We start from the raw sequence: 55,223 nt of genomic DNA, 5'->3' as shown, positions 1-55,223 counted from the left end.
AGAGCAGCGGCCATCCGCTCGCGGTGGGCGGCGCGGGCTCCGGCGGGCATGGATAACTATACCGCCCCGGGGTGGCCTGTGGGTGGGTCGATAGCGGGGGGACGTGGGTCGGTTCGCCTACGGGGACCAGTAGGCGGACAGACCACAGGCCGGGGCAGGTGACGCTCTGTGCTGGGCGTTCGCCGGGGCCGGTGGGCGGACGTTCGCCCCCCACGCGCGGGCGGGCGCGAGGGATGCACTCGGACGCGGGCCGCATGCGGGAGCCCGAGGACATGTCGAGGTCATCTTGGCCGGGCCGCCGTGGCAAAGGTCTACGCGCTCTACAAGGCAGCGACACGCCAGGAAGTGACGATGTCAGGCCCGTTGCAACTTTCTTCTATCCACAGACCGCGTACGGGTGAAAGAGCAGATCAGCGCACCTGTTCGGCGATGCCTTGATAGTTCTACACACCGCCATGTTCACAAGCCTTCACCGCCTTCCACACCGAGTTATCCACAAGTTGTGCAGATCGACCTGCACAGCGGTGTTGGACGTGCGTGGGTGGCCGTGCCTAGCGTTTGGGGTGTCACACCGCTCGCACATCGGTGCAGGTCATCGGAAGCAGGCGACATGACGCAGAACGACGGACGGACCCCCTGCTGGAACAGGAGGTCCGCCCTTGTCCCTCGAACGCCAGGCATAGGAGAACGGAGACGCAGCCGATGAAACACCGGCTCGCAGGCACGGGCAAGGACGCCAGCGGTGGGGATCGCCGGCCGGGGTGGGTAGAGGTGTGCGAGTTCGTCGTCGCGGCGGCCGTGGTGGTCGTCCTGACCTTGCGCACCGGCTCGGTGCAGGAGGGGGTGTTGGCCGTGACGGCGGTCGCCACGGCGACCCGGGCGCTCCCTCGCTGGGGAGGGAGCGCCGGGCCGTGACGGTCACCTGCCGAGGCGCCCGCCACACGCGCTGCGGGCACTGGTCCGCCACGGGGCAGCGACCGCACACCCCCCGCGCCTGCCGCAGCCGCTCGGCGTGGTCGACAGTCGCCTCGCCGCCGAGTTGGTCCCGGTCGAAGCGGGGTGCCTGGCCGACGCATAGCGTGCCGGGCAGGGACGGCCGGTCGGCCAGGGTCGCGACCATCCTCGGACCGCCGTTCCCGGTGGTGACCATCTCGGCCACGGCGCGGCGCCCGCTGCGCGTCCGGTGCCCGTGGACCAGCTCGTCTGCCGCCCAACTTAGCTAGCTCCGAGCAAGCGTGTAAGCGGCTGACCTGCGGGTGCGTGTATGTCGTTCACATGGTCAGGCAAAATCGTCAGGGTGAACGTCGACACGCCGCTGTGGCTGTTGCTGACCGCAAGCGCGTTCGGGGGTGCCGCCCTCACTGGCCTCATCACCCTCGGGACGAAGCTGGTCGACCTGCGACATCGGCACGATGAGACCCGTCGGGAGCACTACGTCGCGCTGTTCACCGCCTACGACGATCTGCAGCAGGCGGTGGTGAATCTGTGCGGACTGTGGAATGTGCAGCCGAGTAAGCCCCTGGGCGAATGGTCGGAGGAGGAGCAGGCGCAGCGCGATGCGGTCGGTGACGCTGGCGAGGCGGCGCACAAGGCCTACGCCGTCGCTCGCCGAGCAGAGCAGATCGTGTACCTGTTCGCGCCGCGCCGGGTGGCGAAGAAGGTGCTGGACGTCTCCGAGGTGCTGGACAGTAATTTCCACCGAATCTACCGGGCCAACGACAACTTCCTCGACCATCTGGGTCAGGTGCCGGAGTCGCTCCCCGAGCCCGAGTTCCCCTCCGACGCTTGGTACGCGATGCGTCGAGCCATGCGTCGAGACCTCGGTGTGCGAGGACGTGTGCGTTAACTCCGCCTACTTGCTGCAGGTGTCGTTGCCCGACGTCTGCGACCGGTACGTCGACCTGTGCGACCCCCGACGGTGGTCGCTGGCGTCAGGCCGACCAGGCGGTGTCCGGCGGGCGGCGGAAGTCGATGGTGTGCGGCACGAAGTAGGACAGGTCGTCGGTGATCAGCCCGTCGGACTCCCGGATCCCTAGGCCCGCCGCCTCACCGTCGACCACCCACGCGCCGAGCACCGGGTGGTGCGGGCCGTCGGGGCCAGCGAAGTCCGGGAGCGCGCACAGCTGCTGCACGACCCAGCCCTCCGCGCCGTACTTCCCGCCGAGCGAGGCCAGTGGGGCGCCGCCGGGGGCGAACAGCTCGACGTTGTTGCCCTCCCGGCCGAACAGCGGCTTCCGGGCGTACCCGGTCCGCTCCAGCTCGGCCGCGCGCGGGTCGTTGGCGAAGTAGGCGGGGAGCAGGTGCTTGGCGATCACCGGGTCGTCGGCGTAGCGCTGCCAGAGCACCGGCAGCAGCCCCTTGTTCGACCACAGCATCTTCCAGATCGGCTCGATCCAGGTGGTGCCGTCGGGGGTCCACAGGTCGGCGATCACCGAGGGGCCGTAGGCGTCGTCGAGCAGCCACTCCCAGGGGTAGAGCTTGAAGACGACGTCGATCCGGTTGCCCTTGCCGTCGTAGAACCGGGCGTCGCCGGTGTCCAGGGCCAGCTCCTCGGTGGTCAGCACCACCGTCTCGAAGCCGGCCCGCTGGACGGTGTCGGCCAGGTAGGCCACCGTCATCCAGTCCTCACCGCTGCGGTCGCCCTCGGTCCAGGCCAGGTGCACCCGGGGACGGCGGCCGTGCTCGGCCTCCCAGCGGGACAGGTTGCGCCGCCAGGCGTCCACCAGCCGGTCGTCGAGCTGGTTCCACTGGTCGCGGCCCTGGCCGGTCTCCAAGTGCCAGGCCCACTGCACGACCGCGGCCTCGACCAGCGAGGTCGGGGTGTCGGCGTTGAACTCCAGCAGCTTCGGTGCGCCCTCGCCGTCCCACCACAGGTCGAAGCGGCCGTAGACGCTGGGCGGCTCGGAGTCCCAGGTGGCCTTGACGACCTCCCGGGCGTCGTGCGGGATCCGCATCCGGTCCAGCAGCCGCTCGTCGGCCAGTGCCACGTCGCCGGCCTCCACGCAGGCGGCGAAGAGCTGGTCGGTGACGTTGGCGAGGTGGTCGATCTCGGCGGAGGTGAAGTCGTAGAAGACGTCCTCGCGCCAGTACGAGCGGGTCTCACCGCCGGGGACCGTCGTCTTGTTGTAGACCAGCCCCTGGCTCTCGATCTCGGCCTCCCAGCCGAGCCGGGCCGTGCCGTAGAGCCGTCTCACGAGCCGACGCTCCCGCTCCCGACCCGGCCCGAGCCGATGCCGCCGGAGATCCGGGTGCCGGAGGTGACCCGGCCGCTGCCGGGCAGCCCGGCCCGGGACCGCGCCGTGGTGTCGGCGGGGTTCACCCGGGTCGCCGCGCCGGTGTACTGCTGCGGGATGGTCTGGCCGACCGCGTACCGGTTGCCGCCGAAGCCACCCAGCAGGAAGAAGTAGGGCACGCCGCCGATGAAGCCGCCGTTGCGCTCGGCCTCCTCGCACTGCTCCTCGTCGACGACCTGGTCCTGCTCGTCGACGCAGTAGACCCGCTCGGCCTCCTGCTCGTCCTCACCTGCGACGCCACAGGCGGACAGGAAGCCCATCGCCGCCCCGGTCAGGCTGACCGTGCCGATCGCCGCCCGCACCCGGTTGCTCCTCGACGTGCTCACCGTCCGCGCTCCTCACCTGGGCGTCACCCTGTCCCCGGACCGCACATGCTGTCGGACCCGGCGTCCTGCCGTGCACCCGCCCCCTCGCATCATCCCCGGATCCGCAGCTCAGGCGGCGTCCACCGCACGCGGGTGCCGGACCGCGGCTGGGGTAGGGGTCGGGGATGGACCTCGCAGCGCACCGGACCGGCTCCGGCGACCCCCTCGTCCTCGTGCACGGACTGGGCGGCTCGTGGCGCTCCTGGGACCCGGTGCTCCCCGGCCTGGCCGCGGCGCGCGAGGTGGTGGCCGTGGACCTGCCCGGCTTCGCCGGCGACACCCCACCGCTGGCCGACCCCGGCTTCGGCTCGCTCACCGACGCGCTGGAGGGCTGGCTGCGCGCCGAGGGGCTGGCCGACGCCCCGCTGGTCGGCAGCTCGCTGGGCGCCCGGATGGTGCTGGAGCTGGCCCGGCGGGGGGTGGGCCGGGACGCCGTGGCCCTCGATCCGGGTGGGTTCTGGACCGACCGGGAGGCCGCGGTCTTCCTCGCCACCCTGCGCGCCTCGATCGCGCTGGTCCGTCGGATCCGCCCGGCGCTCCCCACCCTGCTGGGCAACCCGGCCGGGCGGACGGCACTGCTGGCCCAGTTCTCGGCCCGCCCGTGGGCCCTGGACGGCGAGGTGGTCACCCGTGAGCTCACCGGGTACGTGGACTCGCCGTCCTTCGACGCCGTCCTCACCGAGCTCGCCCGCGGGCCCCGCCAGCAGGGCGCCCCGGCCGGGTCGCTGCCCGGCCGGCTGACCATCGGCTGGGGACGGCGGGACCGGGTGACCCTGGCCCGCCAGGCGGCGCGGGCGCTGGAGGCGTTCCCCGACGCCGAGCTGCACTGGTTCGGCGGGTCCGGCCACTTCCCGATGTGGGACGTGCCCGCGGAGACCGTCGCCCTGGTGCTCGCCGCGACCGCCCGCCGATGAGTTCTCCGGGGGCGGCCGGTCTGAGCCGTGACGGGACCCGACGGTGGTCCCCCCACCGAGGGAGCTCCCCGTGCGCATGATCTTCGTGAACCTGCCGGTCACCGACCTGGACCGGGCGACGGCCTTCTACACCGCGCTCGGCTGGACCCGGAACGCCGAGTTCAGCGACGCGAGCACGGCGTCCATGGAGGTCGAGGAGAACATCGTGGTGATGCTGCTGACCCGGGAGAAGTTCGCCGGCTTCCTGGCCGGCCAGATCGGTGACCCGGCGCAGGCCACCTCGGTGCTGCACGCGGTCTCCGCGGCCGACCGGGCGGAGTGCGACGACCTGCTCTCCCGGGCGCTGGCCGCGGGCGGCAAGCCCTGGCAGCCGGCCCAGGACCACGGCTTCATGTACGGCACCAGCTTCACCGACCCGGACGGCAACGTCTGGGAGGCGGTGTGGATGGACCCCGCTGCTCTCGGGGGCTGACCCGCCCCGTCGAGTGGCGAGCTGTCCACGCGTCCCCCCGCGGGCGAGGCGTGCACAGGTCGCCAGTCGGTGGCTCAGTGCAGCGGGATCTCCGGCTCGTCCGGCGTACGGGCGCGGGTCAGCCGCCGCTCGGCCTCGGTGATCGGGACGTCGTTGATGCTGGCCTCCCGCCGCCGCATCAGCCCGTGCGCGTCGAACTCCCAGTTCTCGTTGCCGTAGCTGCGCCACCACTGCCCGTCGGCGTCGTGCCACTCGTACTGGAACCGGACGGCGATCCGGTCGTCGGTGAACGCCCACAGCGACTTGCGCAGCACGTAGTCCAGCTCGCGGGCCCACTTGGCGGTGAGGAAGGCGACGATCTCGGCCCGGCCGGTGACGAAGGTGTCCCGGTTCCGCCACACCGAGTCCTCGGTGTAGGCCAGCGACACCCGCTCGGGGTCCCGGCTGTTCCAGGCGTCCTCGGCCGCCTGCACCTTCGCGGCGGCGGTCTCGACGGTGAACGGGGGCAGCGGCGGGCGGTCGGTCACCCGCCCATCCTGGTCCGGTCGGCAGCTCAGAGCGAGGAGAGGTCGTCCGGGACGTCGACGGCGTGGGACCGCAGTGCCTCCAGCGGCACCACCTCCAGGGCGCGGGCGTTGGTCGCGGCCAGCACCACCCCGGCCGGTGTGCCCGCCTCGAGCGCCTGGAGCCAGCGGACGGCGACCATGCACCAGCGGTCGCCGGGGCGCAGCCCGGGGAAGTTGTACTCCGGGCGTGGTGTGACCAGGTCGTTGCCCAGCTCGCGCTGCATCTCCAGGAACTCGGCGGAGACCACGGCGCAGACGGTGTGGCTGCCCAGGTCGGCCGGCCCGGTGCGGCAGGACCCGTCCCGCGTGAAGCCGGTCATCGGGTCGGTGCTGCAGGGCTCCAGCGGACCGCCCAGCACGTTGCGGTCCTGACCGGGGGCGCTCATGGGCCGATCATCGCGCCGCCGGAGCCCACGCGCCGAGTGGGCCGTGCGCTTTTGAGTCGCGCCCGACCGGCCGCACGGGGAGGGTGGGGGCGTGCGAGTACTGGTCACCGGGGCGTCGGGGTTCGTCGGCAGCAGGCTGGCGCCTGCCCTGGAGGAGGCCGGGCACGAGGTCCGGGCGATGACCCGGCACCCGGACACCTACTCCGGCGCCGGCACGCCGGTGCCGGGGGACGTCGGCGACGAGGCGTCGCTGCGCACCGCGCTGGCCGACTGCGAGGCCGCCTACTACCTGGTGCACTCGCTGGACTCCGCGGACTTCCAGGAGAAGGACGCCGCAGCCGCGCGCTCCTTCGCCCGGGCCGCGGCCGACGCCGGGGTCCGCCGGATCATCTACCTCGGCGGGCTCGGCAACGACTCCGACGACCTCTCCGCCCACCTGCGCAGCCGCCGCCAGGTCGAGCGGTTGCTGGGCGAGACGGGCGTGCCGGTCACCGCCCTGCGGGCCGGGATCGTGGTCGGGCACGGCGGGGTCTCCTGGGAGATGACCCGCCAGCTGGTCGCCCACCTGCCGGCGATGGTCACCCCGCGCTGGGTGCACACCCGCACCCAGCCGATCGCGGTCGCCGACGTCGTCCGGTACCTGGTCGGGGTGCTCGGAGCACCGGAGGCCGAGGGGCGGGCGTTCGACGTCGGCGGCCCCGAGGTGCTCGAGTACCTGGAGATGCTCACCCGGGTGGCGGAGATCCAGGGCCGCCGGCTGCTGATCGTCCCGGTGCCGCTGCTGAGCCCGAAGCTCTCCTCCTACTGGCTGTCGCTGGTCACCGACGTCGACGTGCAGACCGGCCGGTCGCTGATCGACTCGATGACCAACGAGGTGGTGGTGAAGGACGACTCGATCCGCCGGGTGGTCCCGTTCGAGCCGATGACCTACGACGAGGCGGTGCTCACCGCGCTGGGTGAACGGGCCCGCGATCGCCGGGAAGCCCGGGCGGCGACCACGGGACTGGTGGGATGACCCGCACCACGCGGCGGCCGGGCCAGGCGCTGCTGTCCGACGCCCGGCTGGCCCGGCTGCCGCGCCGGGCGCCGTCCTGGCTGGTGGACAAGGTGCCGCGCGACCACCGCGAGTCCGACGAGGCCTTCCGCCGCCGCCGCCGGGTGACCGCCGGGGTCTCGCTGGCCGGCGCCGGGCTGCTCGGGGTGTCGCTGTCGCAGAAGCCCAACTCGACGTCGTTCTACGGGCTGACCATGGGCGTGGCCGGTACCTGGGTGGCCGGGGGCCTGGCCTCCGGGCCGCTGCACCTGGGCTGGGTGCAGACCCCGAAGGCCACGTTGCGACGCCCGCTGCTCACGCCGGTCGTGGCCGGGGCGGCGGCCTTCGCGGGGTTCTACGGCGCCGCGCTCGTGGCCAAGCGCATCCCGCCGCTGGACGCCGCGGTGTCCCGGGTGCTGCGGTACGCCCAGCAGGGCTCGCCGCCGCTGGTGCTCACCACCACGCTGGCCAACGGCCTCGCCGAGGAGGTCTTCTTCCGCGGGGCGCTGTACGCGGCGGCCGGCGTCCACCACCCGGTGCTCAAGTCCTCCGCCGTCTACACGCTGGCCACCGTCGCGACCCGCAACCCGGCGCTGGTGCTGGCCTCGGTGCCGATGGGCCTGCTGTTCGCGCTGCAGCGGCGGGTCACCGGCGGCATCCAGGCGCCGATGCTCACCCACGCCACCTGGTCGGTGCTGATGCTGCGGTACCTGCCGCCGCTGTTCGCCGACGAGCCCTCGATCGACGACCCGCACCCGGCCGAGGAGCTCTGAGCCCGGTCAGGCCGGGCGGGCCAGCAGCTCCTCCAGCTCCCGGTCGATGAACTCGTTGTCCGCCGGGTTCTGCCCCAGCCCGGCGAAGTGCCCGTAGACGGTCGGGATGACCCGGACCTCACCGTGCTCGATGAACTGCGACGCCCACTCCTCGTCCTCCGGCGGGAAGTACAGGTCGGTCCTCGCCGGCATGGCCACCAGTGGGCAGCGGATCGAGCGCAGCGCCGCCTCGGTGTCGCCGTCGAAGCCCGGGGTCCCCCCGACGTCACCGTGCTCCCAGGTCCACAGCATCCCCAGCAGGTCGTTGGGGTCGCGCTCGTCGAGCCAGTAGCCCTCCCAGAAGCCGACGAGGAAGTCCTCGAGGGAGGAGAAGCCCAGGTTGCGGTACTCCCGCTGCCAGTAGAAGGCCTGGGAGAGGCCCCAGCCGGCGTAGATCCGGGCGAAGGCCCGCAGGCCGGCGGTGGGCAGCGCGTCGGGCCGGTAGCGCCCGCCGGCGAACGCCGGGTCGAGGGTGAGTGCGGCCCGCAGGCTCTTCAGGAAGACCTGGTTGTGCTCGCTGGTGATCGACGACCCGACGATGGGCGCGGCCCGCTTGACCATCTCGGGGTGGCTGACCGCCCACTGGTAGGTCTGGCCGGCGCCCATGGAGGACCCGACCACCAGCTCCACCGACTCGATGCCCCACTGCTGCGTGAGCAGCCGGTGCTGCACCTCGACCTGGTCGTGGAAGGTCACGTGCGGGAAGCTCGGCCCGTCGTAGGGCGGTGGGGTGTTGCTCGGCGAACTCGACAGGCCGTTGTTGAGCTGGTTGGGCATCACGATGAAGTACTTCTCGGGGTCGCAGGCCTTCCCCGGCCCGACCGACCACTCGTTGGCGTCGTGCCAGGCGCTGTACCAGGTGGGGTGCACGATGACGTTGGACCTGTCCGCGTTCAGCGTGCCGTACGTCTTGTAGGCGAGCTGGGCTCCGCGCAGGGTCGCGCCGCCCTGCAGGACGACGTCCCCCAGGTCGAAGAGCTCGTGGTCGGTGGGCCGTGGCATCGGTGCTCCTCGGGTCTGCGGGACGGGCGGGTCAGGCGGGCTGGACGGCGGTCTCGTCGAGGAGCTCGACCGGGTCGCCGAGGGCGATCTCGCCGGGCTGGTCGACCGTGGCGTACATGCCGAGGATCACCGCGCCGTTGTCCGGCAGGTGCGCCACCGGCGTGCTGAGGTCGGTCGCGAGCTCGCCGCGGTAGCGCACGATCGCCTTGAGGGTGCCGAAGTCGACCACCCCGCTGTCGGGGTTCTCGTTGGTCACGACGCAGCGCGGCACGGGCCCGACCACCTGGACGGTGGCGCCGCCGATCCGCACGCGCCGGCCGGCCCAGGTGTCCTCCTCGTGGACGTCGCAGCCGTCCACCTCCACGAGCATCCGGAAGCGGCGGTGGTCCAGCCGCTCCCCGTCGGAGGTGACCCGGCGCAGGTGCTCCAGCGTCGCGGTGGAGATGAGCGTGACCGGGTGGACGTCGACCGCGTCACCGGGCCGGTCGACCGCGACCAGGTGCACCTCCTGCCCGACGAAGTCGCTGAGCGCGGCCGACCACGGTCCCTCGACGAGGTGTCCGTCGACGGGGCGCCCGTAGAAGTCCGTGCGGACCGCCTCGCCGAGCTCGGTGGTCCGGCCCGCCACGGGCGGGCGGTCGGGGAAGAGCAGCCGGAGCTGGTCGTCGCCGGGGTCGAACTCGGCGGTGAGCTGCACGAGCGGGCCGTGCTGCTTGCCGTTGAACAGCCGCCCTCGCGCGTCGACCAGGTGGAAGCGCCGGTTCTCCGGCACCCCGTCAGGGGTGACCGTGACGGTCCGCGGTCCGTGCAGGGCGGTGCCCTTGACCGGGGTGGTCGAGAGTCGGGAGACGAGCGGCATGGCCCTCCGTCCGGAGCGGTGCTGGTGCCGGTGCTGTGGACCGTAGCCGGGGTCGGGCGGTCCCGCTGCCGGGTCAGTGCCGGTGGGCCGCACCGCCGGGCAGGCGGCGTCCCGTGGGTGGGCCGGTGACCACCGGCTCGCCACTGCGGGCCCGGTCGACGCGGGCGCGGTCGGCGCGGCCGGCGTCGCGCAGTGCGCCGGCGGGAGGACGCCCGACCCCCACGCGGTAGTGGCGCTGCGCCGTCCGGTCGCAGGCCGGGCAGGGCGCCGTGGCGGCGGCGTCCCGCATGTCGCGGTGCAGGTCGAACGGGCCGCACTCGGGGCAGCGGAACTCGTAAAGCGGCAACGCGGTGCTCCTCTCGGGGGAAGGTGGTGCGGGGCGGGGCGAGCCCGCCCCGCACCAGCGTCAGTCGGCCGTCAGGTCCCGGCCGCCGCCACCGTCGGGCAGGATGTTCCGGTCGAAGATCGACAGCGGGATGCTGATCGAGACCGCGCTGTTCGGGATGTCGACCACCCCGCCGATCCGGCCGTCGATCGGTGCCGCCCCGAGGAACAGGTACGCCTGCTCGAAGGTCCAGCCCATGGCCGGCATCAGGTAGTTGATGGCATTGAGGCAGGCCTGGCGGTAGGCGACCGTCGCGTTCATGTAGTAGTTGCGGCCGTCCTCGACGCTGATCCCCTCGAAGGTGAGGAACTCCGAGTAGTTCGGGCCCACCCGGCCCGGCTTGAAGAACGGCATGGACTGCTTGTGGCGGTCCATCCCGCCCTTGATCAGGTCGAAGTGCAGGTCGATGAAGCCGGGCATCTCGATCGCCCCGCAGAAGGTGATCTCGCCGTCCCCCTGGGCGAAGTGCAGGTCACCGATGGAGAACTTCCCCCCGGGCACGTACACCGGCATGTAGACCCGGGTGCCGACGCCGAGGTCCTTGATGTCGACGTTGCCGCCGTGCTCGCGCGGCGGGATGGTCCGGCAGGCCTCGGCGGCCGCCCGGTCCAGGTCCGCCCCGCTGAGCGTCCCCAGCAGCGCGTCCTTGGCCAGTGGGGGCAGGGCCAGCGCCGGCACCTGCGGCGCGCCGGGGACGTCGCCGTCGTGTGCCGGGACGTCACCGGTGACCCGGTCCGGGTTCTGGTCGATCAGCGCCTGCTCCCGCCGGTTCCACTCCGCCAGCAGGTCGGGCGAGGGGGCGCAGCCGAAGAGGCCGGGGTGGGAGTTGCCGATGAACCGGACGCCGGGCACGTGCCGGCTGCTGGTCCAGATGCCGTCCAGGTCCCAGATCGCCTTGGACGCCTGGGGTGAGTAGTCGGTGAGGAAGCCCCCGCCGTTCTCCTTGGCGAAGATCCCGGTGTAGCCCCACTCCTGCTCCTGGAAGGGGCCGATGTCCACGATGTCGACGACGAGCAGGTCACCGGGTTCGGCGCCCTCGATGGCGAACGGCCCGCTGAGCATGTGGCACGGGTCGATGTTCATGTCGCGGATGTCGTCGGCGTCGTCGGTGTTGCGGACCTGGTCGTCGGTCCAGTCCTTGCACTCGATCCGGTAGGTCCCGCCGGGGGCCACGGTGTTGGCGGGCGGGATGTCGGGGTGCCACCGGTTGTGGCCGGGCACCGTCTGGTCGCGCATCGACACGCTCAGGTCGCGGTTGATCTCGAAGATCACTTCGGGCACGGGGGGCTCCTCGGGTCGGGGTGGGCTGTGGGTGCGGTCAGAAGCTCGACCGGGGGACGCCCATGCCGGGGTCGATCCGCGTCGGTCCGGACGCCGAGGGGGTGACGTCGATGTCGAAGATGCCGGTGGGGAGGTAGACGGTGGAGCAGGAGTTGGGGATGTCGACGACCCCGGACAGTCGGCCCTCGATCGGCGCGGCGCCGAGGATCATGTAGGCCTGCTCGGGCGACCAGCCGAACGTCGTCAGGTAGTCGATCGCGTGCAGGCAGGCCCGCTGGTAGGACAGGTGCGAGTCCAGGTAGCGCTGCTCGTCGTCCAGCGTCACCGACGTCCCGGAGAAGGCCAGCCACCGCTCGTACCGGGGGTCGACGTTGCCCGGCATGAAGATGGCGTTCTCGCTGACCCCGTAGGTCTCCATGCCGCCCTTGATCAGGTCGACGTGCAGGTCGATGAAGCCGCCCATCTCGATGGCGCCGCAGAAGGTGATCTCACCGTCGCCCTGGGAGAAGTGCAGGTCACCGAGCGACAGCTTCGCCCCGGGCACGAACACCGGGTAGAAGACCCGGCTGCCCTTGGTCAGGTTCTTGATGTCCTGGTTGCCGCCGTTCTCCCGGGGCGGCGCGGTGCGGGCGGCCTCGCCGGCGACGCGGTCGTACTCCGCGCCCGTCAGGCCGGAGAGGATGGCGTCCTGTGGCAGGGGAGGCAGGGCCAGCGGCGGCACCCGGTCGGGGTCGGTGGCGATCAGGGCGCCCTCGCGGCGGTTCCAGCGGGCCAGCAGTTCCGCCGACGGCGCGGTGCCCATCAGGCCCGGGTGCACGATGCCGGTGAACGAGACGTGCGGGACGTGCCGCGAGGTCGCCGTCTGCCCGGAGAAGTCCCAGATCACCTTGTACGCGTCCGGGAACTGGTCGGTGAGGAAGCCGCCGCCGTTCTGCCTGGCGAAGATCCCGGTGTACCCCCAGCCCTGCCCGGCCAGCGGGCCGGAGTCCTCCTGGGGGATGGGCCCCACGTCGAGGATGTCGACGATCAGCAGGTCACCGGGCTCGGCGCCCTCCACGGCGAAGGGCCCGCTGAGCACGTGCACCGTGGACAGCGGCGCGTCCCGGATGTCGTCGGCGGAGTCGTCGTTGTGGATGGCCCCGTCGAACCACTCGCGGCAGTCGACCCGGAAGGTGTCCCCGGGGCGGACGGTCACCTGGGCCGGGATGTCGGGGTGCCACCGGTTGTGGCCGAGGTGCTGCTGCTCGGTGAACGGCTTGCTGGAGTCGAGAGGGAACAGGCGCTCGGGCATGGAGTGGCTCCTGGGCTCGGGTCTGGCTGCGGGGCGGTCGGCCGGTGGCGTGGGGGCGGGCCTCACCTCCGCCGGTGGGCCGGCACGGACGGCGCGGGCTGCTCCTCCGCGACGTTGTCGTGCAGCTGGGTGGTGCGCCGGTCGCGGAAGGCGGGGAACAGGGCCAGGGACAGCAGCAGGACGACGGCGAGCACGATCGCCGCCGTCGTCACGTTCTCCGCCCACACGCCGGTCATCAGCAGGAACGCGGGGACGGCGCAGGTGACCACCCCGGCGACGACGGCGACCAGCCCGGTGAACCGGGTGAGCTCCTCCCGCTTCAACCCGAGCACCAGGAAGAACAGCGCCCAGAGCACCGCCCAGTACAGCCAGATCACCCCGAAGGCCGGGTCGTCGAGCCGGCCGAAGTTCAGCCCCGCGTAGACCACGGCGCAGCCGGCCACGAAGGCGGAGAACCAGCCGAGCCCGGTGCCGTCCAGGCCGCGGGTCAGGTTGAGGCCGACGTAGAGGTACGTGAAGCCGAACAGGTAGAGGCCGGAGGCGCCGAGGACCACGTCCGGGTCGCCCCCGGAGGTGACGATCAGGTAGGTCGGCGTGAACACCTGGAGCCCGCCGACGAAGAAGTTCAGCGGCGCCGCGGCCCGGGCGTCCACCCGGCCCAGCAGCATCAGACCGTTCACGATCAGGACCGCTCCGACGTACAGCAGACCGACGCTGGCCATCTCGGTCCCTCCCCTCTGTGCAGTCGATCGGGTTCCCCGTCGGGTCCTGCGGAGGGCCCCTGCCGGGCGTGACAGCCCGCTCAGGGGCGGGGCAGTCGGCTCAGCGCCGGGTTGCGCAGCACGTCGGCCCGCCGGCCGGCCCGCCTACCGGGAGGCGGGGCGGAGACGACGTCGGGTCGGTCGCCGGTGCGCTCCGCGCGTTCGATCAGCGCACGGCGCACCGGGGAGCCGAGCGAGAGGCGGGGCGCGGTGAACACCCGCGCGGAGGTCGAGCCGCAGGCCGGGCACTCGACCGCAGGAGGAGCGGCGCCCATCGCGCACCGGGTCTCGGTCGTGCCGTGGGCGGGGCAGCGGTACAGGTAGACGGCGATGTCGGACCTCCGGGTGCACCGGCGGAGGGGCACTCGGCCCTCCGGACCAGGCGCACCCTCGTCCCGCCCGGCGGAGGGGACAAGGCGCTGCAGGTGCGCCGTCGGTCTGCGTCCGGAGGCCGGACGGCGCGCCGTGACGCACGGGCTGTGAACCGTCGGGCGTGTCAGCAGGATGACGGTCGTGTGTCCTGCGTGTTTCGCGGAAGACCGTTCTCGAGCTCGCTGGGCGGGTGGTGAGCCGCCGAGCTGACGGCTGCGGCGGTGGGTGGCACGCTCGGCACGTGATCGCCGACACAGCAGGGCCGGAGGTCCTCTGGTCCCCCACACCGGAGTCGATGGCGGCCAGCCAGGCCGGGCGGTTCGCCGCCTGGGTCGCCGGGCGCCGCGGGCTCGACCTCGGCAGCCCGCCCGACTACGACGCGCTGTGGCGCTGGTCGGTGGAGCACCTCGACCAGTTCTGGGCCGACGTCGCCACCTGGACCGACGTGCTGCCCGGCGTCCCCGAGGACCGGGTGCTCACCCGCCGGGAGATGCCCGGTGCCGAGTGGTTCCCCGACGTCACGATCAACTACGCCGAGCAGGCACTGCGGTACGCGACCGAGGACCACCCCGCGCTGATCGTGGTCGCCGAGGACACGGAGCCGGTCGAGATCACCTGGGCGACGCTGCGCGGTCAGGTGGGCGCCTTCGCCGCGACCCTGCGCCGGCTCGGCGTCCAGCGCGGTGACCGGGTGGCGGGCTACCTGCCCAACGTGCCAGAGGCGGTCGTCGCCTTCCTGGGCGCCGCGTCCATCGGCGCGGTCTGGGCGTCGTGCGCGCCGGACTTCGGCACCCGCAGCGTGCTCGACCGGTTCGCCCAGATCGAACCGGTCGTGCTGGTCGCGGTCGACGGCTACCGGTTCAACGGGAAGCCCTACGACCGGCGGGACGTCGTCGCCGAGCTGCGGGCCGCTCTCCCCAGTGTCCGGACGACGATCGCCGTCCCCCGGCTGCACCCCGACGAGCTGCCCGACGGGGAGCTGTCCTGGGCCGAGGCGGTGGCCGTCCCCGAGGAGCCGGTGTTCGAGCCGCTCCCCTTCGCCGCCCCCCTGTGGATCGTCTTCTCCTCGGGTACGACCGGCCTGCCCAAGGGCATCGTCCACGGCCACGGCGGACTGGTGCTGGAACAGCGCAAGCAGATCGGTCTGCACATCGACGTCGGGCCGGGGGACCGGCTGTTCTGGTACGCCTCCACCGCCTGGATCATGTGGAACATCGCCACCTCGGCGTTGCTGTCCGGTGCCACGGTGGTCGTCTACGACGGCGCCCCGACGTACCCGACGGTGGACGCCCAGTTCGCGCTCGCCGCCCGCACCCGGATGACCTACCTGGGCACCAGCCCCGGATATCTGGGCGCCTGCGAGAAGGCCGGGCTCCGACCGGGGGACGAACACGACCTCTCCGCGCTGCGGTCGATCGGCGTCACCGGCTCGCCGCTCCCGGCCAGCACCTTCTCCTGGGTGTACGAGGCGGTGGCGTCGGACGTCCTGCTGGGCTCGCTGTCGGGGGGCACCGACGTCGCGACCGGGTTCATCGGCAGCTCGCCGTTGCTGCCGGTGACGACGGGCGAGCTGCCGCGGCCGATGCTCGGCGTCGCGGCGGCGTCCTGGGACGAGGACGGCCGGCCGGTGGTGGGTGAGCTGGGCGAGCTGGTGGTCACCGAGCCGATGCCCTCCATGCCGCTGTACTTCTGGAACGACCCCGACGGCACCCGCTATCGGGAGGCCTACTTCGAGCCGTGGCCGGGGGTGTGGCGGCACGGCGACTGGCTGGAGGTCACCGAGCGCGGCACCTGCGTCATCACCGGCCGCTCGGACTCCACCCTGAACCGGGGTGGTGTGCGGATGGGCACCGCGGACATCTACGCCGCCGTCGAGGCGATCCCCGCCGTCGTCGACTGCGTGGTGCTGGGCGTTGAGCAGCCCGACGGCGGCTACTGGATGCCGCTGTTCGTGCAGCTGGTGCCCGGGGCCGAGCTGACCGACGAGCTGGTCGCCGAGATCCGGGCCGCGATCCGGGCGGAGGCCAGCCCGCGGCACGTGCCCGACGAGGTGCTCGTCGTCCCCGGCGTGCCGCACACCCGCACCGGCAAGCGGCTGGAGGTGCCGCTCAAGCGGCTGTTCCAGGGGGTCGCGCCGGAGAAGGCGCTGAACGTCGGTGCGGTCGACGACGCCGGGCTGGTCGAGCACTTCGTGGAGCTGGCCCGCAGGCGGCGGTCGGCGGACTGAGCGGACCGGTCCGTCCCGGCCCGCGGGGTGTTGCCTCGGTCACGTAGGGGTGCGTCGGCGAGCTCGTCACCCGACAGTAGGTCGGACCGGACCCCCCGACCCAGGAGGCACCGACGATGACGTCGACCGCCAGCCGCCCCGCCGAGACCGACGACACCTGGCTGCCCGAGCCACCCGTCCTGCACTCCCCGTGGCACACGCCCCGGCGGGCCGCGCTGATGGAGCAGGCCCGCCGGTTCGCCATGGACGAGGTGCTGCCGGTCGCGAACGAGCTCGACCCGCAGAAGGGCGAGATCCCGCAGCACCTCCTCGAGCGGCTCGGTGAGCTGGGGTGGTTCGGCGTCACGGTCCCCGCGGCCGACGGCGGGCTGGGCCTCGGCGTCTTCGAGTACTGCATGGTCAGCGAGGAGCTGGCCCGGGCGTGGATGAGCGTGGCCAGCATCCTGGCCCGGTCCCAGGGCATGGGGACGGCGGTCGCCGACCCCGACCGGCGCCGTGAGCTGCTGCGGCGCAGCGCCGGGGGGTCCTGGATCGGCGCGGTGGCGCTGTCGGAGCCCGAGGCCGGGTCGGACCTGGCCAACGTGCAGACCCGCGCGGTGCGCGACGGCGACGAGTGGGTGGTCACCGGGCACAAGCGCTGGTGCGGCAACGCGAAGGCCGCCGACTTCATCCAGGTGCTGGTCCGGGTGGCCGACCCGCAGCCCGGGGAGTCCCGCTCCCGCGGCCTGCGGAACCTGCTGCTGGTCAAGGAACGCGGCTCGTTCCCGCCGGGGCTGTCCGGCTACGCCATCGACAAGGTCGGTTACCACGGCTTCCTGACCTGGGACCTCACCTTCGACGGGGTCCGCATCCCGGCCGCGGACCTGATCGTCGGCCCGGGCGAGGGCGGCGGCTCCGACAGCAGCGGCGACTCCGGCGCCGGCTTCCGCGAGGCGCAGGCCTTCCTGAACACCGCCCGGGTGCACACCGCCGCCCGCGCCGTCGGCCTGGCCCGGGCAGCGGTCGAGGACTGCGTGCTCTACCTGCAGGAGCGCGCCCAGTTCGGCCACCCGATCGGCGACTTCCAGGCACTGCGCTTCACGCTGGCCGACATGGCCGCCCAGGTGGAGCAGGCGCGGGCGTTCTACCGCCAGGTGGCGCACCTGCTCGACGAGGGCGTGCCGTGCGAGCGGGCGGCGGCGATGGTGAAGCTGCAGGCCACCGAGATGGCGGTGCGCGTCACCAACCAGGCCATGCAGCTGCACGGCGGCAACGGCTACACCACCGAGCGGCAGGTCGAACGGCACTGGCGGGACGCGCGGCTGACCACGATCTTCGAGGGCACCAGCGAAATCCAGAAGCGGATCATCAGCAACACCATGCTGCCGCGCAGCCCGCTGGGCTGACCGGCTGCGGCCGCGGGTGTCGGCGGCGGCGCGGTCGGGCAGGAAGGGTGCCGGCACCGGCGACGTCGCAGATGTGTCCGTCCGGTGTCCCGACCCGCCACCTCCTCAGCCACGGGAGGCCGCGCACCGACCAGAGTCGCCCCGGTGGAGGAGATGCACGTGTCAGCGGACCCCGACCAGCGCACATCGGCAGGCTCGCCGACCGACCCGCCCACCGGTGGGCAGGCAGGGACGGCGACGGACGCAGGTGTGCCCGCCGGGGTCCGGACCGCCGGGATGTGGTGCGTCTGGACGCTCGCGATCGGCGCCGTCGTCTACTTCGCGGTGCAGCTGGCCGTCCTGCTCGGCACCGTGGTGCTCACCTTCCTGGCCGGTCTGCTGCTGACCGCGCTCATGCGGCCGGTCGTCTCCTGGCTGGACCGGAGCGGGCTGCCCCGGCTGGCGGCCACCTGGCTGGTGATGGTGGTCTTCCTCGCCCTGGTGGGCGGGGTCGTCTACTTCCTGCAGCAGCAGGTCGCCGGGGAGTGGGCCAGCCTGCGTCCCACCCTGGCCAGTGGGCTGGACCGGCTGCGCAGCAGCCTGGTCGAGACGGTGGGCCTGTCCCCGGAGCGGGTCAACGCGGTCATCGACGGGCTGATCAACCAGCTTGCCTCCGGTGGGCCCGGGGGTGACGCCGCCGGGCCGGGGATGGTGGTGACCGGAGCCACGACCGCGGTCTCGGTCCTGGCGGCCCTCGTCCTGGCCCTGTTCACCGCCTTCTGGCTGTCCTACGACGGTGCGCGGCTCTGGCGGTCGTGCCTCCGGATCGTGCCGGCCGACCGCCGGGCGGCCGCCGCCGACGCCGGGAACGGCGCCTGGCGGACCCTGGGCGGCTACCTGCGGGGCACCACGATCGTGGCGCTCATGGACGCCGCCGGGATCGGCCTGGCGCTGGTGCTCATCGGCGTGCCGCTGCCCTTCGCCCTGGCGCTGCTCACCTTCCTCGGCGCCTACATCCCGGTCGTCGGTGCCTTCGTGGCCGGGCTGGCCGCGGTCGTGGTGGCCTTCGCCTCGGGTGGGCTGACCGAGGCGCTGTGGGTGCTCGCCGCGGTGGTGGTGGTGCAGCAGGTCGAGGGCAACCTCCTGCAGCCGCTGATCATGCGGCGGACGGTGTTCCTCCACCCGCTGGGCATCGTCTACGCGCTCACGGTCGGCGGCCTGCTGTGGGGGATCGCCGGGGCGATCGTCGCCGTCCCGCTGACCGCCGTCCTCTACGCCGTTGCCGTGGCCCTGGCTGGTCGGCACGGTGAGGAGGAGGACCCGCGGCCCCGCGGGCTCCGGCTCCGGCTCCGGCCCGGCGGCGCGTCCCGGTCCGAGGTGTCGTCTGCCGAGGGCCGGCCGGTGGGGGACGGCGCGGGCGGCGGAGGAGCTAGCCGCCGGGGTGAGGCGGCGGAGGCGCCGGGCGACTCCTGATGGTCACGGTGGTGCCCTCCGGGCTGGGGACGACGGTGATGTCGGCGAACGCGCTCATCAGCGTCGAGCCGCGCCCGCGGTCCATGCTCGGCACCCGTTCCCGCCACTGCCCGTGGTCGCGCACGGTGATCTCCACGCCGTCCACGGACGCCTCGACGGTCACGTCGACGACGGGCTCGGTGGGGTCCTGGGCGTGTTCGACCGCGTTGGTGGCCGCCTCGCAGGCGGCCAGCAACAGGTCGTAGACCTGGTCCTCGTCCAGCCCGGCGTCGATCAGCACCCGGCGCAGGGCCCGCCGGAGCCCGGGGACCGCCCGGGGGGTGGCGGGGAACCGCCAGTGTTCGCGGAGCACCGGTGCGGCCGTCGGTTCCGGGGTCGTGGCCGGCTGCCGGCAGGCCGGCACCAGGGCGCGGACCTCGGCCGGCCCGGCCGGCACGGCCGGCGTCGGGGGGAGCGGGCGGGCGGGGACGGGGCCGGCGTCGGTGCGGGCGCGTGCGCCTGCACGGCGCTCGACCGCGACGCGCACCCGGGCGATCAGCTCAGCAGCCTGGAACGGCTTGGCCAGGTAGTCGTCGACCCCGGCCGTGAAGCCCTCGACCGCGGCCTCCTGCCCGGCCCGGGCGGTCAGCATGATCACCGGGATGGCGGAGGTGGCGGGGTCGGCGCGCAGCCGGCGGAGCAGCTCGAAGCCGTCGACGCGCGGCATCATCACGTCGGTGAGGACGACGTCGGGCTGCTGCTCGGCGACTGCGGCCAGCGCCTCCTCGCCGTTGGTGCAGGTGCGGACCCGCCAGATCGGCGCCAGCAGCCGGGTCAGGTAGGTGCGCATGTCCGCGTTGTCGTCGACGACCAGAACCGTGGCGGTGACGCCCACAGGGGCGGCGGGCAGCTCGTCGGGGGTCACGTCGGCGATCCAGGAGGCAGCGGTGCCGTGCGCGGCGGCCGAGGGGGCGACCGAGGACGCCGGGTCGGCGGGGGCGTCGGGGCTGCCGTAGGGGATCGTGACCGTGAAGGTGCTCCCGGCGCCGGGCTCGCTGTCCACCGTCACGGTGCCGCCGTGCAGGCCGACCAGCTCACGGACCAGGGCCAAGCCGATGCCGGTCCCCTCCCGGTTGCGCGCCAGGGACCCCTGCACCCGGTGGAAACGGTCGAACACCAGCGGCAGCTCGGCGGCGGGGATGCCGATCCCGGTGTCGGCGACGGTGAGCACCACCGCATCGGCCCCGCCCCGCATCGTCAGCTCGATCCCGCCGACGAAGGTGTACTTGACCGCGTTGGAGAGCAGGTTGAGCACCACCTTCTCCCACATCCGCGGGTCGACGTGCACCCGGCGGTCCAGCGGGGGGCAGTCGACGGTCAGGCGCAGCCCGGCCCGTTCGGCGGCGGCCCGCAGCACCCCGGCCAGCTCGGCGGTGAAGGCGGCGACGTCGGTCGGCACGCGCACCGCGCCGGCCCGGCCGGCCTCGATGCTGGCGAAGTCCATCAGGTCGTTGACCAGGCGCTGCAGCCGCTGCCCGTTGCGCAGGGCCAGGCCCAGCTGGTCGCGCGCGGCGCGGGGCAGCGGGCTGGTGGTGTCGGCCAGCACGTCGCTGATCGGCCCGAGCAGCAGGGTGAGCGGGGTGCGCAGCTCGTGGCTCACGTCGGAGAAGAACGCAGTCTTCGCCCGGTCGAGCTCGGCCAGCGACTCGGCTCGCCGCCGCTCGTCCTCGAACGCCCGGGCGTTGCCCAGCGCGCTGGTGAACTGCCCGGCCACCAGCTCCAGGAAGGTGCGGTACTCGGCGTCCAGGGCGCGGTTGGGGCTGACCCCGGCGACCAGGACGCCGATCCGCTCCTCGTCCGCGACGGCGCCCAGTGGCAGCACGACGGCCTCGCGGACCGGGTCCTCCCAGAACCCGCCGACCAGCCCCAGCCCGGCGACGGGCCCGGGCAGCTCGTCGGCGTCGGCGACGGAGGCGGGCAGCAGCTCGGCCGGGCAGCCGACCGTCCCGGCCCGCCGGAGGCCGTCGCCCTCGTCGAGGTAGACCGCCGCGAACGGCACGTCGAGCGGATCGCTGCCCAGGGTGCGGCACAGGCCGGCGAGCACGGCCTGCTCGTCGCCCCGTTCGGCCTCGGTGCAGGAGAGCTGGTGCAGCAGCTGCTGACGCCGTTCGCCGAGCACCTCGTTGGTCACCTCGGTGCAGACGGCGTGCATCCCGGCGACCAGCCCGTCGTCCCCGAACGCCGGGGCGTGGGAGACGGTGAAGTAGGTCTCCTCGCGGTAGCCGGCGCGCTCGAGCAGCAGTGGCAGCCGGGGCAGCCAGGTGGCCTCCCGGGTGGTCATCGCATGCTCGACCGGGCCCCGGAGGACGTCCCACCCCTCGGCCTGGGTGACCCGCAGGTCGCCGCCGAGGGCCCCGGGGTGCTTGGCGCCGATCAGGGTCGCGTAGCCGTCGTTGTACAGCTGGGTGTACTGCGGGCCCCAGGTGAGGATCATGGGGAAGCGCGAGGCCAGGATGGTGCGGACGGCGTACCGGAGGCTCGCCGGCCACCCCTCGACCGGACCCAGCGGCGTGGCGGACCAGTCGAGCCCGGCCATCAGCCGGCCGGTCTCGCCGCCACCGGCGAAGAGGTCGGCGGCACCGGGAGCACCCGACGCAGGCGAGGTCGCATCGGGGGCCACGCACACCTCCAAGCCAGGACACCAGCACGCCTGCGAGCCCGGACAACCCGGGCAGGGCTGTACTCGGAGGCGGTCACCAGCGACCCACCCGCGACGTGCAACCTACCTCCGAGAGGTCTGCCCCGCCCCGGAGGCCAGCTGTGCCCCCAGGCCGCCGGGCGGGTTGGATGGGGGCAGAACCGCCGGGAGAGCCCTGGCGCCGACCCCGAGGAGACCCCCGTGGCAGAGCTGACCCGCCCCGACGTCGAGCCCCCCACCGGGCCCGTCCCGTCCGACCTGGTGATCGAGGACCTGGTGGTCGGTGACGGCCTCGAGGCCACCGCCGGCAGCCTGGTGAGTGCGCACTACGTGGGCGTCACCCACGACGGTGGCGAGCAGTTCGACGCCTCCTGGGACCGCGGGGACCCGCTGGAGTTCCGGATCGGCGTCGGCATGGTCATCCAGGGCTGGGACGAGGGCATCGTCGGCATGAAGGTCGGCGGCCGCCGCCGGCTGACCATCCCGCCGCACAAGGCCTACGGCGAGCGTGGCGCCGGCGGCGTCATCAAGCCCGGCGCCACCCTGGTCTTCGTCGTCGACCTGGTCGGCGTCCGCTGAGGAAGGACCCCGTTGCCCCCCACCGCTCGCAGGCTCGCGGCGGGGGGCAACGGGGTCGCCCGGGTTCGGCGGTGGGGCAGCGGGGGCCCTGCCTCAGATCGTGAGCTGGCTGTAGAAGTCGCGCGGGTCGGCGGCCAGGGAGGCCTTGACGCCTCGGCTCCAGTCGTCGACCAGCACCTCCCACGCGCCGGCCTGGACGCCGTCGAGGGCGGCGCGGACGACGTCGGCCGGGTCGCTCATCGGGCCGGTGTAGCCGGCCATCATGTCGGTGTCGGCGGCTCCCAGCACGACGCCGGTGACCGACGTGCCCTGCTCGGTGAGCTCGATCCGGACGCCGTTGGTCAGGCTCCACTCCGCGGCCTTGGCGGCGCTGTAGGCGTTGGCGCCGGCGGTGGAGAACCAGGAGAGTGCCGAGAGCACGTTGGCGATCGCGCCCCCGCCGTTGCGGGCGAGCACCGGCGCGAACGCCCGGATGACGCCCAGCGTGCCGAAGAAGTGCGTCTCCATCTCCAGCCGGACGTCGGCCAGGTCACCGGTGACGAGGTCGGCCCGGGTCGTGAGGCCGGCGTTGTTGACCAGTAGCGTGACGTCGCCGGCGGCTGCTGCCGCAGCGGCGATCGACTCCGGGTCGGTGACGTCCAGCCGCAGCACCTCCACGCCCGGGACGTCGACGAGCTCGGGGCGGCGGGAGGTGGCGTAGACCTTCGCGGCGCCGCGCTCGAGCAACTGCTGGGCGAAGTGGCGGCCGAGGCCGCGGTTGGCGCCGGTGACGAGGGCGACGGATCCGGTGACGTCCATGTGGGTCTCCTTGCGTTCGGGTGGGTCGCCGAGGACGCTAGGACCTGACGTTGACGTCAGAGGCAAGGGTGATCTGGGCCACCGGGAGGACCTGTGCGGATCGGTGAGGTCGCTGCCGCGGCCGGTGTGAGCGTGCGGGCGCTGCGCTACTACGAGGAGCAGGGGCTGCTGGAGGCCGAGCGCAGCCCCAGTGGTCAGCGCCGGTACCCGGCGAGCGCCGTGGACCGCGTGCACTTCATCCAGCAGCTCTACGCCGCCGGGCTGACCAGCAAGGACGTCCTCGAGTTGCTGCCGTGCGTGCACACCGGCCGCGCCACGCCGGCGATGATGGCCCGGCTGGTCGAGCAGCGGGACGGCATCGACCGGCAGATCGCCGAGCTCACCCGGGCCCGTGCGCGGCTGGCCGAGATCATCCGCATCGGCCACGAGCACGTGCCGGCGGTCGGGGCCGCCTCCTGACACTGCTGCTCGTTGACCAGCCGGAATGTCCCCGGCCGGCCGCGGGTTGCGGGAGGCATGCAGGTCGAGGTGTGGTCCGACGTCGTGTGCCCGTGGTGCTACATCGGCAAGCGCAAGCTGGAGACGGCGCTCTCCCGCTTCCCGCACGCCGACCAGGTCGAGGTGGTCTGGCGTTCCTTCCAGCTCGACCCGAGCGTGCCCGAGGGGCACACCGAGCCGACCCTGCCGGCGCTGGCGGCCAAGTACGGCCGCAGCGTCGAGGAGATGGCCGGCCAGATGCGCCGGGTAGAGGAGGTCGCCGCCGCCGAGGGGTTGGACTACGACCTCCTCCAGGGGGTCAGCGGCAACACGCTCCTCGCCCACCAGCTCCTCCACCTCGCCGCCGAGCGGGGCCTGGGCGGGGCGATGAAGGAGCGGCTGCTGCACGCCCACTTCACCGAGCGCCGCTCGGTGTTCGACGTGGACGCGCTGGTGCCCCTCGCCGTCGAGGTGGGGCTGGACGAGGCCGAGGTGCGCGCCGCGCTGGCCGACCGCCGGTACCTGCCCGCCGTCCAGCAGGACATCGAGACCGCCCGGGCGCTCGGCGCGACCGGCGTCCCCTTCTTCGTCGTCGACCGGACCTACGGCGCCTCCGGGGCGCAGCCGGCCGAGACGCTCCTGCAGTTGCTCGAGCGGGCCTGGGCCGACACCCACCCGCTCACCACCGTCCCCGCCGCCGAGGGCTGCGCGGACGGCAGCTGCGCCGTCTAGGTCGCGTCGCTCAGCCGAGCAGGCGGGGGACGCGCTCCAGCGCCTTGCGGGCACCGGCCGCCAGTCGGTGGACGACGTCGATCGCCGACTCCTCGGTGGTCACCAGCCCGACCGACTCCCCGGCGTAGACCGGGGCGTGGTCCAGGTCGCCCTCGTCCCGGGCCCGCCGGACCAGGTCGGCCGCCGCGGTGTCGCCACGCAGCTCGGCCTCCCGGCCGTGCCAGAGCTGGGTGAACTCGTTGGCCAGTGCCCGCCCGGGCCAGCGCGCCGGCCAGGGCAGACCCTGGGCGATGTCGAAGGCGCTCGTCAGCACGGTGGCGTCGCCCCCGGCGGCCCGGACGCGCGCCCGGGCGGCCGGGGTGTTGGCCGCCTCCGTGCAGGACAGGAACGGGGTGCCGATCCAGGCCCCGGCCGCACCGGCGACGAGGACGGCGGCCAGACCGGCGCCGGTCGCCACCCCGCCCGCGGCGAGCACCGGCCGGTCGGTCGCGGCCAGCACCTCCTGCAGCAGCGGCAGGGTGGCCCGCTGCCCGGTGTGCCCGCCGGCCTCGGTGCCCTGCGCCACGATCACGTCGGCCCCGGCCTCCAGGGCGCGGTCCAGGTCGGCGAGTGAGTTCACCGCGGTGGCCACCGCGATCCCGGCGTCGTGCAGCGGCCCGACGAAGGGCGCCGGGTCGCCGAAGGAGACCGAGACCAGTGCCGGCTCGGTGGCGATCGCCGCGGCCAGCAGCTCCGGGCGTCGCTCCAGGGCCCAGGCCATCAGGCCGACGCCGAAGGAGACGTCGGCCTCCGTGGGCAGTCGGGCCTGCTCGGCCAGCCACTCCACCGGGGTGTCGGACCCGACGCCGATCATGCCCAGCCCGCCGCCGAGGGACACGGCGCGGGCCAGCTCACCGCCGGCCACCCCGGCCATCGGGGCACCGAAGACCGGCACGTCGAGGTCGAACCAGCGGGTCAGCGGGGTCTTGATCACCGGCCCATCGTCGTCCCTCGGCTCGGGGAGTGCAGCGGCGGTCAGCGGCGGGTGACGTCGGCGGTGAAGGCCTGCAGCCGCTTGTGCAGCCCCACGACCTGCTCCTCGACCGCGAGGGCCTGCAGCTCCTCGTCCAGGTGCAGCGCCGACGGCGGGACGGCGGTCACCCGGCTCGCACAGTCCAGGTCGGCGCAGATGTAGGTGCCCACGGTGTTGCCGTTGCGCCCGGCCGCGCCGACCCGCCGGGCGGTGAACAGGGAGACGTCGGCGGCCGACTGCACCGAGTGGCACAGCAGGCACATCGCCGAGCGGCGGCTGGACATCTTCGTGTCCGCGGCGCGCAGGGCGATGCCGATCGGGTCGCCGTCCCGTTCGTGGACCAGGTAGCCGCGCAGCTCGGCCTTCGCGTCCCGCCAGCCGAGGACGTCCAGCGACGCCCAGTCCAGCTCGGCGAGGTCGCGGGGTGGCGTGAGGGCGGCGGCCTCGCTCCGGGAGCAGTTGACCATCGAGCGGCGGATGGCCGCCTCGGTCAGGGCGTGCACGGGAGACCTCCAGGGGCGTCGGGACGGGACGGCCGCAGAGGTTACGTACCGCGCCCGTCCCGTCGCACCCGGATTTCCCGGCTCCCGCCACCACCGAGATGGCCATCTCGGTGGTGGCGGGGTGTGTCAGGTGGTGGCTGGGCCGCCGTGCTCGGTGCCGGCCAGCTTGCGGAGCAGTTCGTGGGCGCGCTCGGCGCGCTGCGAGTCCTGCTCCATCACCTCGCGGAAGAACGAGGCGACGTCGTCCAGGTCGGCGTTCTCGGCATCCCGGACGTACTGGCCGTAGTCGTGCCCGGCCTTCAAGGAGTGGTACTGGACGGAGATCAGGTCGAACGTGACGTCGGCGAAGCCGGTCTCACCGGTGGCCATGGGTCCTCCTCAGGAGTGCGCATGGGGCCGTTGCTGGGCCTCAGGATCTGACGTCGTCGCGCTACCCCGCCCACGGGCGGGTGACACACCGGTCGGACCGTTCCGTCTCAGGTCTGGTCGTTGGTCGGCGCCTCGCCCACCGCGCCGGCGAAACCGCCGGTGACGTCACCGCCGCCGGCCTCGTCGGCCTCGGTACGTGACGAGGCGAGCTCGTCCTCGCCGCTCGAGACCTGGTCGTCCTCGGTGGAGGCGAGGTCCTCGCCCTCGCCGAGGGCACCGGGGTCGGCCTGCAGCGTGCGCGGGTCGTTCAGGGGGTCGGGGACGTCGGGATCGGTGACGGTCATGGCCCGACCGTGCCCCGGTCGCGTGCCGTCCGAACGTGCGTAACTGGACAGTTAAGTAAGCCACCTGTTACACATCTGCCCGTGGAGGCACTCGCGGCCCTGGCCGATCCGACCCGGCGGCAGATCGTCGCCCTGCTGGCCGCCGGTGAGCAGGGCGCAGGTGAGCTGGCCGGGCAGTTCCCGGTCAGCCGCCCGGCGATCAGCCGGCACCTGCGGGTCCTCCGCGAGGCCGGGCTGGTGCAGGTCCGGGCCGAGGGGCAGCGCCGGGTGTACGCGCTGGACCCGCGGCCGCTGTCGGAGCTCGACGCCTGGCTGGCCCCCTACCGGCGGCTGTGGGCGCAGCGGCTGGACGCGCTGGACACCGAGATCGCCCGCGGACGGCGGGCCCGAACGCAGGAGGACGGTCGATGACGACACCGGACGAGCGGCTGGGGCAGGTCACCGAACTGCCGGAGGGGGTGCGGCTGCAGTTCCGCCGCAGCTGGCCGGACCCGATCGACGACGTCTGGGCGGCGCTCACCGAGCCCGACCGGATGGTCCGCTGGATCGGCACGTACGAGGGCGAGCGCCGGGTCGGCGGCTCGGGCACCTTCACCATGACGCACGAGGAGGCGCCGGTCGGTGAGCCGATGCGGATCGTGGAGTGCGAGGCGCCGCGTCGGCTGGTGGTCGACTGGGAGACCGAGGAGGGGTGGCGGGTCGAACTGGACCTGACCGCCCAGGACGGCGAGACGGTGCTGCTCTTCACCCAGCTCTTCGCCCCGGGCACCGAGATCACCGACTACGTGCTGGGCTGGCACTGGTACCTGGACAAGTTCGACGCCGAGGTGGGCGACCGCCCGGCGCCCGGGGACTGGGACGGCTTCCTCGCCGCCACCGGGCCCGCCTACGGGCGTTCCTCCCAGACCTGAGCCGGTCGGCCGACCGTGGAGCCGGGTCGCGCCGCGGCTCCACGGTCGGGCGGGTGGCTCAGGCCTGGGCGGCCCGGGCGGGCTCGACCCGGACCGGGTCGGGGCCGGTCCACGGGCCCAGCCGGCCCAGCAGCCGGTCGCGGGAGGCCAGCCGTGGGCCGGCCTGCACCGGGTAGGCGTCATAGGAGCTGGTCAGCGCCCGGGCGGCGTGCAGGGCGAAGTTCGCGTCGTCCTGCGCCTCCCGGGCGACGGCGACCAGGTCGGCCTGGCCGGTGGCCACGACGGCGTCGGCCTGCTGCGGGTCGACGACCAGGCCCACGGCCATGGTCGGGATGCCGACCTGTTCCTTGATCGCGGCGGCGAAGGGCACCTGGTAGCCGTAGCCGATCGGGTGCTCCCAGCCGGTGCCGATGCCCCCGCCGGAGACGTCGATCGCATCGACCCCGAGGGCCTTGAGCTCCCGGCAGAAGGCGATCGTGTCGGCCAGCGTCGTCCCCTCGCGGGTCGCGTCGACGGCGGAGACCCGGACCATCAGCGGCAGGTCGGCCGGCCAGACGGCGCGCACGGCCTCGACCACCTCGAGCGGGAACCGCATCCGGTTCTCCAGCGACCCGCCGTAGGCGTCGGTGCGGGTGTTGGTCAGCGGGGAGAGGAACTCGTTGAGCAGGTAGCCGTGCGCGGTGTGCACCTCGGCGACCTGGAACCCGGCGGCCAGCGCCCGGCGGGCGGCGGCGACGAACGCGTCGCGCACACCGGGCAGCTCCTCGAGCTGGAGCGCACGGGGGGCCGGCCAGCCCTCGCCCATCGCGACGCCGCTCGGGGACACCGGCGTCCACGGGACGTCGCCGGGGCGGGCGTTCTCCGCGGTCACCGGGCCGTCGCCGTCCCACGGGCGCAGGGTGCTGCCCTTGCCGCCGGCGTGCGCCAACTGGATGGCCGCGACGCTGCCGTGCTCGCGCAGGAAGGCGGCCACCCGGGCGAGGCCGGGCACCTGCTCGTCGTTCCACAGGCCGACGTCCCCGGGGCTGATCCTGCCGTCGGCCGTCACCCCGGTCGCCTCCACCATCACCAGGCCGAAGCCGCCGAGGGCGAAGCGGCCCAGGTGCACCAGGTGGTAGTCGCCGACCACCCCGTCGGAGACGCAGTACTGGCACATCGGCGCCACCGCGAGGCGGTTGGGGAGGGTGACCCCGCGCAGGGTCAGGGGCTGCAGGAGCTGAGGTGTGCTCACGGACGCCGTCAACCGCGCGGAGACCGGGAGGCATTCCGCAGGGAGGTACGTCACACTCTCGGTAGACGTTCTAGACGTACGCCTTTCGAGCGGTAGCCTGGCCCGATCCCCCCGGCCCCAGCGTCGCGGTCGGGGGGTCGACACAGCGCCGGTGCGACACCCACGCCGGCGGCACCCGAAGGAGGAGACGCCGTGACTTCCGTGGCCACCCCAGGTCTCGAGAACGCCCCCACCACACACGCCCGACTCCTCGCCTGGGTGCAGGAGATGGCCGAGCTGGCCCAGCCTGACCAGGTGGTGTGGGTCGACGGCTCCGACGAGGAGTGGGAGCGGCTCACGACCCGGCTCGTGGACGCCGGCACCTTCACCCGGCTGGCGAAGAAGCCCAACTCCTTCCACTGCGCCTCCGACCCCAGTGACGTCGCCCGGGTCGAGGACCGCACCTTCATCTGCTCGGTCGACGAGGCCGACGCCGGTCCGACCAACAACTGGATGGACCCGGCCGAGATGAAGGCCGTCATGACCGAGCTGTACCGGGGGTGCATGCGCGGCCGGACGATGTACGTCATCCCGTTCTGCATGGGCCCGGTCGAGGCCGAGAACCCCATGTTCGGCGTCGAGCTCACCGACTCCGAGTACGTCGTGGTCTCGATGCGGGTCATGGCCCGGATCGGCAGCCGGGTGCTCGAGGCGATGGCGGAGGACCGGCCGTTCGTGCCGGCGATGCACTCCCTCGGCGCCCCGCTGGAGACCGGGCAGGCCGACGTCCCGTGGCCGTGCAGCGACACCAAGTACATCGTGCACTTCCCCGAGGAGCGGGCCATCTGGTCCTACGGCTCCGGCTACGGCGGCAACGCCCTGCTGGGCAAGAAGTGCTACTCGCTGCGCATCGCCTCGGTCATGGCCCGGGACGAGGGCTGGCTCGCCGAGCACATGCTGATCCTCAAGCTCACCAGCCCGCAGCAGAAGACCTACTACGTCGCCGCCGCCTTCCCCTCGGCCTGCGGCAAGACGAACCTGGCGATGCTCGAGCCGACCATCCCGGGCTGGAAGGTCGAGACCCTCGGCGACGACATCGCCTGGATGCGCTTCGGCGAGGACGGCCGGCTCTACGCCCTCAACCCCGAGTACGGCCTCTTCGGCGTCGCCCCGGGCACCGGCTGGGACACCAACCCCAACGCGATGCGCACCATCGACCAGGGCAACTCGGTGTTCACCAACGTCGCGCTGACCGACGACGGCGACATCTGGTGGGAGGGGATGACCGACGACGCCCCCGCCCACCTGACCGACTGGAAGGGCCGCGACTGGACGCCGGGCTCCGACGAGCCCTCCAGCCACCCGAACAGCCGCTTCTGCACCCCGATCACCCAGTGCCCGATCCTGGCCCCGGAGTACGAGGACCCGAAGGGCGTGCCGATCTCGGCGATCCTCTTCGGGGGACGCCGCAAGACCACCATCCCCCTGGTCAGCGAGGCGCGGGACTGGAACCACGGCGTGTTCATGGGCGCCACGCTCTCCTCGGAGACGACGGCCGCGGCCACCGGCGCCGTCGGCGTCGTCCGCCGCGACCCCTTCGCCATGCTGCCGTTCATCGGCTACAACGCCGGTGACTACGTCCAGCACTGGGTCGACACCGGCAAGCAGCACGACGCCAACAAGCTGCCGCGGATCTTCTACGTGAACTGGTTCCGCCGGGACGACGAGGGCGGCTTCCTGTGGCCGGGCTTCGGGGAGAACAGCCGCGTGCTCAAGTGGGTCGTCGAGCGCCTCGAGGGCACCGCGGCCGCCGAGGAGACCCCGGTCGGGCACGTGCCGACGCCGGACTCCCTCGACGTCTCGGGTCTGGGCATGACCCGGGAGCAGGTCGAGCAGGCGCTGCGCGTGGACAAGCAGGAGTGGCAGGCCGAGGTCCCGCAGATCACCGAGTGGTTCGAGAAGTTCGGCGAGAAGCTGCCCAGCACCATGTGGGACGAGCTGGAGATCCTCAAGAGCCGGCTCGCCTAGCAGGCCGCCCTTCCGGGCGCCATGGACCGGGTCGGCCGTCGCGGTGGCCGACCCCCGGGACGAGGTCCCGCTCACCGACAGCGTCGTCGGGGGGCGGGACCTCGTCGCGCCCGGGGATCTCGTCCGGCGACGCTCCGTGCCCGTGCCGCGGGGGGCAACGCCGTCGGGTTAGCGTGGCTGCGGCGTGCCCATCCCCGTGACGGAGGCCAGTCCGCTCGTGCCCAACCCCTACCTGCACGTGCTGCGGACCCCGCACGCCCTGCCGATGGTGCTGGCCGCGTTCATCGGCCGGCTGCCGCTGTCGATGATCGGCCTGGGCAGCGTGCTGCTCGTCCAGTCCGAGACGGGCTCCTACGGCCTGGGCGGTGCGGTGGCCGCCGTCGGCGCGATCGCCACCGCGATCGCCGGGCCGGTGATCGGCCGGCTGGCCGACACCCACGCCCAGCGGCGGGTGCTGTTGGGTGTGCTGGCGATCTTCATCGTCTCGGGGGTGGCCTTCCTCTGGTCGGTGCGCGGCGGCTGGCCGCTGTGGACGGTCTTCCTCTCCGCCGCCGCCGCCGGGGCGAGCATCCCGCCGGTCTCCTCGATGATCCGGGTGCGCTGGACCCACCTGCTCCGCGGCACCCCGCGGCTGCCCACCGCCCTGGCGATGGAGTCGGTGGTCGACGAGTTCGTGTTCATCGTCGGGCCGGTGCTGGTCACCTTCCTGTCCACCACCGGGCACACCACCTCCGGCGTCGTCACCGCGTTCACGCTGGCCACGGTCGGCAGCCTGCTGTTCGCCGCGCAGGGGCACACCGAGCCGCCCCCGGCCGTGCACGGGCACCGGCGCGGGGCGTCGGCGATCCGGGTCCGGGGGCTGCGGGTGCTGTTCGTGGTGGGGGCCGCGGTCGGCGCCATCCTCGGTGCCCTGGAGATCGGCCTGGTCGCCTTCGCCGACGAGGTCGGTCAACGCTCGCTGTCGGGTCTGCTCATCGCCGGCCTGGCCGCCGGCTCGATGTTCGCCGGCATCGGCTGGGGCGTCGTGCACTGGAAGGTGCGGCTGCGGCACCGGCTGGTCGCCGCCCTCGTCGTCCTCACCGTGCTGACCGTGCCGCTGGTGCTGGTCACCAGCTACTGGCTGATGCTGCCGCTCGTGGTGGTCGCCGGCGTCGCCGTCTCGCCGTCGTTGATCAGCGCCTTCACCCTCGCCGAGGTGCTGGTGCCCCGCTCCGCGGTCACCGAGGCGTTCACCTGGATCGGCACCGCCCTCGCCCTCGGGGTGGCGATCGGGGCGTCGGTCGCCGGGAAGATCGTGGACACGGTCGGTGCCAACGCCAGCTTCCTGGTCGCCACGGTGGCCGCGGGGCTGGCGGCGGTGGTGGTCGGCCTGTGGCAGCGGACCCTGCACGTACCGGCCGAGCATGCCGCCTCCCCGGCGTTGGCCCACTGACGCCGGCACGCCCGGCCGGGGCGGGGCGGCGGGCTGGGATGCTCCGCGGATGACCTCCCCCCGCCCCGCCGCCGGTGGCGGACGACTGCTCGGGGTCGCCCCGGAGCGGCTGGACCGCTGGCTGGACGGCGTCGCCCAGCGGCACGGCGCGTTCACCGACGTCCGGTCCGACGAGGCAGGCGCGCTCACGGTGACCTGCCAGGACACCACCACGGTGCGGCTGACCGCCCCCTACGGCTGGACGCCGGGCCCCGCGCCGCTGACCGCCTTCAGCGCCGCGGCCAAGGTGCCGCGGCGCACCGCCGTCCTGCTGGTCCGGCGCGGCCGCTGGGCGGTCGGGGTGTTCGACGGCGCGGAACTCGTCGTCTCCAAGGTCGACGCCCGCCAGGTGCAGGGCCGCACCGCCGCCGGCGGGTGGTCGCAGCAGCGGTTCGCCCGGCGGCGCGGGCACCAGACCGACGCCGTCGTCAGCCATGCCGCGGACACCGCCGCCCGGGTGCTGCTGCCGCACGTCGGCACGCTCGCCGGCCTGGCCCCGGGCGGGGACAAGGGCCTGGCCGCGGAGGTGCTCACCGACCCGCGGCTCCGGCCCCTCGCCGACCTCCCGCGCCTGCCCGCCCTGGAGGTCGGCGAGCCGACCAAGGCCGTGCTGCTGGAGACCCCGGCCCAGTTCCGGGCCGTCCGGGTGCACATCGTGGAGCCCACCGACCGCGCCTGAGGGGCCGAAGTCGCGATTTCGGCCCCTCAGCTGGTGTGGTGGGTCTCCTGGAGGCGGTACACGGGGGTCGGGATGCCCACCTGCCGGGCCTTGAGCTGCAGCGCCAAGTAGAGCGAGTAGTGCCGGGACTGGTGCAGGTTGCCGCCGTGGAACCACAGTGCCTCCTGCTGGGTGGGCTTCCACATGTTGCGCTGCTCGCCCTCCCACGGCCCGGGGTCCTTGGCGGTGTCCGAGCCCAGCCCCCACACCTTGCCCACCCGGTCGGCGACCTCCTGGCTGATCAGGTCGGCGGCCCAGCCGTTCATCGACCCGTACCCGGTGGCGTAGACGACCAGGTCGGCCGGGAGCTCGGTGCCGTCGGCCAGCACGACCGAGTCCTCGGTCAGGTGGTCGACCTGCCCGTTGACCAGCCGGACGTCGCCGTTCGCCACCAGGTCGGCCGCGCCCACGTCGATGTAGTAGCCCGAGCCGCGGCGCAGGTACTTCATGAACAGGCCCGAGCCGTCCTCGCCCCAGTCGTGGTCGAACCCGGCGGCCTCGAGCCGCTGGTAGAAGTCGGCGTCCCGCTCCCGCATCTGGTCGTACAGCGGGATCTGGAACTCGTGCATGATCCGGTAGGGCAGCGAGGCGAAGGTCAGGTCCGCCTTCTCCGTCGTCATGCCGCCGGCCACCGCCTCCTCGGAGTACAGCGCGCCCAGCCCGATCTCCATCAGCGAGTCAGACCGGACGATGTGGGTCGAGGAGCGCTGGACCATCGTGACGTCGGCGCCGTTCTCCCAGAGCGCGCCGCAGATGTCGAACGCCGAGTTGTTCGAGCCGATGACGACGCAGCGCTTGCCCCGGTAGGCGTCCGGCCCGGGGTGGGCCGAGGAGTGGTGCTGGTCGCCGCGGAAGACGTCCTGTCCGGGCAGCACCGGGACGTTGGGCTTCCCCGACATCCCGGTGGCCAGCACCAACTGCTCCGGGCGCAGCACCACCGGCACGCCGTCCCGCTCGACGGTGACCGTCCACTCGGCGGTCTTCTCGTCGTAGGCGGCGCTGATCGCCCGGGTGTTCGCCCAGTAGTCCAGCTCCATCACCCGGGCGTAGGACTCCAGCCAGTCGGCGATCTTGTCCTTGGGGGCGAAGACCGGCCAGTTGTCCGGGAACGGGATGTAGGGCAGGTGGTCGTACCAGACCGGGTCGTGCAGGCACAGCGACTTGTAGCGGCTGCGCCACTGGTCACCCGGGCGCGGGTGCTTGTCGATCACGATCGTCGGGACGTCGAGCTGGCGGAGCCGGGCCCCGAGGGCGATGCCGCCCTGCCCGCCGCCCACGACCAGCACGACGGGCTGGGTCTCGTACCCGAGCTCACGGGCCTCCCGCTCGCGGCGGTCCCGCCAGGTCTCCCGGTCCCGGTGCACGCCGTGCTCGGCGCCCATCGGTCGCCGGTCCCGGACCGGCTCCTCGTGCCCGGTCAGCTCGTACAGCGTGGTCAGCAGGGTCCAGGCCCTGCCGTCCTGCAGCCGCAGGTGCCCGCGGCCGCGGCCGACCGCCGTCTCGAAGGCGATCCACGCCTCGTCGACGCCGTCGGCGCCGGTGGCCGGTCCGGTGGCCCGGAAGTCCTGCGGGTCGGTGTGGTCGAGCGTCGCCTGGAGCAGGTCCCGGACGCCGTCGTGCCCCTCGACCGTGGTGATGTTCCAGCTGAAGGCGACCAGGTCGCGCCAGAAGCAGGTGGGGGCGAACAGCTCGGCCACCCGGTCGACGTCCCGGGCGGTCAGGGCCGACTGGAACTCCTCCAGCCAGGCCCCGACCCGGCTGCCCGGGTCGTCGGCGTCGGGGGTCGTGGTGTCGGTCGGGTCCAGGGTCTGGGCCACCGTGCGGCTCCTGCGTCGTCGGAGGAGTGGCCGCCGCGACCGGCGTCCGGGTGCAGCTGACCACCCCCGCGACGCCCGACGAGAGAGCGGCGCCGGACTCGGCCCGGCAGCCGTCGAGCGCCGCCACCCGGCGTATGACTCACATCACGACCAGTGATCACAGAGGGGCCGAATTCGCGATCTCGGCCCCTGGGGCGGTGGAGGGCTGCAGGACCCGTCGGATCGGGTCGCCCCCTTGCCCTCGGCCGTGCAGGTGCGCCGTCCGGGGGTAGGGGAGCGCGGTGTCTCCTTCCTCACGCGCGGCGGACGGCCGCCTCGACAGCCGCCCCGACCAGCCGACCGGCGCCGCTCCCGGTCCGGGGGTCACCCGGCTCGACCTCGGGCCCGGTGCCGAGGCGCTGCTCGCCGTCCCGCCCGGCGACCCGCGACCGCGCCCCCTGCTGGTCTTCTTCCACGGTGCCGGCGGGACGGCGGAGCAGTCGCTGGCCGCCGTCGCCGAACTGGTCACCGCCCGAGACGTGCTGCTGCTCGCCCCGACCTCGACCGGCACCACGTGGGACCTGATCGACGGCGGCCTGGGCCGGGACGTCGCCGTCCTGGACGCGGCGCTCGCACAGGTCTTCGCACGCTGCCCGGTCAGCCAGGTGGCGATGTCGGGCTTCTCCGACGGTGGTTCGTACGCGCTGTCGCTGGGCGTGGCCAACGGCGACCTGGCCGCCGCCGTGCTGGCGTTCTCCCCGGGCTTCGTCTCCTCGCCCGGCCGGTACGGCCGGGCCAGGTTCTGGCTGAGCCACGGCACCGACGACCCGGTGCTGCCGGTGGACCGGTGCGGACGGCGGGTGTCGGCGGAGCTGCTCGCCGACGGCTACGACGTGACCTACGAGGAGTTCGCCGGTGGCCACGTGCTCACCCCGGAGCTGGTGACCGCCGGGCTGGAGTGGTGGCTCGGCGCCCCGGCCGGCTGACCGGCCGGGGCGGTGGCTCAGTCGCGCGGCGTGTCGGCGGTGGTCAGATCGACCTCTTCGTGCCGCAGCTGCTCGGTGACCGACGACTGCTCGGTCTCCCACGTCGTGGTCAGCCGTACCCGCTCGGCTGCCACCCGCTCCAGGGAGACCCGCGGCTCCTCGGCGTACAGGGTGACCCAGCCGGTGCTCCGGGAGGGCTGCCGCTCGCCCGTCGCCGCCTGGCCCGGCTCGCGGTCGCCGTGCGCCAGCGGCAGGTGCTCGATCCGGGCGCGCTGCCGGGTGATCGTCACCGGCACGAGCACCTCCTCGCTGACCTCCTCGATGCGCAGCACGGCCCGGGTCCAGGGCTCGACCACGGTCGTGACGTCCAGCTGCTCCTCGGCGAGGGTCATCGTGCCGTCGCCGGTCGTCGTGCCGTCGCCACCCCGGCCGGGGGTGGCCATCGGCCGGCGGTAGTGCTCGAGCAGCGCGGCCTCCTCCTCCGGGCTCAGGTGGTCCGGCCGGGTCGCCCGGGGCGCGGAGTGGACGGCGGCGGAGTCGACCGCCAGCTGCATCCGGTCCTCGGCGAGCTGGGACCCGGTGACCGGGGCGATGAGCGGGACCTCGTCGTCGTCCGGGGCGGCGTGCGTCCCTGGGGTGAGGCCCACCCAGGTGGGCTGTTCGGTCACGTCGTCCAGGTAGACCGCGGTGACCGTGCCCAGTGGCTTCCCGTCGCGGTCGTGGGCGATCGCACCGATGACAGAGGGGGGAATCGGGTCGCTGGCCATGACTGGTGGGTGATCCAGACGTCGGTGGTCTACACATCCCCCGGCGGGTCGTGCCGCAAGTCGGTTGAGCCGAGCACGGTGCGCGCGTAGCGTCCTCCGATCGTGTCCGTGCCGCCCGCCCCGGCCCACCCCACCGCCGCCGACCCGACCGACCCCGTCCTCGCCGCCGAACGCGACCACCTGGCCCAGGCCGCCGAGTGCCTGACCTCCATGCGTGCCGCCGCCGTCGCGGTCGCCGATGCCGGCGTCGACGCCTGGGCCTCCGAGCGACTCGGCGCCGCCCGCTCCGAGCGACTGCTCGCGCTGGCCGCCGACCCGGGCGTCCCGGCCTTCTTCGGCCGCACCGACGCTGCCGGTGACACCGACCCGGAGACCTTCCACATCGGCCGCCGCCACGTGCGCGACGCGGCCGGCGACCCGGTCGTCATCGACTGGCGGGCACCGATGAGCCGGCCGTTCTACCAGGCCAGCGCCACCGAACCGCAGGGCCTGCTGCGCCGTCGCCGCTTCGGCTTCGCCGACGGCGAGCTGACCAGCTACGAGGACGAACTGCTCGCCGACGGCCAGGACGACGGCGGGACCGGTGAGCTGCTCCGCCAGGAGATCGAGCGCCCGCGCAGCGGCCCGATGCGCGACATCGTGGCCACCATCCAGCCCGACCAGGACGACATCGTCCGGGCGCCGCTGGCGGAGTCGATCTGCGTGCAGGGCGCCCCGGGCACCGGGAAGACGGCGGTCGGGCTGCACCGGGCGGCCTACCTGCTCTACACGCACGGCGACCAGCTGGCCCGTACCGGCGTGCTGGTGGTCGGGCCGAACCGGGCGTTCCTGCGGTACATCGAGCAGGTGCTGCCCGCGCTGGGCGAGGTGGAGGTCGACCAGGCGACGGTCGCGAGCCTCACCGCCCGGGTGACCGTGCGCGCCCAGGACGAGCCGGCGGTCGCCGTCCTCAAGGGCGACCCGCGGATGGCCGAGGTGCTGCGCCGGGCGCTGTGGGGCGGCATCCGCAAGCCGACGGACTCGGTGCAGGTGACGCTGTCCGGGCGGAAGTACCGGATCGGTGAGGACCGGCTCAAGCGCTTCGTCGACGACCTGCGCCGGGCCGGGACCTCCGGGGTCGACGAGCAGCAGCTGGTCCACTACGCCGCCGGCCGGGAGCGGCTGGCCATGGGGCTGGCCGAGTACGCCCGGCGGCTCAAGGAGGCCGGTGGGGGCAGCCCGACCGACGCGGAGACCCGGCGGACCGCCCGCAGCGCCGAGGTGCGGGCGTTCTGCGACGCCGTCTGGCCGGCGGTGGACGCCGGCGGGCTCGTGCACGACCTGTTCACCGACCCCGAGCGGCTGGCCCGGGCGGCCCGGGGCGTGCTGACCGAGGAGGAGCAGGCGCTGCTGCACTGGCCGAAGCCGCCGCGGTCGGTGCGCGCCGCCCGGTGGACCGCCGCGGACGCGGTGCTGGTCGACGAGGTGGCCGGGATGCTGGAGCGGACGCCGGGCTACGGGCACGTGGTGGTGGACGAGGCGCAGGACCTCTCCCCGATGGAGTGCCGCGCCGTCGCCCGCCGGCTGGGCGCGGGTTCGCTGACCGTGCTCGGCGACCTGGCCCAGGCCACCAGCCCCTGGTCGGTGGCGGACTGGTCGCAGACGCTGACGGCGCTCGGCCGGCCGGCCACGGCCGTGCGGCCGCTCACCCGGGGCTACCGGGTGCCGGGCGAGGTGCTGGACTTCGCCAACCGGCTGCTGCCCGCGATCGCCCCCGGGCTGGCCGCGGCCACCGCGGCCCGCCGGGAGCCGGGGGCGCTGCAGCTGCGGCCGGTGGGCACGCTGGCCGGGCCGCTGGCCGAGGTGGTCGGCGAGCTGGCGGCCCGACCCGGGTCGACCGGGGTGGTCTGCGCCGACGCGTCGGTCGCCGAGGTCGTCGGGGTGCTCACCGCGGCCGGGCTGGACGTGGCGCCGCTGACCGACGACGGTTCGGCGCCGGCCCGGGTGTCCGTCGTCCCGGCCGGGCTGGTGAAGGGGCTGGAGTTCGACCACGTCGTGGTGGTGGAGCCGGCCGCGATCGTCGCCGCGGAGCCGCGCGGGCTGCACCGGCTCTACGTCGTCCTCACCCGGGCGGTGAGCAGCCTGGTCGTGCTCCACCACGCCGACCTGCCCGGCCTGCTGGTCGACTGATCACCGCGGTCCGGTGCTGCTGACCGACGTCCCTAGGCTCCCGGGCATGCCCGACTCCCTGCGCCGCGCGCTGCGCGTCCCCGCCGCCCCGATCGAGCTGCGCGAGATCGACCCGCGGTCGACGCCGCTGGCCCCCGGCGACAAGGAGCGCACCCGGGAGGCGACGCGGCTGGACGCCACCCACCTGGCCGAGCTGCAGCAGCGGCTCTACGCAGAGGGCACCGGCGGCAGCCGACGGCGGGTCCTGCTGGTGCTGCAGGGCATGGACACCAGCGGCAAGGGCGGCGTGGTCGAGCACGTCGTCGGCGCGATGGAGCCGCACGGCGTGGCGGTGGCGAGCTTCGGGAAGCCGACGCCGGAGGAGCTGCGGCACTCCTTCCTCTGGCGGGTGCGCCGCGCCCTGCCGGGCCCCGGCAAGGTCGGTGTCTTCGACCGTTCGCACTACGAGGACGTGCTGATCGGCCGGGTGCGCGAGCTGGCGACCCCGGAGGTGATCGAGCGGCGCTACCGGGAGATCGTGCGGTTCGAGCGCCAGCTCGTCGCCGACGACGTCACCGTGGTCAAGGTGCTGCTGCACCTGTCGCCGTGGGAGCAGAAGCAGCGCCTGCTGGCCCGGCTCGACGACTCGAGCAAGCGCTGGAAGTTCGACCCCGCGGACATCGACGAGCGGGCCCTGTGGCCGCAGTACCAGCAGGCCCACGCCACCGCCCTGGAGCGCACCGACACCGACACCGCACCGTGGTACGTCGTCCCGGCCGACCGGAAGTGGTACCGCAACTGGGCGGTCGGCCGGCTGCTGCTGGAGACGCTGACCGAGCTGCAGCCCCGGCTGCCGGAGCCGGCCTGGGACGTCGACGAGCAGCGCGACCGGCTGATCGAGGAGCACCCGATCGCCGGCTGAGTGCTGGTGGAGCACGGGGTGCCCGGGTAGCTTGGGCGACCCGGTGGAGCGCGCGCCGGCCGGGCCGAGGAGCGGGATGCCGACGTGAGCTTCGTCGACCCGCCGGCCGTCGCCGCATGGCGCCACCAGCAGGTCCGCACCGGTTTCGAGGTGGTGCACTTCCGGCGGTCCGGCGGGGGCTGGCAGGTGGTCGGCTGCACCACGGCGGTCGAGGCGGGCGTGGCCTGGACCGTCGACTACACCCTTGATCTCGACGCCGCCTGGGCCACTCGCCGGGCGGTGGTCACCGGACGGTCGTCGATGGGTGCCCGCAGGACCACGCTGGACTCGATCGGCGACGGCCGCTGGCACGTCGACGGGCTCCGGGCGCCGGACCTGGACGGCTGCCAGGACGTCGACCTGGAGTCCTCGGCCATGACCAACGCACTGCCCGTGCACCGGCTCGACCTGGCGGTGGGGCGGCGGGCGTCCGCGCCGGCCGCCTACGTGCGGGCCGTGGGCCTGGGCGTCGACCGGCTCGAGCAGTCCTACACGCGGCTGCACGACGACGGGCCCAACCGGCAGTTCCACTACAAGTCCCCGGCCTTCGACTTCAGCTGCCAGCTGGTGTTCGACCCGTCCGGGCTGGTGCTCGACTACCCGGGCATCGCCGTCCGTCAGCTCTGAACCGGGGTCCCGCGGTCGAGGCGCTCGTCCAGGGCCTGGGTGAACAGCCAGCCGCCGATGAGCACGAACTGGAGCAGGAACAGCCAGAACCCGATGGCGATCACGCCGCCGACCACGGTGAGGCCGCCGAACGGGGCGCCGAGGTCCAGCGGCAGGGCCAGGAACAGCACGAACCCCTGCAGGAAGCCGGACAGGCAGGCGGCGGTGAACAGCGCCCCGGACACCACGGCCCGCCAGCCCAGCCGACTGGCCGCGACGACCCGGAAGATCCACACCAACGGCAGGGTGAGCGCGAACAGCACCGAGTAGTAGCCGGTGGCGAACCCACCGACCGCGGCGCCGAAGCCGGGCGTCTCGGCCAGGTGCGCGAGCACCTCGGCGACCAGCAGCAACGGGTACAGCAGCAGCGGTGCCAGCACCAGCAGGGGCAGGGCCAGCGCCCGGCCCCGCCAGGCGGTGAACCGGTCGTGCGCGGGACTGAACCGCAGCAGCGCCCGGCGCAGGCCCTCGCCGTACAGCGAGATCGGCAGCAGGGTCAGCAGGGCGCCGACGACGCTGAGGCCCGTGCCCGCCTCGGCCAGCCGCTGCACCGCTGCCGGGGCGCCCAGCGCGTCGGGCAACACCTCGGACAGCCGGGTGGCGAGCTCGCGCACCTCGTCGGCCCCGGCCACCCAGCTGGTCAGCCCCAGGGAGAGCACCAGCGCCGGGACGACGGCGATCCCGGCGTAGAAGGTGAGCCCGGCGGCGATCAGTGCGGTGTCCCGGTTGCGCAGTCGGGCCCGTATCGCCCTCAGCAGGCCGCGCGCCTCCTCCGCCACCTGCACCGGGCCATGTGATCAGGTCCGGCGCGGTCCCGCTCGGCGGCGCGCCCGCACCTCGGTCAGCCGGTCGAGCCGCCCGAGCCCACGAGCAGCATGTACGAGAAGATGACCACCAGGATCAGCACGAACGTGCCGACGATCAGCAGGCGTGCCCGGTTCTTCGGCATCTTGCCCTGCCCGGTGCGGTCCGGGCGGCCATCGGGTCGCTCGCTCATCGGTCCTCCTGGAGTCGGTACGCGCCCCGCTCCGACACCGTGGTGCCCCCGGGGCGGCGCCTGCTCGGTCGAGCAGGCGGTGGTGCCCGGTGCCTGCCCACTTCCGCGGACCCTCACGCCTGAGACGTGGCCCACTCCGCTCAGTGGCCGCCGAGCAGGTGCTGCGCAGCGGCGAATCCGCCGAGGCCGCTGACCGCACCGCCGCGCACCGTGCCGCCCGAGGAGGCGGCGACCACCCGCGGGTGTGCCGTCGCCACGCCCCAGGTGCCGACGGCGGCGGGGTCGGGCGCGACCGGCCACGACAGGTCACCGTGGAAGATGTGCCCGCCCGGCATCGCCAGCGACGCCTCCACGTCCAGCGGCGAGGACGCCTGCAGGCACGGCCGCCCGTCGCCGTCGGTGGCCAGGCAGTCGGCCAGCGGCTCGGTCAGGTGGGCGTCCAGCTGCGCCAGCACCCGCTGCACCGCCTCCGCCCGGGTGCCGACGGGGTCGGCCGCGTAGAGCTCGGCCGGCGTGTGCAGCCCGAACAGGGTCAGGGTGTGCAGCCCGGTGTCGCCGACGATCGACGGGTCGGTGAGCGAGTGGCAGTACACCTCGAAGGGGACCACCTCGGGCAGCTGCCCGGCCGCAGCCTGCGCGTACGCGGCGTCGAGCTGGCCGGCCGCCTCGTCGACGTGCACGGTGCCGCTGAACACCCGGCGGGGGTCGGCGCCCGACCGCAGCCCGGGCAACCGGCGCAGCACCATGTTCACCTTCAGCTGCGACCCCGACGGCCGCGGCGCCGGGGCGGTGCCCAGCAGCTCGTCGAGCACGGCCGGGGCCGCACCGCAGACCAGGTGTCCGGCGTCGGCCGCGTGCGCCGTCCCGTCGGCGTCGGTCCAGTGCACGGTGACGCCGTCGGCCCGGGTCTCGACCGCGGTGACCTCGGCGCGGGTGAGCAGTGCGGCCCCGCGCGCCCGGGCTGCGTCGGCGAGCGCGCCGCTGACCGCGCCCATCCCACCGACCGGCACCCGCCAGCGGCCGGTGCCGTTGCCGACGAGGTGGTACAGGAAGCACCGGCCGGCCAGCCCGTCCGCGGCGTGCACGTCGGCGAAGGTGCCGATCAGCCCGTCGGTGAGCGCGATGCCCCGGACCTCGTCGTCGGTCAGGTGGTCGGCGACTACGTCGGCCAGCGGCCGTTCCCGCAGGTCGCGCCAGATGTCCGGGTCCCGCAGGCGCGCGAGGAGCGCCGCCTCGCTGGGCAGCGGTCCGGTCAGGGTGGGGGCCAGGTCCTCGGCGAGGGTGGTCAGCCGGCCGTAGAAGCGCTGCCAGCCGGCGAACTCCGCGTCCGAGCCGGTGAGGGCGCGGAAGGAGGCCGCCGTCTCCGGCCCCTCGTCCCGCTCGACCAGCAGCCCGGTGGCCGCACCGCCGCGGCGCAGCGGGGTGTAGGAGGCGACCGTCCGGTCCAGCAGGGTGATCGGCAACGCCAGGTCGGTGACGACCCGATCGGGCAGCAGGCTGACCAGGTAGGAGTACGCCGACAGCCGGACGTCGACGCCCGGGAAGACCTGCTCGCTGACCGCGGCGCCGCCGAGCACGGGCCGCCGCTCCAGCACGAGCACCGACCAGCCCGCGCGGGCCAGGTAGGCGGCGGCGACCAGCCCGTTGTGGCCGCCGCCCACCACGATGGCGTCGTACCGGGCTGCGGTGCTCACGCCAGCTCCCGGGCGAAGCAGAGCGAGAACGGGTCGTCCACGTAGTGCCCGAACGCCGGGACCGGCCGGTAGCCGGCCGCGGTGTACAGCCCGATCGCCTCGGGCTGGCGCGGTCCGGTCTCCAGCAGCACGGTGGTCCAGCCCCGCCCCACCGCCTCGGCCTCCAGCCCGGTGAGCAGCAGCCGGGAGACGCCGCGACCACGCGCCGCCGGGACGACGTACATCCGCTTGAGCTCGGCGGTGCCGTCCCCGAGGGGCCGCAGTGCGCCGCAGCCGATCGGCGTGCCGTCGTCGTCCCGGGCGAGGAGGACGACGGCGACGTCGGCGGCGGACGGCGGCACCCCCGGCTCGCTCGCACCGCCGTAGCGGGCCCGCAGCTCGACCTGCTGGGCGGCGGTCAGCGCGGCGACGTCCGGGTCGTCCCACGAGGCGGCGGAGAGGTTCGGCACGAGGTCATCCTGGCGCGCCGTCGTCCACCTGCTGCAGCAGCCCCCAGACGAACCTCGCCCGCACCCGGCCGGGGAGGTGCACCTCGAGACGACTCGGGACGCCGGGGTCCACCGCGGCCGCGCCGGGCAGGGTCACGACGTCGTCCACCACGTGCTCCCAGACGCGCAGGGCTCCCGGTGCGGCCGCCGGCACCGCGGAACCGGGCGCGCGGACCAGCTGCTCGTGGAGCACCGCGCCGTCCGGGCCGCCCAGCACCTCCCACCGCAGGTGGGGCCACAACGGCAGCGGCCACCGCCGGACGACGAGGTCGACGTCACCGAACTTGCGGTCCTCCTGCTCGGCGGGTGGACCCAGCACGGCAGCGCGCAGCGCGAGTCCGCGCGGTGCTCGCTCTGTGTGATGGAGCGCGCGCCAACGACGGTGCGCGGCATGCACTTCGGCCCGGTCGGCGCCGATGATCGGCAGGGCCTCGGCGACCAGGTCGGGTCGCGTGTCGGCCATGCGACGGAGCAGCACGAGGCAGAACTCCCGCCGTGCCAGCCCCTCCACCCGGCGAGCCTGTCACGCTCGGTGAGCGTGTTGGAGCACACGCCCGGGGATTTCCACAAATTCACCCCAGTCGTTTGTCACGAGCACATAACGCACGTACGGTCACCAGCGGTCCTGACGGGCAGCGCAGTCGCCCACCCGGGTGACCACCGACAGGACCGCCGCCGAACCACACGGCTCGCCGCAACACTCGCGGGCTCGTGGACCGGGGACCCACCGCAGCACTGGGGTGAAGCTCTGCACGGCCCGTTCGCGGGCCTCGCGGAGCCGGGCGACTTCCCGCCCGAACCCGTCAGCTAACTCGGTAGGCGGCAGGTGGAAGAAAGGACACACCCGCCGAACATGGCGAGTTCGCACACCTCTGTCCGTCGTGGCCGCAACGGCCGACGGGCCCTGCTCACTCTGTTTGTCGCGGGTGGCGTAGCCCTCGCTCCGGTGCCCGCCCTGGCGGCTCCTGAAACACCCACCACCTCGCAGGAGGCGGCCGAGCTCATCGCCGCCCGCGGTCACGACCTCGAGGTCGTCACCGAGAAGATGCACGAGGCGACCGACGTGCTGACCAGCATGAAGGCCGCCTCGGACGTTGCCGCCGCCGAGCTCGTCGCCGCCGAGGCGGCCGTGGTCGAGGCTCGTGACCACGTGCGCCAGGTCGCCCGCAGCGCCTTCACCGGTGAGCAGCTCTCCTCGATGCAGGCCATGCTCACCAGCTCCTCCGCCGACGAGATGCTCGACCGGATGGGCACGCTGGACAGCATCGCCGGGCACAACAACGAGGTGCTCGGGGTCGCGCAGGAGGCCACCGTCAGCGCCGACGAGGCGAAGGCCGCTGCCGAGAAGGCCGCCGCCGACGCGGAGGCCCAGGTCGCTGAGGTCGCTGCCCAGCAGGCCGACCTGAACGAGCAGATCGCCGAGTACCAGGCCGAGTACGACCGGCTCTCCGCCGAGGAGCGCGAGCGCGCCCGCATCCTGGCCGAGCAGCACGCGGCCGCAGAAGCGGCTCAGGCCGCAGCCGAGCGCGAGGCCCAGGCTGCCGCGGCGGCCGAGCGCAACAACGCCCAGACCGCCTCGCGAGACGAGCGCACGGCCCCCGCCGCCGCCGCTCCGTCCGTGTCCCGCTCCGCCGCCGTCGCCGCACCGGCGCCGGCACCGGCCGCGCCGGTCGTGGCCAGCAGCGGCGCTGCCGCCACCGCGGTGAACACCGCGATGGCCCAGCGCGGCAAGCCCTACGTCTGGGGCGCCACCGGCCCGAACTCCTACGACTGCTCCGGGCTGGTGAAGTACTCCTACGCCTCGGCCGGGGTCAACCTGCCCCGCAGCAGCAGTCAGCAGGCGGCGTCGGGCCGGGCGGTCTCCCGCGGCGAGCTGCAGCCGGGCGACCTGATCGCCTACTACAGCCCGGTCAGCCACATCGGCATCTACATCGGCAACGGCCAGATGGTCCACGCGCCGACGTCGGGTGACGTGGTCAAGGTCGCCAGCATCGACGCCATGGGCCCCATCACCGCCATGCGTCGGGTCGCCGGCTGACAGCTGCACCACCCCGCGACACCCGCCGGTGCCCCGGTCGCCTGACGGCGGCCGGGGCACCGGCGCGTCCGGGCCCGCTGCGTCGGGGTCCGGTGCGGCTGATCGCCGGTGGCGACGATCACCCGGGTCCGCGCACCGGCGGCCCGTCCCGCCGGGCACGATGAGGAGCAGTCCACCCACGCCCACCCCGAGGAGCACCGTGCCCGCCGCACTGACCGACCCCACGAGGGTCGCCCGCGTCTTCCGCGTCGTCGCCATCGCCGAGGCCGTCTCCTGGGTGCTCCTGCTGGCCGGCATGTTCGTCAAGCGGGTGCTGGAGGCCTCGGAGCTGGGCGTGCAGGTGTTCGGCCCGGTCCACGGTGCGGTGTTCGTGGTCTACGTCGTCGTCACCCTGCTGGCGTGGCGGGTGCTCCGCTGGACGCCGGCCACCGGGCTGCTGGCGCTGGCCGCCTCCATCCCGCCGCTGGTGACCATCTGGTTCGAGCGCTGGGCCCGGCGGACCGGCCGGCTGCCGGTCGACGCCACCAGGCCGGTCCGGGTCGGCTGAGCGCACGATGGTCACCCCCGTCCTGCCCGCCACCGCCCGCGCCCTGCTGGCCCGCACCGCCCGGGTCCAGCGCGACGGCCGGGCACCCAGCCTGGTCGCGGGCGTGGTCCGGGACGGCGGGCTGGCCTGGTCGGCCGGTCGCGGCGACGTCGCCGAGCCGCACACCGACGTGCAGTACCGGCTGGGCTCGATCAGCAAGACGGTGACGGCCCTGGTCGTGCTCCGGCTCCGCGACGAGGGCCGCCTGGGGCTGGACGACCTGCTCGAGGAGCACGTCCCCGGCACCCCCTTCGGGGAGCGCACCGTGGGCCAGCTGCTCGCCCACCTCGCCGGCGCGAGCTCGGAGAGCCCCGGCGGCTGGTGGGAGCGCGTCCCCGGCGGGACGCTGGCCGAGCTGCGGCTGACCGACGACGACGTCGTCCTGGGCAGCGCACGCCGCTTCCACTACTCAAACCTCGGGTTCGGGCTGCTCGGTGAGCTGGTCGCCCGACATCGTGGGCGCTCCTGGGCCGAGGTCGTCCGGGACGAGGTGCTGCTGCCGCTGGGCATGGCGCGCACCACCCCGCGGCCGACCGGTCGGGCGGCACAGGGTGCGGCCGTGCACCCGTGGGCGGACGTCGTCCTGCCCGAGCCCGAGCACGACGCCGGCATCATGGCCGCGGCCGGCCAGCTGTGGGCGACGCTGGCCGACCTCGGCCGGTTCGCCGCCTTCCTGCTCGGCGACACCGGCGACGTGCTCTCCCCGGCGACGCTGGAGGAGATGACCGTGCCGGCCGGGATCGACTCGTCGTCCCCCGGGTGGTCGGCCTACGGGCTGGGGGTGCAGGTGCTGCGCGTCGACGGGCACACCCTCATCGGCCACGGCGGCTCGATGCCGGGCTTCCTCGCGGGGGTCTTCGTCGACCGGTCCGAGCAGGCCGGAGCGGTGATGCTGGCCAGCACGACCAGTGGGCTCGACCCGCTGGTGCCCGGGCTGCTGGCCGACCTGCGGGCCGCCGAGCCCCGGATCGTCGACGCCTGGGCGCCGTCCCCGCCGCCGCTGCCGCTCGACCTGCTCGGCGTCTGGTTCTGGGGGCCGGCCCCGCTGGTGCTGCGTGCCCAGTCCGGTGGCCTGCTGCACCTGGGGCCGCTGCCCGGCCGGCCCGGCCGGGCGAGCCGGTTCGCTCCCCGCGCGGACGGCACGTGGGTCGGGCTGGACGGCTACTACGCCGGCGAGACGCTGCGCATCGCCCCCGACCACCTGGACCTGGCGACCTTCGTGCTCACCCGTACGCCCTACGACCCCGAGGCACCCGTGCCCGGCGGGGTCGACGAACGCGGCTGGACGGCGCCCTAGGCGTCAGGTGCCGGGCGGTCGGGCGCTGGGGTACAGGCCGGCGGCGTACTGCTCGCCGTAGTACTGCTCCAGCTCGGCCAGTGGCGTGGCGGCAGCCTCCTGGGCGTGCGCGATCCGGGCCCGGGAGGGCAACGCCCCGGGATCCCAGGTCGCCGGGTCCCACAGCTGCGACCGCAGGAACGCCTTGGCGCAGTGGTAGAAGACCGACTCGATCTCCACGACCATGGCCAGCAGCGGCCGGTGTCCGCGGACGAGCATCCGGTCCAGCAGGTCCTCGTCGCGCACCAGGCGGGCCCGGCCCTGCACCCGGAAGGTGTCGCTGCGGCCGGGCACCAGGTAGATCAGCCCGACGTGCGGGTTGGTCAGGATGTTGCGGAACCCGTCGGCACGGCGGTTGCCGGCGCGCTCGGGCAGCGCGATCGTCCGGTCGTCCAGGACGACGGTGAACCCGGGCGGGTCGCCCTTCGGGGAGACGTCGCAGCTGCCGTCGGCCGCGGAGGTCGCCACCAGGCAGAACGGTGAGGCGGCCAGCCAGTCCCGGTCGATGGCGTCCAGGCAGGGGCGGTCCTTGGTGGCGGCGCGGGGCGCCGGTTCACCCAGCAGCTCGCGCAGCTCCGCCTCGGTGGTGATCTCGTCCACGGGGCCAGTCTGGCCCAACGGCCCCGTCCCGAGGCCCACCGCGACCGGGGTGGCTCCTCAGGCGAGGTCGAACGCGTCCATCGTCGTCTTCACGACGACGCCGTAGGCCAGGTGTGGGACGACGTCGCTGACCCAGTCGGTGGCCGACCAGGTGCGCGGGTCGGTGATCCCGAGCGCGGTCATCGGGCCGTTGGTGCCGATGAGCACGCCGATCGTGGTCAGCGCCGTCCCGACGAGGGGCTGGGAGCGGAAGCCGGCCGCGCGGGCGAGCCCGGCGAGCACCCCGACCCCCACCCCGGCCGCCAGCCCGGTGAGCGGGCCGAGGCCCTGGACCCGGTTCTGCCGGGTCTCCTCGTCGCCCGGGATCGACACGTGGGCCTTCTCCGCGAGCACCTCGACCGTCTGCTCGGGGGTGGAGCTGGTGCCCCGGCCCCGGCCGACCATGTCCAGGTAGGTGACGGCGTTGAGCGCGGTCGTCCCCGCTGCGCCGGCGGCGGCCCCGCGGAGCACCCAGCCCAGCGTGCTGATCCCGCGCTTGCCCTTGCCGATCGTCCCGAACGGAGTGTGCTTGGCCATGGTCGCGGCCCTACCCGGACCGCCGGGCGGGCGAAACGACCGTCAGCGCCAGCTGAGCCGGCTGCGGGCGGACCAGTACTCCGCCGGCTCCTCGGGCTGCACCCAGCCCGCCGCCGTCGGATCAGCGGCGGTCAGGTCCAGGGTGCGGGCGGCGGCGTTGCTCTCCAGCTGCGCCACGGTCACCGCGCCGGACAGCACGACGTCGCACCACGGCTGGGCCAGGGCTGCGGCCAGGGCGAGGGCGTCGACCCCGACGCCGCGCTCCCGTGCAGCAGCGGCCAGCGGGGAGTCCGCCGCGCTGCCCCGGTCGGTCAGCCGGCCGTTGGCGACACCCTCCTTGACGACCACCCGGGCGCCGGCGGCCGACGCCTCGGCCAGCGCCGGCCCGGCCGAGGGCTCCAGCAGGTTCCAGGTCGACTGCACGCTGGTGAACAGCGGCGCGCCGTCCACGGTCAGCTCCAGCCCGCGCCGCACCGCATCGGCCTGGGTCGGCCCCGAGGTGGAGAAGCCCAGCTCGACGCCGTCGGCGCGCAGCTGGGCCAGCCGGTGCTGCAGCGGCCGGTCGGTCCACAGCGGGCTGTCGGCGGTCAGCGAGTGCACCTGGTACAGCTTCAGCCACGGGCCGAGCAGCGCCGTCGTCTCGGCCAGCTGCCGCTCGAAGGCGGGCTCCGTGTGCTCCTTGACCTCGTGGACCGTGGCGTCCGGGCGCCAGTCGGCGGTGTAGCGGTAGCCCCACTTGCTGGCCACGAACGGGGCGGCGCCGGTGGCGCGCAGCCACGAGGCGAGGAACTCCTCGGCGCGGCCGTAGGACCGCGCGGTGTCCACGTACTGGATGCCCAGCGCGGTCGCGGCGTCGAGGAGCTCGGAGGTGCGGGCCTGGAGGACGGCGGGGGCGCGGTCGGCGGGCAGGTCGGCGTCCCGGCCGAGGGTGAGGTAGGCAGGCCGGCCGACGGCGGCCAGGCCGACACCCAGCTGGGCAACGGAGTCGTGGGGCACGTGCCCATCCCAGCACCCGGACGGCGGCCGGGGCATCCTGACCGGGTGGACGACGCCGACCGGCTGCTCGAGCAGACCATCGACGCCCTGCTGGACCAGCGTCGTCCCGGCGCGTCCATCTGCCCGTCGGAGGCGGCCCGGGCGGTCGACCCCGACGGCTGGCGGGACCTGATGCCCGCCGCCCGCTCGGCGGCCGGACGGCTGGCCGCGGCGGGCACGGTCGAGGTCACCCAGTCCGGCGCGGTGGTCGACGTCGCCACCGCGCGCGGGCCGGTGCGGGTCCGCCGGCCCTGCTGAAACGGCTGTCCCCGCGGGCCGGTGCGTCGCTACCGTGCGATCTCCACCGGCGTACGGGAAGCGGGGCAGCGTGGCGGTCGACGGACAGGCGTACCGGTCCGAGCTGAGGCTCGAGTTCGACCCGCCGCCCACCGCGGCACCCCGGCCGGAGCTGGCCGACGTCGGCAAACTGGTGCGCCGCGGGGTGCGGGCAGTCGTCGGGGCGGCCCGCGCCGAGGACCGGACGACGCTGTCCGGCCTGCTGCTGGCCCATCTCGGTCCGGCGGGTGCCGAGCTCGACGTCGTCGAGGAGGCGTGGCCGGGCTACGAGCACGTGAACGTCCAGGCCGGGCTGGACACCTGGCTGGCCGGCGCGGACCGCGCCTGGCAGCTGGTCGGCGTCGTGGGCTTCCAGCACCGGCCGTTCGGGCTGGGGGAGCTGCTGTCGGCGGGGCCGGAGGCGCAGGACCCGTACGGGCCCCGGCCGGGGAACGCCTCGCGGGTCAACCGGGCGGCCGGACCGGACGGGGAGTCCCGGCCGTGCGTGCGCTGCGGCGTCTACCTGGTGACCGAGGGGCCGGCCCGGACCGCGGTGCTGGTGCGCGGCCCGGAGCCGGAGTCGGGGCTGCCGAACACCACGGTGCAGGTGGTCAGCACCGACCCGGAGCTGGCTGCGCGGGCCGCGACGGAGATCCGCGCCGCGGCGATGGCGCAGAACGTGTTCCGCGGGCAGGTGCTGTCCTTCGGCGCCGAGGTGTTCGGCCACGGCCAGACGCTGCTGCAGTTCCACCGTCGGCCCACCCTCGCCGCCGACCAGCTGGTGCTCGCCGCGGACACGCTCGCGGAGGTGCAGCGCCAGGTCGTGGAGGTGGCGCGGCACAAGGAGCAGCTGCTCGCCGCCGGGCAGCACCTCAAGCGCGGCGTGCTGCTGTACGGGCCGCCCGGCGTCGGCAAGACGCACACCGTGCGGTACCTGACCAGCAGGCTGACCGGGACGACGGTCCTCCAGCTCACCGGCAACGCCCTGCACCTGATCGCCGAGGCCTGCTCGGTCGCCCGCGCGCTGGCGCCGGCGATGCTGGTCATCGAGGACGTCGACCTGATCGCCGAGGACCGCGGCATGCACCCCGGTCAGCACCCGCTGCTGTTCCAGCTGCTCAACGAGATGGACGGGCTGGCCGAGGACGCCGACGTCGTCTTCGTGCTGACCACCAACCGGGCCGACCTGCTCGAGCCGGCGCTGGCGGCGCGGCCGGGGCGGGTGGACCAGGCGGTGGAGCTGCGGCTGCCCGACGCCGAGGCCCGCCGGGCGCTGTTCGAGCTCTACCGGCGCGGGCTGGAGGTGGACACCAGCGGGCTGGACGACGTCCTGGCCCGGACCGAGGGCGTGACCGCGTCGTTCCTCAAGGAGCTGCTGCGCCGGGCGGCGTTGCTGGCGGCCCAGCGGACCGGCACCGGGCCGCTGAGCGTGTCCGCCGCCGACCTCTCCGGCGCGCTGGACGAGCTGCTCGACACCCGCAACGCGATGACCCGCACCCTCCTCGGCAGCGCCCCGGGCTGAGGTGCGCCGATCAGGCGCCGCGGCGCCGGGACCGGTGCACCAGCAGGGCGGTGAGGAGGACGAGGCCTGCGCCCGCCGCGACGAGCACGCCGGCCCAGGGCTGCGGCGCGGACCGCAGCTCTGTGCCGGCGGCGCCGGGCAGCGGGTCGACGGCGGCGCCCTCCGCCGCGCTCAGCGCCCGGACCTCGGCGACCAGCTCCGGTGCGGCCGGCGCGGTGCCACCACAGAGGTCGGCGCGTTGGGGGCCGCCGTCCTGCCCGCCGGCGAAGACCAGGAACGGTCCGTCACCCGACAGCTCGATGCCACAACTGGCGCCCGAGGCGGCCGAGACGACGCCCTGCCGGGCGTGCGCCGTGCCCTTGAACACCGCGTCGACGGCGAACACGTGCAGAGCGGGGTCGTCGCTGTGCGAGCCGCCGCGGACCTCGCGGGAGACCAGGTGCCCAGTGAAGACGGAGTCCGCTCGCGCGAACTGCTCGGTGGTGGCCAGCCCGGCGCAGCTGCACGCCGCGGCCGGGGTCGCCAGGACCCAGCCGGTGGCCACCATGGCCAGAGCGGCCACGAGCACCGCGATCGGTGTCGTCGTCCGTGCCATGGCCGAGAGCCTGCTCGGGCAGGGTCTCGATCAGGTCTCGCCGACGGCCGGGCCGGACGTCAGTCCGCGTCCGTGACCGGGAGGGACCCGGCGGCGCGTTCCAGCAGCGGGGTCATCCGGTGGTCGACGAACCGGCGCAGCGCCAGGTTCGTGTCCGTGCGCTGGACGCCGGGGATCGCGAGCACCTGCTCGGTGATCCGCCACAGGTCGTCGGCGTCGACCGCGACCACCTGGACCAGCAGGTCGGCGACCCCGGAGAGCCCGATGACCTCCAGCACCTCGGGGATCGCGGCCAGCGCCTCCCCGACGTCGGCCAGGCTGCGCTGGACGACCTGCACGGTGACGTAGGCGCCCAGCCGGTAGCCCAGCGCCTCGGGCCGCACCCGGCGCTCGAAGGGGTCCAGGACGCCGTTGGACTCGAGCCGGACCAGCCGCGCCTGCACCGTGTTGCGGGCCAGGCCCAGCTGCTGGGAGAGCGCGAGGACGGTGGCCCGGGGGTCCTCGGACAGGGCGAGCAGCAGCCGCGCGTCGGTGGCGTCCAGGGCGGGCACGTTGCTCAGTCTGACATGGGAGGGCGGTCCGGCAGTGCCCTTTCTGCGCAATGGCAGCAGAGGTGGTTGCGCAGATCGGCGGGCGAGTGATCTTCTGCACACGCGGTCCGGCGTGCCACCATATGTGAGTGGCGCCACACTCCGGCGCCGCATGGACGTCCAGCGACGGGCGCTCCGGTGACCCCGGGCTCCGTCGAGGCGGCAAGGCCAGACGGCGAGGAGAGTGGCGTGACTGCGTTGCAGCAGAAGACCACCGAGGTGGTCGATCCCGTACCGGGCGCCGGAGCGCCACACCTGCCGGGCCAGCCGGACCTGGTCCAGCTGCTGACCCCCGAGGGCGAGCGGGTCGAGCACCCCGACTACGGCCTGGACATCTCGGACGAGGAGCTGCGCGCCCTCTACCGCGACCTCGCTCTGGTCCGCCGGTGGGACGTCGAGGCGACCGCCCTGCAGCGCCAGGGGGAGCTCGGCATCTGGGCCTCGCTGCTCGGTCAGGAGGCGGCCCAGGTGGGCGCCGGCCGGGCGCTCGCCGAGGGCGACATGGCCTTCCCGACCTACCGGGAGCACGGCGTCGCCTGGACCCGGGGCGTCGACCCGCTGCACGTGATGAGCTTGTTCCGCGGCGTCGACCAGGGCGGTTGGGACCCGGTCGCCCACAGCTTCAACCTCTACACCGTCGTCATCGGCGCGCAGACCCTGCACGCCACCGGCTACGCCATGGGCGTGCAGCGCGACGGCGCGGAGAGCGCGGTGCTGGCCTTCCTCGGCGACGGGGCGACCAGCCAGGGCGAGGTCAACGAGGCGATGATCTGGGCGTCGTCGTTCGCCGCTCCCGTCGTCTTCTTCTGCCAGAACAACCAGTACGCGATCAGCGCGCCGATCGAGCGGCAGTCCCGGGTACCGCTGTACCAGCGCGCCGCCGGGTTCGGGTTCCCCGGCGTGCGGGTCGACGGCAACGACGTCCTCGCCGTCCTCGCCGTGACCCGGGCGGCCCTCGCCGCTGCCCGCGAGGGCTCCGGCCCCACCTTCATCGAGGCGTTCACCTACCGGATGGGCGCGCACACCACCTCCGACGACCCGACCCGCTACCGGCTGGCCAGCGAGCTGGAGGCGTGGAAGCTGCGCGACCCGATCGCCCGGCTCAAGGCGCACCTGTCCCGCGCCGGCATCGCCGACGCCGACTTCTTCACCGGGGTCGACGCCGAGGGCGACGAGCTCGCCGCCCGGATCCGGAAGGGCACGCTGGAGATGCCCGACCCGGCCGGGACGGAGATGTTCGACCACGTCTTCGCCGAGCAGACCCCGGAGCTGGCGCAGCAGCGCGAGGAGTTCGTGGCGTACCACGCCTCGTTCGAGGGGGAGCAGTGACCGAGACGCTGACCATCGGCAAGGCGCTCAACCTCGGCCTGCGCAAGGCCATGGAGGACGACGGCAAGGTCGTGCTCATGGGCGAGGACATCGGCAAGCTGGGCGGGGTCTTCCGGATCACCGACGGCCTGCAGAAGGACTTCGGCGAGGCCCGCGTCGTCGACACCCCGCTGGCCGAGGCCGGGATCCTCGGCACCGCGGTCGGGCTGGCGATGCGCGGCTACCGGCCGGTCTGCGAGATCCAGTTCGACGGCTTCGTCTACCCCGCCTACAACCAGATCGTCACCCAGGTCGCCAAGATCCACGCCCGCTCCCGGGGCAAGCTGCCGATGCCGATCGTCATCCGCATCCCCTTCGGGGGCGGCATCGGCGCGGTCGAGCACCACAGCGAGAGCCCTGAGGCCTACTTCGCGCACACCGCTGGCCTGAAGGTGGTCGCCGTCAGCAGCCCGGCCGACGCCTACTGGGGCATCCAGCAGGCGATCGCCTCGCCCGACCCGGTCGTCTTCTTCGAGCCCAAGCGCCGGTACTGGGAGAAGGGCGAGGTCGACCCGGACGGCGCCCCTGACCCGCTGTTCGGCTCCCGGGTGGTCCGCGGCGGCGACGACGTCACGGTGCTCGCCTACGGGCCGATGGTGAAGACGGCGCTGCAGGCCGCCGACGCCGCCGCCGAGGAGGGCCGCTCGCTGGAGGTCGTCGACCTGCGCACCCTCTCCCCGCTGGACCTCGGGCCGGTCTACGAGTCGGTGCGCCGCACCGGTCGCTGCGTGGTCGTGCACGAGGCGCCGGTGACCCTCGGCCTGGGCGCTGAGATCGCCGCCAGGGTCACCGAGAACTGCTTCCACTCGCTGGAGGCGCCGGTGCTGCGGGTGGGCGGGTACGACACCCCCTACCCGCCGTCGAAGCTGGAAGAGGACTACCTCCCCGACCTCGACCGCGTGCTCGACGCCGTCGACCGAGCGATGGGGTTCTGATGGCCGAGCTGCGCCAGTTCAAGCTGCCCGACGTCGGGGAGGGGCTGACCGAGGGCGAGATCCTGTCCTGGCTGGTCGCCGTGGGCGACACGGTCACCGTCAACCAGCCGCTGTGCGAGGTGGAGACGGCGAAGGCCGCGGTCGAGCTGCCCAGCCCGTTCTCCGGCACGGTGACCGAGCTGCTGTTCGACGCCGGGACGACGGTCGACGTCGGCGCACCGATCATCACCATCGACGTCGGTGGTGGCGCAGCCCCGGCCGCGGACGCATCGGCGGCCGAGGGCACCGGCTCCGGGTTGATCGGGGAGACGAACGCCAACGGCCGGACGGCGGTGCTGGTCGGCTACGGCCCGCGCAGCACCGAGGCCAAGCGCCGTCCCCGCCGGGGGCAGCCGGTCGAGGCCGCAGCCGCCCGCGCCACGGCGCCGCAGGTGCTCCCCGAGGCCGACTACGGCTCGGGCAGCGACCGGCCGCCGCTGCTGGCCACCGCACCGGACGCCACGGTGAAGCCGGTCCGGCACGGTGGGCTGGAGGCCGCTCGGGCGGCCGAGGCGGCGGCGGCCCGCCGTCCCGCCGAG

At 74.0% G+C, this 55,223-nt stretch carries 60 protein-coding genes and 1 riboswitch (1 of these 61 running past the window's edge); of the genes, 29 read left to right on the top strand and 31 right to left on the bottom strand.

The window, feature by feature from the left end:
• On the bottom strand, window positions 1-50 hold the beginning of the coding sequence (locus IN07_RS11155) for a hypothetical protein (protein ID WP_156119138.1). The gene continues 298 nt to the left of window position 1, outside the view; only the first 50 of its 348 coding nucleotides appear in the window; its start codon is at window positions 48-50; its stop codon lies off the left edge, out of view.
• A 652-nt stretch (window positions 51-702) separates the two neighbouring features.
• Between IN07_RS11155 and IN07_RS11150 the strand changes: the two genes are divergently transcribed.
• Window positions 703-915 (top strand): hypothetical protein, encoded by a 213-nt coding sequence (locus IN07_RS11150; RefSeq protein WP_036335870.1) that lies wholly within the window; start codon window positions 703-705, stop codon window positions 913-915.
• 382 nt (window positions 916-1,297) lie between these two features.
• Window positions 1,298-1,846, top strand: a complete 549-nt coding sequence (locus IN07_RS11145; RefSeq protein ID WP_156119137.1) for a hypothetical protein — start codon at window positions 1,298-1,300, stop codon at window positions 1,844-1,846.
• Between the two features lie 85 nt (window positions 1,847-1,931).
• Here IN07_RS11145 and IN07_RS11140 read toward each other — a convergent pair whose 3' ends face one another.
• Window positions 1,932-3,194, bottom strand: coding sequence for a glutathionylspermidine synthase family protein (locus IN07_RS11140; RefSeq protein ID WP_036335868.1), 1,263 nt, complete (start codon window positions 3,192-3,194; stop codon window positions 1,932-1,934).
• Complete coding sequence (locus IN07_RS11135; protein WP_156119136.1) at window positions 3,191-3,619, bottom strand: hypothetical protein; 429 nt, start codon at window positions 3,617-3,619, stop codon at window positions 3,191-3,193. Before IN07_RS11135 ends, IN07_RS11140 begins: the two co-directional genes overlap by 4 nt.
• 164 nt (window positions 3,620-3,783) lie before the next feature.
• Here IN07_RS11135 and IN07_RS11130 point away from each other — a divergent pair, with 164 nt between their 5' ends.
• Window positions 3,784-4,572: an alpha/beta fold hydrolase gene (locus IN07_RS11130; RefSeq protein WP_036335865.1), complete on the top strand. Its 789-nt coding sequence runs from the start codon at window positions 3,784-3,786 to the stop codon at window positions 4,570-4,572.
• A gap of 76 nt (window positions 4,573-4,648) precedes the next feature.
• A complete protein-coding gene (locus IN07_RS11125; RefSeq protein WP_231558167.1) occupies window positions 4,649-5,044 on the top strand; it encodes a VOC family protein in 396 nt (131 codons plus the stop codon).
• A gap of 74 nt (window positions 5,045-5,118) precedes the next feature.
• Here IN07_RS11125 and IN07_RS11120 read toward each other — a convergent pair whose 3' ends face one another.
• Together IN07_RS11120 and IN07_RS11115 are read right to left on the bottom strand one after the other, a co-directional pair.
• Complete coding sequence (locus tag IN07_RS11120) at window positions 5,119-5,571, bottom strand: nuclear transport factor 2 family protein (protein WP_036335862.1); 453 nt, start codon at window positions 5,569-5,571, stop codon at window positions 5,119-5,121.
• A 26-nt stretch (window positions 5,572-5,597) separates the two neighbouring features.
• Window positions 5,598-5,996, bottom strand: a complete 399-nt coding sequence (locus tag IN07_RS11115) for a DUF2237 family protein (RefSeq protein WP_036335861.1) — start codon at window positions 5,994-5,996, stop codon at window positions 5,598-5,600.
• Window positions 5,997-6,087: 91 nt separating this feature from the next.
• On the opposite strand from IN07_RS11115, the gene IN07_RS11110 reads away from it, so the two are divergent.
• Together IN07_RS11110 and IN07_RS11105 are read left to right on the top strand one after the other, a co-directional pair.
• The gene (locus tag IN07_RS11110) at window positions 6,088-7,011 is read left to right on the top strand and encodes an NAD(P)H-binding protein (protein WP_036335860.1); all 924 of its coding nucleotides are present in this window, start codon (window positions 6,088-6,090) and stop codon (window positions 7,009-7,011) included.
• On the top strand, window positions 7,008-7,802 hold the full coding sequence (locus tag IN07_RS11105) for a CPBP family intramembrane glutamic endopeptidase (RefSeq protein ID WP_081975339.1): 795 nt from the start codon (window positions 7,008-7,010) through the stop codon (window positions 7,800-7,802). Before IN07_RS11110 ends, IN07_RS11105 begins: the two co-directional genes overlap by 4 nt.
• Window positions 7,803-7,808: 6 nt before the next feature.
• Here the strand turns inward: IN07_RS11105 and IN07_RS11100 are convergent, their stop codons facing one another.
• From IN07_RS11100 to IN07_RS11070, 7 genes are all read right to left on the bottom strand, one after another.
• Window positions 7,809-8,843, bottom strand: coding sequence for an alpha/beta fold hydrolase (locus tag IN07_RS11100; RefSeq protein ID WP_036335859.1), 1,035 nt, complete (start codon window positions 8,841-8,843; stop codon window positions 7,809-7,811).
• 31 nt (window positions 8,844-8,874) lie between these two features.
• A complete protein-coding gene (locus tag IN07_RS23980; protein ID WP_052091144.1) occupies window positions 8,875-9,702 on the bottom strand; it encodes an MOSC domain-containing protein in 828 nt (275 codons plus the stop codon).
• A gap of 73 nt (window positions 9,703-9,775) precedes the next feature.
• Complete coding sequence (locus tag IN07_RS11090; protein WP_036335858.1) at window positions 9,776-10,048, bottom strand: FmdB family zinc ribbon protein; 273 nt, start codon at window positions 10,046-10,048, stop codon at window positions 9,776-9,778.
• 60 nt (window positions 10,049-10,108) lie between these two features.
• Complete coding sequence (fmdA, locus tag IN07_RS11085; RefSeq protein ID WP_036335857.1) at window positions 10,109-11,368, bottom strand: formamidase; 1,260 nt, start codon at window positions 11,366-11,368, stop codon at window positions 10,109-10,111.
• A gap of 37 nt (window positions 11,369-11,405) precedes the next feature.
• Window positions 11,406-12,659 (bottom strand): formamidase, encoded by a 1,254-nt coding sequence (gene fmdA / locus IN07_RS11080; protein ID WP_036335856.1) that lies wholly within the window; start codon window positions 12,657-12,659, stop codon window positions 11,406-11,408.
• A 62-nt stretch (window positions 12,660-12,721) separates the two neighbouring features.
• A complete protein-coding gene (locus IN07_RS11075; protein ID WP_036335855.1) occupies window positions 12,722-13,381 on the bottom strand; it encodes an AmiS/UreI family transporter in 660 nt (219 codons plus the stop codon).
• An 80-nt stretch (window positions 13,382-13,461) separates the two neighbouring features.
• Entirely contained in the window at window positions 13,462-13,785 is a 324-nt protein-coding gene (locus IN07_RS11070; RefSeq protein ID WP_231558144.1) for an FmdB family zinc ribbon protein, read from the bottom strand.
• Window positions 13,786-14,033: 248 nt separating this feature from the next.
• Between IN07_RS11070 and IN07_RS11065 the strand changes: the two genes are divergently transcribed.
• The 3 genes from IN07_RS11065 to IN07_RS11055 all read left to right on the top strand — a co-directional run bounded on the left by IN07_RS11065 (window position 14,034) and on the right by IN07_RS11055 (window position 18,856).
• Window positions 14,034-16,019 carry an acetoacetate--CoA ligase gene (locus IN07_RS11065; protein WP_081975338.1) on the top strand — a complete coding sequence of 662 codons (1,986 nt, stop codon included), beginning with the start codon at window positions 14,034-14,036 and terminating at the stop codon, window positions 16,017-16,019.
• 116 nt (window positions 16,020-16,135) lie between these two features.
• The gene (locus tag IN07_RS11060) at window positions 16,136-17,404 is read left to right on the top strand and encodes an acyl-CoA dehydrogenase family protein (protein WP_052091142.1); all 1,269 of its coding nucleotides are present in this window, start codon (window positions 16,136-16,138) and stop codon (window positions 17,402-17,404) included.
• A 159-nt stretch (window positions 17,405-17,563) separates the two neighbouring features.
• A complete protein-coding gene (locus IN07_RS11055; RefSeq protein ID WP_197058438.1) occupies window positions 17,564-18,856 on the top strand; it encodes an AI-2E family transporter in 1,293 nt (430 codons plus the stop codon).
• Here the strand turns inward: IN07_RS11055 and IN07_RS11050 are convergent.
• On the bottom strand, window positions 18,813-21,515 hold the full coding sequence (locus tag IN07_RS11050) for an ATP-binding protein (protein WP_036335854.1): 2,703 nt from the start codon (window positions 21,513-21,515) through the stop codon (window positions 18,813-18,815). The two genes, IN07_RS11055 and IN07_RS11050, sit on opposite strands and share 44 nt — an antisense overlap.
• A gap of 219 nt (window positions 21,516-21,734) precedes the next feature.
• Here IN07_RS11050 and IN07_RS11045 point away from each other — a divergent pair, with 219 nt between their 5' ends.
• The gene (locus IN07_RS11045; protein ID WP_036335853.1) at window positions 21,735-22,112 is read left to right on the top strand and encodes an FKBP-type peptidyl-prolyl cis-trans isomerase; all 378 of its coding nucleotides are present in this window, start codon (window positions 21,735-21,737) and stop codon (window positions 22,110-22,112) included.
• A 93-nt stretch (window positions 22,113-22,205) separates the two neighbouring features.
• Here the strand turns inward: IN07_RS11045 and IN07_RS11040 are convergent, their stop codons facing one another.
• On the bottom strand, window positions 22,206-22,910 hold the full coding sequence (locus IN07_RS11040) for an SDR family oxidoreductase (protein ID WP_036335852.1): 705 nt from the start codon (window positions 22,908-22,910) through the stop codon (window positions 22,206-22,208).
• A gap of 93 nt (window positions 22,911-23,003) precedes the next feature.
• Here IN07_RS11040 and IN07_RS11035 point away from each other — a divergent pair, with 93 nt between their 5' ends.
• Window positions 23,004-23,369: a MerR family transcriptional regulator gene (locus tag IN07_RS11035; protein ID WP_036335851.1), complete on the top strand. Its 366-nt coding sequence runs from the start codon at window positions 23,004-23,006 to the stop codon at window positions 23,367-23,369.
• Between the two features lie 57 nt (window positions 23,370-23,426).
• Entirely contained in the window at window positions 23,427-24,119 is a 693-nt protein-coding gene (locus IN07_RS11030) for a DsbA family oxidoreductase (RefSeq protein WP_036335849.1), read from the top strand.
• A 10-nt stretch (window positions 24,120-24,129) separates the two neighbouring features.
• Here IN07_RS11030 and IN07_RS11025 read toward each other — a convergent pair whose 3' ends face one another.
• The 4 genes from IN07_RS11025 to IN07_RS11010 all read right to left on the bottom strand — a co-directional run bounded on the left by IN07_RS11025 (window position 24,130) and on the right by IN07_RS11010 (window position 26,347).
• Window positions 24,130-25,092: an NAD(P)H-dependent flavin oxidoreductase gene (locus tag IN07_RS11025; RefSeq protein ID WP_036335848.1), complete on the bottom strand. Its 963-nt coding sequence runs from the start codon at window positions 25,090-25,092 to the stop codon at window positions 24,130-24,132.
• Window positions 25,093-25,133: 41 nt separating this feature from the next.
• Window positions 25,134-25,634, bottom strand: a complete 501-nt coding sequence (locus IN07_RS11020) for an FBP domain-containing protein (RefSeq protein ID WP_036335847.1) — start codon at window positions 25,632-25,634, stop codon at window positions 25,134-25,136.
• Window positions 25,635-25,760: 126 nt separating this feature from the next.
• Complete coding sequence (locus IN07_RS11015; protein WP_036335846.1) at window positions 25,761-26,003, bottom strand: hypothetical protein; 243 nt, start codon at window positions 26,001-26,003, stop codon at window positions 25,761-25,763.
• A 107-nt stretch (window positions 26,004-26,110) separates the two neighbouring features.
• Window positions 26,111-26,347 carry a hypothetical protein gene (locus IN07_RS11010; protein WP_036335845.1) on the bottom strand — a complete coding sequence of 79 codons (237 nt, stop codon included), beginning with the start codon at window positions 26,345-26,347 and terminating at the stop codon, window positions 26,111-26,113.
• Between the two features lie 81 nt (window positions 26,348-26,428).
• Here IN07_RS11010 and IN07_RS11005 point away from each other — a divergent pair, with 81 nt between their 5' ends.
• Both IN07_RS11005 and IN07_RS11000 read left to right on the top strand, forming a co-directional pair.
• The gene (locus IN07_RS11005) at window positions 26,429-26,758 is read left to right on the top strand and encodes an ArsR/SmtB family transcription factor (RefSeq protein ID WP_036335844.1); all 330 of its coding nucleotides are present in this window, start codon (window positions 26,429-26,431) and stop codon (window positions 26,756-26,758) included.
• On the top strand, window positions 26,755-27,258 hold the full coding sequence (locus tag IN07_RS11000) for an SRPBCC family protein (protein WP_036335843.1): 504 nt from the start codon (window positions 26,755-26,757) through the stop codon (window positions 27,256-27,258). Before IN07_RS11005 ends, IN07_RS11000 begins: the two co-directional genes overlap by 4 nt.
• Before the next feature lie 58 nt (window positions 27,259-27,316).
• Here the strand turns inward: IN07_RS11000 and IN07_RS10995 are convergent, their stop codons facing one another.
• Complete coding sequence (locus tag IN07_RS10995) at window positions 27,317-28,489, bottom strand: NADH:flavin oxidoreductase/NADH oxidase (protein ID WP_036335842.1); 1,173 nt, start codon at window positions 28,487-28,489, stop codon at window positions 27,317-27,319.
• A 192-nt stretch (window positions 28,490-28,681) separates the two neighbouring features.
• Between IN07_RS10995 and IN07_RS10990 the strand changes: the two genes are divergently transcribed.
• The 3 genes from IN07_RS10990 to IN07_RS10980 all read left to right on the top strand — a co-directional run bounded on the left by IN07_RS10990 (window position 28,682) and on the right by IN07_RS10980 (window position 32,646).
• A complete protein-coding gene (locus IN07_RS10990; protein WP_036335841.1) occupies window positions 28,682-30,496 on the top strand; it encodes a phosphoenolpyruvate carboxykinase (GTP) in 1,815 nt (604 codons plus the stop codon).
• 184 nt (window positions 30,497-30,680) lie between these two features.
• Window positions 30,681-31,928 (top strand): MFS transporter, encoded by a 1,248-nt coding sequence (locus tag IN07_RS10985; RefSeq protein ID WP_231558143.1) that lies wholly within the window; start codon window positions 30,681-30,683, stop codon window positions 31,926-31,928.
• A gap of 49 nt (window positions 31,929-31,977) precedes the next feature.
• Complete coding sequence (locus IN07_RS10980) at window positions 31,978-32,646, top strand: acVLRF1 family peptidyl-tRNA hydrolase (protein WP_036335840.1); 669 nt, start codon at window positions 31,978-31,980, stop codon at window positions 32,644-32,646.
• A gap of 26 nt (window positions 32,647-32,672) precedes the next feature.
• Here IN07_RS10980 and IN07_RS10975 read toward each other — a convergent pair whose 3' ends face one another.
• A complete protein-coding gene (locus IN07_RS10975; RefSeq protein ID WP_036335838.1) occupies window positions 32,673-34,502 on the bottom strand; it encodes an NAD(P)/FAD-dependent oxidoreductase in 1,830 nt (609 codons plus the stop codon).
• A gap of 281 nt (window positions 34,503-34,783) precedes the next feature.
• Between IN07_RS10975 and IN07_RS10970 the strand changes: the two genes are divergently transcribed.
• Window positions 34,784-35,467, top strand: a complete 684-nt coding sequence (locus IN07_RS10970) for an alpha/beta hydrolase (protein ID WP_036335837.1) — start codon at window positions 34,784-34,786, stop codon at window positions 35,465-35,467.
• Window positions 35,468-35,484: 17 nt separating this feature from the next.
• Here IN07_RS10970 and IN07_RS10965 read toward each other — a convergent pair whose 3' ends face one another.
• Window positions 35,485-36,234 carry a YsnF/AvaK domain-containing protein gene (locus tag IN07_RS10965; protein WP_036335836.1) on the bottom strand — a complete coding sequence of 250 codons (750 nt, stop codon included), beginning with the start codon at window positions 36,232-36,234 and terminating at the stop codon, window positions 35,485-35,487.
• A 102-nt stretch (window positions 36,235-36,336) separates the two neighbouring features.
• On the opposite strand from IN07_RS10965, the gene IN07_RS10960 reads away from it, so the two are divergent.
• The 3 genes from IN07_RS10960 (at window position 36,337) to IN07_RS10950 (ending at window position 39,970) form a co-directional block, all read left to right on the top strand.
• The gene (locus tag IN07_RS10960; protein WP_052091140.1) at window positions 36,337-38,403 is read left to right on the top strand and encodes a HelD family protein; all 2,067 of its coding nucleotides are present in this window, start codon (window positions 36,337-36,339) and stop codon (window positions 38,401-38,403) included.
• A gap of 46 nt (window positions 38,404-38,449) precedes the next feature.
• The gene (locus tag IN07_RS10955) at window positions 38,450-39,304 is read left to right on the top strand and encodes a PPK2 family polyphosphate kinase (RefSeq protein ID WP_036335833.1); all 855 of its coding nucleotides are present in this window, start codon (window positions 38,450-38,452) and stop codon (window positions 39,302-39,304) included.
• Between the two features lie 84 nt (window positions 39,305-39,388).
• On the top strand, window positions 39,389-39,970 hold the full coding sequence (locus tag IN07_RS10950) for a putative glycolipid-binding domain-containing protein (RefSeq protein WP_036335832.1): 582 nt from the start codon (window positions 39,389-39,391) through the stop codon (window positions 39,968-39,970).
• Here the strand turns inward: IN07_RS10950 and IN07_RS10945 are convergent.
• From IN07_RS10945 to IN07_RS10930, 5 genes are all read right to left on the bottom strand, one after another.
• The gene (locus IN07_RS10945) at window positions 39,961-40,794 is read right to left on the bottom strand and encodes a YihY/virulence factor BrkB family protein (RefSeq protein ID WP_081975337.1); all 834 of its coding nucleotides are present in this window, start codon (window positions 40,792-40,794) and stop codon (window positions 39,961-39,963) included. The two genes, IN07_RS10950 and IN07_RS10945, sit on opposite strands and share 10 nt — an antisense overlap.
• Window positions 40,795-40,850: 56 nt before the next feature.
• The gene (locus tag IN07_RS25205; protein ID WP_156119134.1) at window positions 40,851-41,006 is read right to left on the bottom strand and encodes a hypothetical protein; all 156 of its coding nucleotides are present in this window, start codon (window positions 41,004-41,006) and stop codon (window positions 40,851-40,853) included.
• Window positions 41,007-41,146: 140 nt separating this feature from the next.
• Complete coding sequence (locus tag IN07_RS10940; RefSeq protein ID WP_036335831.1) at window positions 41,147-42,700, bottom strand: phytoene desaturase family protein; 1,554 nt, start codon at window positions 42,698-42,700, stop codon at window positions 41,147-41,149.
• The gene (locus IN07_RS10935) at window positions 42,697-43,149 is read right to left on the bottom strand and encodes a GNAT family N-acetyltransferase (RefSeq protein ID WP_036335830.1); all 453 of its coding nucleotides are present in this window, start codon (window positions 43,147-43,149) and stop codon (window positions 42,697-42,699) included. Before IN07_RS10935 ends, IN07_RS10940 begins: the two co-directional genes overlap by 4 nt.
• A 4-nt stretch (window positions 43,150-43,153) precedes the next feature.
• Window positions 43,154-43,699 carry a hypothetical protein gene (locus IN07_RS10930; RefSeq protein ID WP_036335829.1) on the bottom strand — a complete coding sequence of 182 codons (546 nt, stop codon included), beginning with the start codon at window positions 43,697-43,699 and terminating at the stop codon, window positions 43,154-43,156.
• Window positions 43,700-43,868: 169 nt separating this feature from the next.
• A riboswitch (cyclic di-AMP (ydaO/yuaA leader) is annotated at window positions 43,869-44,025 on the top strand.
• 109 nt (window positions 44,026-44,134) lie between these two features.
• Here IN07_RS10930 and IN07_RS10925 point away from each other — a divergent pair.
• The 3 genes from IN07_RS10925 (at window position 44,135) to IN07_RS10915 (ending at window position 47,109) form a co-directional block, all read left to right on the top strand.
• The gene (locus IN07_RS10925) at window positions 44,135-45,226 is read left to right on the top strand and encodes a C40 family peptidase (protein ID WP_231558141.1); all 1,092 of its coding nucleotides are present in this window, start codon (window positions 44,135-44,137) and stop codon (window positions 45,224-45,226) included.
• 199 nt (window positions 45,227-45,425) lie between these two features.
• The gene (locus tag IN07_RS10920; RefSeq protein ID WP_052091139.1) at window positions 45,426-45,773 is read left to right on the top strand and encodes a DUF3817 domain-containing protein; all 348 of its coding nucleotides are present in this window, start codon (window positions 45,426-45,428) and stop codon (window positions 45,771-45,773) included.
• A gap of 7 nt (window positions 45,774-45,780) precedes the next feature.
• The gene (locus IN07_RS10915; protein ID WP_036335827.1) at window positions 45,781-47,109 is read left to right on the top strand and encodes a serine hydrolase domain-containing protein; all 1,329 of its coding nucleotides are present in this window, start codon (window positions 45,781-45,783) and stop codon (window positions 47,107-47,109) included.
• Window positions 47,110-47,112: 3 nt separating this feature from the next.
• On the opposite strand, the gene IN07_RS10910 is transcribed toward IN07_RS10915, so the two are convergent.
• Genes IN07_RS10910 through IN07_RS10900 form a run of 3 tightly spaced genes read right to left on the bottom strand, consistent with a single transcriptional unit; the run spans window position 47,113 to window position 49,320 of the window.
• Window positions 47,113-47,748, bottom strand: coding sequence for a pyridoxamine 5'-phosphate oxidase family protein (locus IN07_RS10910; protein WP_036335826.1), 636 nt, complete (start codon window positions 47,746-47,748; stop codon window positions 47,113-47,115).
• A 57-nt stretch (window positions 47,749-47,805) separates the two neighbouring features.
• On the bottom strand, window positions 47,806-48,324 hold the full coding sequence (locus tag IN07_RS10905) for a hypothetical protein (protein WP_036335825.1): 519 nt from the start codon (window positions 48,322-48,324) through the stop codon (window positions 47,806-47,808).
• A 42-nt stretch (window positions 48,325-48,366) separates the two neighbouring features.
• Complete coding sequence (locus IN07_RS10900) at window positions 48,367-49,320, bottom strand: aldo/keto reductase (RefSeq protein WP_036335824.1); 954 nt, start codon at window positions 49,318-49,320, stop codon at window positions 48,367-48,369.
• A 45-nt stretch (window positions 49,321-49,365) separates the two neighbouring features.
• Between IN07_RS10900 and IN07_RS10895 the strand changes: the two genes are divergently transcribed.
• Window positions 49,366-49,617, top strand: coding sequence for a DUF3253 domain-containing protein (locus IN07_RS10895; protein WP_036335823.1), 252 nt, complete (start codon window positions 49,366-49,368; stop codon window positions 49,615-49,617).
• 70 nt (window positions 49,618-49,687) lie between these two features.
• Window positions 49,688-51,157 (top strand): AAA family ATPase, encoded by a 1,470-nt coding sequence (locus IN07_RS10890; RefSeq protein WP_052091137.1) that lies wholly within the window; start codon window positions 49,688-49,690, stop codon window positions 51,155-51,157.
• Window positions 51,158-51,167: 10 nt separating this feature from the next.
• Here the strand turns inward: IN07_RS10890 and IN07_RS10885 are convergent, their stop codons facing one another.
• Window positions 51,168-51,752 carry a hypothetical protein gene (locus IN07_RS10885; RefSeq protein WP_156119133.1) on the bottom strand — a complete coding sequence of 195 codons (585 nt, stop codon included), beginning with the start codon at window positions 51,750-51,752 and terminating at the stop codon, window positions 51,168-51,170.
• Between the two features lie 59 nt (window positions 51,753-51,811).
• Window positions 51,812-52,303 carry an Lrp/AsnC family transcriptional regulator gene (locus IN07_RS10880; protein ID WP_197058437.1) on the bottom strand — a complete coding sequence of 164 codons (492 nt, stop codon included), beginning with the start codon at window positions 52,301-52,303 and terminating at the stop codon, window positions 51,812-51,814.
• Between the two features lie 228 nt (window positions 52,304-52,531).
• Here IN07_RS10880 and pdhA point away from each other — a divergent pair, with 228 nt between their 5' ends.
• The 3 genes from pdhA to IN07_RS10865 all read left to right on the top strand — a co-directional run.
• The gene (pdhA, locus tag IN07_RS10875; protein WP_036335820.1) at window positions 52,532-53,671 is read left to right on the top strand and encodes a pyruvate dehydrogenase (acetyl-transferring) E1 component subunit alpha; all 1,140 of its coding nucleotides are present in this window, start codon (window positions 52,532-52,534) and stop codon (window positions 53,669-53,671) included.
• Window positions 53,668-54,645 (top strand): alpha-ketoacid dehydrogenase subunit beta, encoded by a 978-nt coding sequence (locus IN07_RS10870; RefSeq protein ID WP_036335819.1) that lies wholly within the window; start codon window positions 53,668-53,670, stop codon window positions 54,643-54,645. Before pdhA ends, IN07_RS10870 begins: the two co-directional genes overlap by 4 nt.
• Window positions 54,645-55,223 (top strand): biotin/lipoyl-containing protein (locus IN07_RS10865; RefSeq protein WP_036335817.1); only part of this gene is annotated, 579 nt, incomplete at its 3' end. The genes IN07_RS10870 and IN07_RS10865, both read left to right, overlap by 1 nt.

Source organism: Modestobacter caceresii (genome assembly GCF_000761485.1).
Classification (GTDB): Bacteria; Actinomycetota; Actinomycetes; order Mycobacteriales; family Geodermatophilaceae; genus Modestobacter; species Modestobacter caceresii.
This window is presented reverse-complemented; position numbering and strand designations above follow the sequence as displayed.

Bases quoted from the DNA above. Each gene is read 5' to 3' on its own strand.
- IN07_RS10965 (WP_036335836.1), bottom strand. From the start codon at position 36,234: ATGGCCAGCGACCCGATTCCCCCCTCTGTCATCGGTGCGATCGCCCAC.
- IN07_RS11015 (WP_036335846.1), bottom strand. From the start codon at position 26,003: ATGGCCACCGGTGAGACCGGCTTCGCCGACGTCACGTTCGACCTGATC.
- IN07_RS10915 (WP_036335827.1), top strand. From the start codon at position 45,781: ATGGTCACCCCCGTCCTGCCCGCCACCGCCCGCGCCCTGCTGGCCCGC.
- IN07_RS23980 (WP_052091144.1), bottom strand. From the start codon at position 9,702: ATGCCGCTCGTCTCCCGACTCTCGACCACCCCGGTCAAGGGCACCGCC.
- IN07_RS11060 (WP_052091142.1), top strand. From the start codon at position 16,136: ATGACGTCGACCGCCAGCCGCCCCGCCGAGACCGACGACACCTGGCTG.
- IN07_RS11115 (WP_036335861.1), bottom strand. From the start codon at position 5,996: ATGAGCGCCCCCGGTCAGGACCGCAACGTGCTGGGCGGTCCGCTGGAG.
- IN07_RS11105 (WP_081975339.1), top strand. From the start codon at position 7,008: ATGACCCGCACCACGCGGCGGCCGGGCCAGGCGCTGCTGTCCGACGCC.
- IN07_RS11000 (WP_036335843.1), top strand. From the start codon at position 26,755: ATGACGACACCGGACGAGCGGCTGGGGCAGGTCACCGAACTGCCGGAG.
- IN07_RS10955 (WP_036335833.1), top strand. From the start codon at position 38,450: ATGCCCGACTCCCTGCGCCGCGCGCTGCGCGTCCCCGCCGCCCCGATC.
- IN07_RS11130 (WP_036335865.1), top strand. From the start codon at position 3,784: ATGGACCTCGCAGCGCACCGGACCGGCTCCGGCGACCCCCTCGTCCTC.
- IN07_RS11010 (WP_036335845.1), bottom strand. From the start codon at position 26,347: ATGACCGTCACCGATCCCGACGTCCCCGACCCCCTGAACGACCCGCGC.
- IN07_RS10905 (WP_036335825.1), bottom strand. From the start codon at position 48,324: ATGGCCAAGCACACTCCGTTCGGGACGATCGGCAAGGGCAAGCGCGGG.
- IN07_RS10980 (WP_036335840.1), top strand. From the start codon at position 31,978: ATGACCTCCCCCCGCCCCGCCGCCGGTGGCGGACGACTGCTCGGGGTC.
- IN07_RS11075 (WP_036335855.1), bottom strand. From the start codon at position 13,381: ATGGCCAGCGTCGGTCTGCTGTACGTCGGAGCGGTCCTGATCGTGAAC.
- IN07_RS11030 (WP_036335849.1), top strand. From the start codon at position 23,427: ATGCAGGTCGAGGTGTGGTCCGACGTCGTGTGCCCGTGGTGCTACATC.
- IN07_RS11125 (WP_231558167.1), top strand. From the start codon at position 4,649: ATGATCTTCGTGAACCTGCCGGTCACCGACCTGGACCGGGCGACGGCC.
- IN07_RS11100 (WP_036335859.1), bottom strand. From the start codon at position 8,843: ATGCCACGGCCCACCGACCACGAGCTCTTCGACCTGGGGGACGTCGTC.
- IN07_RS11040 (WP_036335852.1), bottom strand. From the start codon at position 22,910: ATGGACGTCACCGGATCCGTCGCCCTCGTCACCGGCGCCAACCGCGGC.
- IN07_RS25205 (WP_156119134.1), bottom strand. From the start codon at position 41,006: ATGAGCGAGCGACCCGATGGCCGCCCGGACCGCACCGGGCAGGGCAAG.
- IN07_RS11150 (WP_036335870.1), top strand. From the start codon at position 703: ATGAAACACCGGCTCGCAGGCACGGGCAAGGACGCCAGCGGTGGGGAT.
- fmdA (WP_036335856.1), bottom strand. From the start codon at position 12,659: ATGCCCGAGCGCCTGTTCCCTCTCGACTCCAGCAAGCCGTTCACCGAG.
- IN07_RS10885 (WP_156119133.1), bottom strand. From the start codon at position 51,752: ATGGCACGGACGACGACACCGATCGCGGTGCTCGTGGCCGCTCTGGCC.